The sequence below is a fragment of the Aeromonas sp. 82P genome, from assembly GCF_051919365.1.
Lineage (GTDB): Bacteria > Pseudomonadota > Gammaproteobacteria > Enterobacterales > Aeromonadaceae > Aeromonas > Aeromonas veronii.
The window spans coordinates 1,233,318-1,290,189 of the sequence record NZ_JBQBEV010000001.1; the positions used below are offsets into that span (position 1 = coordinate 1,233,318).

50 protein-coding genes and 7 tRNA genes (2 of these 57 only partly in view) are annotated in these 56,872 nt (G+C 58.8%); 24 read left to right on the forward strand and 33 right to left on the reverse strand.

Going from position 1 to position 56,872, the window contains the following annotated elements; genetic code table 11:
- Positions 1-456 carry the beginning of a small ribosomal subunit biogenesis GTPase RsgA gene (gene rsgA / locus ACTG2S_RS05775; RefSeq protein ID WP_274160150.1) on the reverse strand. 579 nt of this gene lie to the left of the window's left edge, so only the first 456 of its 1,035 coding nucleotides appear in the window; the start codon lies at positions 454-456; its stop codon lies beyond the left edge, outside the window.
- A gap of 91 nt (positions 457-547) precedes the next feature.
- Between rsgA and orn the strand changes: the two genes are divergently transcribed.
- From orn to ACTG2S_RS05815, 8 genes are all read left to right on the forward strand, one after another.
- Positions 548-1,093, forward strand: a complete 546-nt coding sequence (gene orn / locus ACTG2S_RS05780; RefSeq protein WP_088870062.1) for an oligoribonuclease — start codon at positions 548-550, stop codon at positions 1,091-1,093.
- Between the two features lie 178 nt (positions 1,094-1,271).
- Positions 1,272-1,347, forward strand: a tRNA-Gly gene (locus ACTG2S_RS05785).
- A gap of 37 nt (positions 1,348-1,384) precedes the next feature.
- Positions 1,385-1,460 (forward strand) — tRNA-Gly (locus tag ACTG2S_RS05790).
- Between the two features lie 33 nt (positions 1,461-1,493).
- Positions 1,494-1,569: transfer RNA gene (locus tag ACTG2S_RS05795), tRNA-Gly, on the forward strand.
- 25 nt (positions 1,570-1,594) lie between these two features.
- Positions 1,595-1,670 (forward strand) — tRNA-Gly (locus ACTG2S_RS05800).
- 24 nt (positions 1,671-1,694) lie between these two features.
- Positions 1,695-1,770, forward strand: a tRNA-Gly gene (locus ACTG2S_RS05805).
- A 24-nt stretch (positions 1,771-1,794) separates the two neighbouring features.
- Positions 1,795-1,870: transfer RNA gene (locus ACTG2S_RS05810), tRNA-Gly, on the forward strand.
- 24 nt (positions 1,871-1,894) lie between these two features.
- Positions 1,895-1,970: transfer RNA gene (locus tag ACTG2S_RS05815), tRNA-Gly, on the forward strand.
- A gap of 228 nt (positions 1,971-2,198) precedes the next feature.
- Here ACTG2S_RS05815 and ACTG2S_RS05820 read toward each other — a convergent pair.
- From ACTG2S_RS05820 to ACTG2S_RS05830, 3 genes are all read right to left on the reverse strand, one after another.
- Positions 2,199-2,408, reverse strand: coding sequence for a cold-shock protein (locus ACTG2S_RS05820; RefSeq protein WP_005338972.1), 210 nt, complete (start codon positions 2,406-2,408; stop codon positions 2,199-2,201).
- Between the two features lie 275 nt (positions 2,409-2,683).
- Complete coding sequence (locus ACTG2S_RS05825) at positions 2,684-3,352, reverse strand: LysM-like peptidoglycan-binding domain-containing protein (protein ID WP_157161351.1); 669 nt, start codon at positions 3,350-3,352, stop codon at positions 2,684-2,686.
- 99 nt (positions 3,353-3,451) lie between these two features.
- A complete protein-coding gene (locus ACTG2S_RS05830) occupies positions 3,452-5,554 on the reverse strand; it encodes a methyl-accepting chemotaxis protein (protein WP_274160151.1) in 2,103 nt (700 codons plus the stop codon).
- Between the two features lie 252 nt (positions 5,555-5,806).
- On the opposite strand from ACTG2S_RS05830, the gene gltX reads away from it, so the two are divergent.
- The gene (gene gltX, locus ACTG2S_RS05835; RefSeq protein WP_274160152.1) at positions 5,807-7,222 is read left to right on the forward strand and encodes a glutamate--tRNA ligase; all 1,416 of its coding nucleotides are present in this window, start codon (positions 5,807-5,809) and stop codon (positions 7,220-7,222) included.
- 168 nt (positions 7,223-7,390) lie between these two features.
- On the opposite strand, the gene ACTG2S_RS05840 is transcribed toward gltX, so the two are convergent.
- The 3 genes from ACTG2S_RS05840 to ettA all read right to left on the reverse strand — a co-directional run bounded on the left by ACTG2S_RS05840 (position 7,391) and on the right by ettA (position 11,089).
- Positions 7,391-8,734 (reverse strand): NCS2 family permease, encoded by a 1,344-nt coding sequence (locus ACTG2S_RS05840; protein ID WP_005343409.1) that lies wholly within the window; start codon positions 8,732-8,734, stop codon positions 7,391-7,393.
- Positions 8,735-8,998: 264 nt separating this feature from the next.
- Positions 8,999-9,328: a hypothetical protein gene (locus ACTG2S_RS05845; protein ID WP_021230418.1), complete on the reverse strand. Its 330-nt coding sequence runs from the start codon at positions 9,326-9,328 to the stop codon at positions 8,999-9,001.
- Between the two features lie 93 nt (positions 9,329-9,421).
- Positions 9,422-11,089 carry an energy-dependent translational throttle protein EttA gene (gene ettA, locus ACTG2S_RS05850; RefSeq protein WP_005338959.1) on the reverse strand — a complete coding sequence of 556 codons (1,668 nt, stop codon included), beginning with the start codon at positions 11,087-11,089 and terminating at the stop codon, positions 9,422-9,424.
- A gap of 242 nt (positions 11,090-11,331) precedes the next feature.
- Between ettA and ACTG2S_RS05855 the strand changes: the two genes are divergently transcribed.
- Positions 11,332-11,907, forward strand: coding sequence for a Crp/Fnr family transcriptional regulator (locus tag ACTG2S_RS05855; RefSeq protein WP_274160154.1), 576 nt, complete (start codon positions 11,332-11,334; stop codon positions 11,905-11,907).
- Between the two features lie 57 nt (positions 11,908-11,964).
- The gene (locus ACTG2S_RS05860; RefSeq protein WP_274160155.1) at positions 11,965-12,528 is read left to right on the forward strand and encodes a YgjV family protein; all 564 of its coding nucleotides are present in this window, start codon (positions 11,965-11,967) and stop codon (positions 12,526-12,528) included.
- An 8-nt stretch (positions 12,529-12,536) separates the two neighbouring features.
- Here ACTG2S_RS05860 and ACTG2S_RS05865 read toward each other — a convergent pair whose 3' ends face one another.
- The 6 genes from ACTG2S_RS05865 to ACTG2S_RS05890 all read right to left on the reverse strand — a co-directional run bounded on the left by ACTG2S_RS05865 (position 12,537) and on the right by ACTG2S_RS05890 (position 17,373).
- Positions 12,537-13,394, reverse strand: coding sequence for a lytic transglycosylase domain-containing protein (locus tag ACTG2S_RS05865; protein WP_274160156.1), 858 nt, complete (start codon positions 13,392-13,394; stop codon positions 12,537-12,539).
- Between the two features lie 144 nt (positions 13,395-13,538).
- Positions 13,539-13,673, reverse strand: a complete 135-nt coding sequence (locus ACTG2S_RS05870; RefSeq protein ID WP_439982144.1) for a hypothetical protein — start codon at positions 13,671-13,673, stop codon at positions 13,539-13,541.
- A gap of 201 nt (positions 13,674-13,874) precedes the next feature.
- Positions 13,875-14,063, reverse strand: coding sequence for a hypothetical protein (locus ACTG2S_RS05875; RefSeq protein ID WP_139735777.1), 189 nt, complete (start codon positions 14,061-14,063; stop codon positions 13,875-13,877).
- Positions 14,064-14,267: 204 nt separating this feature from the next.
- Entirely contained in the window at positions 14,268-14,873 is a 606-nt protein-coding gene (locus ACTG2S_RS05880; protein WP_274160158.1) for a DUF2076 domain-containing protein, read from the reverse strand.
- Positions 14,874-14,983: 110 nt separating this feature from the next.
- Positions 14,984-15,997: an NAD-dependent epimerase gene (locus ACTG2S_RS05885; RefSeq protein WP_274160159.1), complete on the reverse strand. Its 1,014-nt coding sequence runs from the start codon at positions 15,995-15,997 to the stop codon at positions 14,984-14,986.
- Positions 15,994-17,373, reverse strand: a complete 1,380-nt coding sequence (locus ACTG2S_RS05890) for a UDP-glucose dehydrogenase family protein (RefSeq protein ID WP_274160160.1) — start codon at positions 17,371-17,373, stop codon at positions 15,994-15,996. Before ACTG2S_RS05890 ends, ACTG2S_RS05885 begins: the two co-directional genes overlap by 4 nt.
- Before the next feature lie 242 nt (positions 17,374-17,615).
- On the opposite strand from ACTG2S_RS05890, the gene ACTG2S_RS05895 reads away from it, so the two are divergent.
- Positions 17,616-18,227 carry a YitT family protein gene (locus ACTG2S_RS05895; protein ID WP_005358385.1) on the forward strand — a complete coding sequence of 204 codons (612 nt, stop codon included), beginning with the start codon at positions 17,616-17,618 and terminating at the stop codon, positions 18,225-18,227.
- Between the two features lie 101 nt (positions 18,228-18,328).
- On the opposite strand, the gene ACTG2S_RS05900 is transcribed toward ACTG2S_RS05895, so the two are convergent.
- The 5 genes from ACTG2S_RS05900 to ACTG2S_RS05920 form a co-directional block, all read right to left on the reverse strand.
- Positions 18,329-19,375 carry an ABC transporter ATP-binding protein gene (locus ACTG2S_RS05900; RefSeq protein WP_439982148.1) on the reverse strand — a complete coding sequence of 349 codons (1,047 nt, stop codon included), beginning with the start codon at positions 19,373-19,375 and terminating at the stop codon, positions 18,329-18,331.
- Complete coding sequence (locus tag ACTG2S_RS05905; RefSeq protein WP_439982150.1) at positions 19,372-20,430, reverse strand: ABC transporter ATP-binding protein; 1,059 nt, start codon at positions 20,428-20,430, stop codon at positions 19,372-19,374. The genes ACTG2S_RS05900 and ACTG2S_RS05905 overlap by 4 nt, the downstream gene beginning before the upstream one ends.
- Positions 20,431-20,461: 31 nt before the next feature.
- Complete coding sequence (locus ACTG2S_RS05910) at positions 20,462-22,279, reverse strand: extracellular solute-binding protein (RefSeq protein ID WP_439982152.1); 1,818 nt, start codon at positions 22,277-22,279, stop codon at positions 20,462-20,464.
- 149 nt (positions 22,280-22,428) lie between these two features.
- Positions 22,429-23,472: an ABC transporter permease gene (locus tag ACTG2S_RS05915; RefSeq protein WP_021230406.1), complete on the reverse strand. Its 1,044-nt coding sequence runs from the start codon at positions 23,470-23,472 to the stop codon at positions 22,429-22,431.
- A 106-nt stretch (positions 23,473-23,578) separates the two neighbouring features.
- Positions 23,579-24,604 carry an ABC transporter permease subunit gene (locus ACTG2S_RS05920; protein ID WP_031227629.1) on the reverse strand — a complete coding sequence of 342 codons (1,026 nt, stop codon included), beginning with the start codon at positions 24,602-24,604 and terminating at the stop codon, positions 23,579-23,581.
- Between the two features lie 739 nt (positions 24,605-25,343).
- Between ACTG2S_RS05920 and ACTG2S_RS05925 the strand changes: the two genes are divergently transcribed.
- From ACTG2S_RS05925 to ACTG2S_RS05960, 8 genes are all read left to right on the forward strand, one after another.
- Positions 25,344-27,974: a TonB-dependent receptor gene (locus ACTG2S_RS05925; protein WP_274160164.1), complete on the forward strand. Its 2,631-nt coding sequence runs from the start codon at positions 25,344-25,346 to the stop codon at positions 27,972-27,974.
- A 108-nt stretch (positions 27,975-28,082) separates the two neighbouring features.
- On the forward strand, positions 28,083-28,847 hold the full coding sequence (locus ACTG2S_RS05930) for a DUF3450 domain-containing protein (protein ID WP_421280125.1): 765 nt from the start codon (positions 28,083-28,085) through the stop codon (positions 28,845-28,847).
- The gene (locus ACTG2S_RS05935; protein ID WP_270820222.1) at positions 28,844-30,217 is read left to right on the forward strand and encodes a MotA/TolQ/ExbB proton channel family protein; all 1,374 of its coding nucleotides are present in this window, start codon (positions 28,844-28,846) and stop codon (positions 30,215-30,217) included. The genes ACTG2S_RS05930 and ACTG2S_RS05935 overlap by 4 nt, the downstream gene beginning before the upstream one ends.
- A gap of 10 nt (positions 30,218-30,227) precedes the next feature.
- A complete protein-coding gene (locus ACTG2S_RS05940; RefSeq protein WP_005338936.1) occupies positions 30,228-30,755 on the forward strand; it encodes a MotA/TolQ/ExbB proton channel family protein in 528 nt (175 codons plus the stop codon).
- Between the two features lie 67 nt (positions 30,756-30,822).
- The gene (locus ACTG2S_RS05945) at positions 30,823-31,230 is read left to right on the forward strand and encodes an ExbD/TolR family protein (RefSeq protein ID WP_033137735.1); all 408 of its coding nucleotides are present in this window, start codon (positions 30,823-30,825) and stop codon (positions 31,228-31,230) included.
- A 16-nt stretch (positions 31,231-31,246) separates the two neighbouring features.
- Positions 31,247-31,882 (forward strand): energy transducer TonB, encoded by a 636-nt coding sequence (locus ACTG2S_RS05950; RefSeq protein WP_231719498.1) that lies wholly within the window; start codon positions 31,247-31,249, stop codon positions 31,880-31,882.
- 11 nt (positions 31,883-31,893) lie between these two features.
- Positions 31,894-33,135, forward strand: coding sequence for a tetratricopeptide repeat protein (locus tag ACTG2S_RS05955; RefSeq protein WP_204385119.1), 1,242 nt, complete (start codon positions 31,894-31,896; stop codon positions 33,133-33,135).
- Between the two features lie 511 nt (positions 33,136-33,646).
- A complete protein-coding gene (locus ACTG2S_RS05960; protein ID WP_042080607.1) occupies positions 33,647-34,567 on the forward strand; it encodes a L,D-transpeptidase family protein in 921 nt (306 codons plus the stop codon).
- Positions 34,568-34,659: 92 nt separating this feature from the next.
- Here ACTG2S_RS05960 and sppA read toward each other — a convergent pair whose 3' ends face one another.
- The gene (sppA, locus tag ACTG2S_RS05965; protein ID WP_439982156.1) at positions 34,660-36,504 is read right to left on the reverse strand and encodes a signal peptide peptidase SppA; all 1,845 of its coding nucleotides are present in this window, start codon (positions 36,502-36,504) and stop codon (positions 34,660-34,662) included.
- Between the two features lie 318 nt (positions 36,505-36,822).
- Between sppA and ACTG2S_RS05970 the strand changes: the two genes are divergently transcribed.
- Both ACTG2S_RS05970 and ACTG2S_RS05975 read left to right on the forward strand, forming a co-directional pair.
- On the forward strand, positions 36,823-38,850 hold the full coding sequence (locus ACTG2S_RS05970; protein WP_439982158.1) for an oxidoreductase: 2,028 nt from the start codon (positions 36,823-36,825) through the stop codon (positions 38,848-38,850).
- A gap of 114 nt (positions 38,851-38,964) precedes the next feature.
- On the forward strand, positions 38,965-39,513 hold the full coding sequence (locus tag ACTG2S_RS05975; protein ID WP_274160168.1) for an NAD(P)H nitroreductase: 549 nt from the start codon (positions 38,965-38,967) through the stop codon (positions 39,511-39,513).
- A gap of 381 nt (positions 39,514-39,894) precedes the next feature.
- On the opposite strand, the gene ACTG2S_RS05980 is transcribed toward ACTG2S_RS05975, so the two are convergent.
- The 3 genes from ACTG2S_RS05980 to ACTG2S_RS05990 form a co-directional block, all read right to left on the reverse strand.
- The gene (locus ACTG2S_RS05980) at positions 39,895-40,449 is read right to left on the reverse strand and encodes a sugar O-acetyltransferase (RefSeq protein WP_274160169.1); all 555 of its coding nucleotides are present in this window, start codon (positions 40,447-40,449) and stop codon (positions 39,895-39,897) included.
- A 162-nt stretch (positions 40,450-40,611) separates the two neighbouring features.
- Positions 40,612-41,490 (reverse strand): 50S ribosomal protein L11 methyltransferase, encoded by an 879-nt coding sequence (gene prmA / locus ACTG2S_RS05985; protein WP_274160170.1) that lies wholly within the window; start codon positions 41,488-41,490, stop codon positions 40,612-40,614.
- A gap of 537 nt (positions 41,491-42,027) precedes the next feature.
- Positions 42,028-43,044, reverse strand: a complete 1,017-nt coding sequence (locus ACTG2S_RS05990; protein WP_279497831.1) for a zinc-binding alcohol dehydrogenase family protein — start codon at positions 43,042-43,044, stop codon at positions 42,028-42,030.
- 100 nt (positions 43,045-43,144) lie between these two features.
- Between ACTG2S_RS05990 and ACTG2S_RS05995 the strand changes: the two genes are divergently transcribed.
- Positions 43,145-44,017, forward strand: coding sequence for a LysR family transcriptional regulator (locus ACTG2S_RS05995; RefSeq protein WP_162504381.1), 873 nt, complete (start codon positions 43,145-43,147; stop codon positions 44,015-44,017).
- A gap of 1 nt (position 44,018) precedes the next feature.
- On the opposite strand, the gene ACTG2S_RS06000 is transcribed toward ACTG2S_RS05995, so the two are convergent.
- From ACTG2S_RS06000 to acs, 7 genes are all read right to left on the reverse strand, one after another.
- Positions 44,019-45,446, reverse strand: coding sequence for a PTS transporter subunit EIIC (locus ACTG2S_RS06000; protein ID WP_439982160.1), 1,428 nt, complete (start codon positions 45,444-45,446; stop codon positions 44,019-44,021).
- Positions 45,447-45,535: 89 nt separating this feature from the next.
- Positions 45,536-46,993, reverse strand: a complete 1,458-nt coding sequence (gene panF, locus ACTG2S_RS06005; protein WP_227273115.1) for a sodium/pantothenate symporter — start codon at positions 46,991-46,993, stop codon at positions 45,536-45,538.
- Entirely contained in the window at positions 46,983-47,246 is a 264-nt protein-coding gene (locus tag ACTG2S_RS06010; RefSeq protein ID WP_005349483.1) for a YhdT family protein, read from the reverse strand. The genes panF and ACTG2S_RS06010 overlap by 11 nt, the downstream gene beginning before the upstream one ends.
- 127 nt (positions 47,247-47,373) lie before the next feature.
- A complete protein-coding gene (gene accC / locus ACTG2S_RS06015; RefSeq protein WP_005338910.1) occupies positions 47,374-48,714 on the reverse strand; it encodes an acetyl-CoA carboxylase biotin carboxylase subunit in 1,341 nt (446 codons plus the stop codon).
- Between the two features lie 15 nt (positions 48,715-48,729).
- A complete protein-coding gene (gene accB / locus ACTG2S_RS06020; protein ID WP_005338908.1) occupies positions 48,730-49,188 on the reverse strand; it encodes an acetyl-CoA carboxylase biotin carboxyl carrier protein in 459 nt (152 codons plus the stop codon).
- 36 nt (positions 49,189-49,224) lie between these two features.
- Complete coding sequence (aroQ, locus tag ACTG2S_RS06025; RefSeq protein WP_005338907.1) at positions 49,225-49,674, reverse strand: type II 3-dehydroquinate dehydratase; 450 nt, start codon at positions 49,672-49,674, stop codon at positions 49,225-49,227.
- Positions 49,675-49,962: 288 nt separating this feature from the next.
- Complete coding sequence (gene acs, locus ACTG2S_RS06030; RefSeq protein WP_274160174.1) at positions 49,963-51,909, reverse strand: acetate--CoA ligase; 1,947 nt, start codon at positions 51,907-51,909, stop codon at positions 49,963-49,965.
- 157 nt (positions 51,910-52,066) lie between these two features.
- On the opposite strand from acs, the gene ACTG2S_RS06035 reads away from it, so the two are divergent.
- Positions 52,067-52,357, forward strand: coding sequence for a hypothetical protein (locus ACTG2S_RS06035; protein ID WP_439982162.1), 291 nt, complete (start codon positions 52,067-52,069; stop codon positions 52,355-52,357).
- 30 nt (positions 52,358-52,387) lie between these two features.
- On the opposite strand, the gene ACTG2S_RS06040 is transcribed toward ACTG2S_RS06035, so the two are convergent.
- The 4 genes from ACTG2S_RS06040 to torA all read right to left on the reverse strand — a co-directional run.
- A complete protein-coding gene (locus tag ACTG2S_RS06040) occupies positions 52,388-54,835 on the reverse strand; it encodes a sensor domain-containing protein (RefSeq protein ID WP_420791274.1) in 2,448 nt (815 codons plus the stop codon).
- Between the two features lie 153 nt (positions 54,836-54,988).
- Entirely contained in the window at positions 54,989-55,357 is a 369-nt protein-coding gene (locus tag ACTG2S_RS06045) for a hypothetical protein (protein WP_005338902.1), read from the reverse strand.
- Between the two features lie 7 nt (positions 55,358-55,364).
- Complete coding sequence (gene torD, locus ACTG2S_RS06050) at positions 55,365-56,033, reverse strand: molecular chaperone TorD (RefSeq protein ID WP_274160175.1); 669 nt, start codon at positions 56,031-56,033, stop codon at positions 55,365-55,367.
- 99 nt (positions 56,034-56,132) lie between these two features.
- Positions 56,133-56,872, reverse strand: the end of a protein-coding gene (gene torA, locus ACTG2S_RS06055; protein ID WP_274160176.1) for a trimethylamine-N-oxide reductase TorA. It continues 1,753 nt past the right edge of the window; 740 of the gene's 2,493 nt are visible here — the last part of the coding sequence; its start codon lies beyond the right edge, outside the window; its stop codon occupies positions 56,133-56,135.

A 56,872-nucleotide genomic window follows, 5' to 3' on the forward strand; every position in this document is an offset into this window, starting at 1 on the left:
GGGGCGGATCTCCACATCCTCGGCGGCCACCAGATAGCGGTCGACGATGTTGGTGGAGAACTCGGGCATCACCGCCGAGACGATGATGATCTGGTCGATATTGGCGGCGATGGGTTTGACACCGTCGTAGAAGTCCGGCCGGGTCAGTACCGAGTGGCGCGGATGCACCGCCTCGATGACGCCCGCTGTCGCGGCATTGAGGCCGGGACGCCACACCACCTTGTCGCCACACACCAGACTGCTGATGCTGCTGCGCCGCAGGTTGCTGCGGTGGATGGTGCCATCGACCGCTTCCACGTCTGCGTGCTGACCAAAACGGCTGATCACCACCCCTTCGATGGCGGGGCCAAACAGGGTGTCATCCACCACTGTGGTGTGATCTTTTTGCAGCCGCCGTTCGCGGTTGGCCTGGACGCGCCTTTGTTGACCCAGATTGAGTTTTGCTTTCTTTGCCACTCGATTCGCCAGTTTATGAACAGATCCAAAGCCAGTATGATACATGCAAATTGGCAAAATTCCGCCATTCCTCCCAATAGAGAGAGCAATCATGACAGTCAGCGCGCAGAACCTGGTATGGATCGACATGGAGATGACGGGTCTCGACCCCGAAGAGAACGTGGTACTGGAGATTGCCACCATAGTCACCGACAAGGATCTGAACGTACTGGCCGAAGGGCCGGTCATCGCCATTCATCAGAGTGATGAAGAGCTGGCCAAGATGGACGAGTGGAACGTCAACACCCATACCAAGAGCGGTCTGGTGGCCCGGGTCAAGGCGAGTCAGCACGACGAGGCGAAAGCCATTGCCGAGACCCTCGAGTTCATTCGCCAGTGGGTGCCGGAGCGCACCAGCCCGCTGTGCGGCAACAGCATCGGTCAGGATCGCCGCTTCATGGTCAAGCACATGGCCGAGCTGGAAGCCTTCTTCCACTACCGCAACGTCGACGTCAGCACCATCAAGGAGCTGGTACGCCGCTGGCAGCCGGAACTGCTGGATCAGTTCAAGAAGAGCGGCACCCACCAGGCGCTGGATGATATCCGCGAATCCATCGCCGAGCTGCAGTTCTATCGCAGCCACGTCTTCAAGATCTGATTCCCCGGCAAGGGTTTGTCATACTCTGGCTGCTAAAATCGACAGTTCGGCCAGCTTTTGAGCGAACGCGCGCAACCAGACAAAAAAGCCCTTGCAATTGGAATGACTGCTCTTATAATTCGGCTCCCGTACAGTAGCGCAAGCAACCAAATGCTGTACGGCCTGTTTTAAGGTAGTTGCGGGAATAGCTCAGTTGGTAGAGCACGACCTTGCCAAGGTCGGGGTCGCGAGTTCGAGTCTCGTTTCCCGCTCCAAAAATCTGATGATGACACTGGTGCAAACCAGCCCGATGCGGGAATAGCTCAGTTGGTAGAGCACGACCTTGCCAAGGTCGGGGTCGCGAGTTCGAGTCTCGTTTCCCGCTCCAATCATCAGCCAGCCTCAAGACAACCAAATTGTTGCGGGAATAGCTCAGTTGGTAGAGCACGACCTTGCCAAGGTCGGGGTCGCGAGTTCGAGTCTCGTTTCCCGCTCCAAAAAATTTGTAAGTGATATTCCGATGCGGGAATAGCTCAGTTGGTAGAGCACGACCTTGCCAAGGTCGGGGTCGCGAGTTCGAGTCTCGTTTCCCGCTCCAATCACTTGCAGATGACATTCTGTTGCGGGAATAGCTCAGTTGGTAGAGCACGACCTTGCCAAGGTCGGGGTCGCGAGTTCGAGTCTCGTTTCCCGCTCCAAACATTTGTAAGTGACATTCCGTTGCGGGAATAGCTCAGTTGGTAGAGCACGACCTTGCCAAGGTCGGGGTCGCGAGTTCGAGTCTCGTTTCCCGCTCCAATCACTTGTAAATGACATTCTGTTGCGGGAATAGCTCAGTTGGTAGAGCACGACCTTGCCAAGGTCGGGGTCGCGAGTTCGAGTCTCGTTTCCCGCTCCAATCTCTCTTCGAAGTCTTCATAATCCCTCTGAATTGCCCTTCACATCGCGTTGCGATGCTTTGTCGTATCTGGCGTTTACTCAGCGTGTCTCCGCCGCCTTCTGCAAACAGGAAGGGGATGTGGGCTCATTGTGCGGGTTGTATGAGGGAAAGGTGGTTGGCAGGAAGAATTGCGGGCAAAAAAGAGGAGGGGCCTTGGCTCCTCCTGCATGATTCACTGGCGCGGGCTTAGACCAGAGTAACGTTTTCAGCCTGAGGGCCTTTTTTGCCCTGGGTCACAGTGAACTGGACTTTTTGACCTTCAGCCAGGGTTTTGAAACCGGTGCTCTGGATGGAGGAGAAGTGAACGAATACGTCCGGACCCTGGGATTGTTCAATAAAGCCAAAACCCTTGGTTTCGTTGAACCATTTTACCTGGCCGGTGCGAATGTCAGACATGTGCTAAATCCTATCAATAACAAAATGAAACTAAGCCCGTGCTGGGCTGCATTTGCCTTGCAAGCAGGGGTTGGCTCATGACTGACCACGTATCTTTGTCCCAGTAGCACGTAGAACAATCCCTGTCTAAAGCACAAACGATTGTACGTTAGCGCCGATCCTTGTCAATTTGACCCCTTTCGTTTTTTGAACAAGCTAAAAATATTGTGAAGTCAGTAGCTTATTTGAAGATATTTGACTGAAAAAAAACGGGAGGCCAGCGCCTCCCGTTTTTGTTATTCCTTGAGGGCGAACCCTTCACCCTGCCGGTCGTAGCGGTAAACCGCCTGACCGTATGAGCGGATCTCCACCCGCTGGATGCGGCGGGTGTCGTCCACCAGGATGAAGATAGAGCGGCCCGATTGCAGGCGGGTCAGGGGACGATCCGGCCCCTCGATGGCGATCAGGCGGCTCAGCTCGGCACCCGGCAACTCGAATTTGCGCCAGATGGAGTAGAGGGTCTCACCCGCCTGTACATCGTGTTGCAGCCAGGTACCGTTGACCTTCTCTTCGACCGGCTTGGCTGCCGCGGACGCACTGCCTGCCGCGGCATTACCGACAGTTAGAGCTTGAGCTGGTACGGCCAGCGGCACTTCCAGCGAGCCAGAAGGGGCGGCTTTGGGGGCGGATGGTGCCGGCTCCCAGGCCAGCACCAGCAACCAGAGCGGGATCAGGATCAGCAGACCTATGGTGTTTTTGCGGGGCAGCGGGCTGGACAGCTTGAATTTGCCTGCTTTGGCATCCTGGCGACGTTGGCCGAGGTTGCTCATCCCTTGGCCAAAACGTTGGCGCAGGGACAGGGTCGCGGCATTGATGCGATGGAGCAGGGATCCTTGTGATTCGTCTTGGCGACGCTGCTGGGCTCGTCTGTTATGGCCTCGTGGGCGACGGTCCGGGGTGGGCACGGCATTTACCTCTCACTACATTGCCTGCCATCAGGCAAATTCGCCGCCTATGGTAAACGGACTCGCCCCCGAGGGGGAGAGTCCTGAGGCGGAAAATTATCAGCTGAGACGAAATTGACCCAATAATTGCTGCAATTTGTCGGCCGCCTGACGCAATGCCTGACTGGCTTTGGCCGTTTCGGTCGCATCCTGAGCAATGTCGTTGGCCAGTGCGTTGGTTTTTGACAGGTTGCCGGAGACGGTTTCTGAGACCGAGCTCTGCTCTTCGGCGGCGGAGGCGATCTGATAGGTCATGTCGTTGATGGTGGAGATGGCCTGGTAGATGCTGCCAAGCGCCTCTTCCGCCAGATCCGCCTCGCCCACCGCTTGATGGGTCAGCTGCTGGCTCTGGGTGATGGCGTTGACTGCATTGGTGGAGCTGAGGCGGATCTTCTCGATCAACTCCTGGGTGTTCTGTACCGCCTGCTGGGTATTGCCCGCCAGTTTGCGCACCTCGTCAGCGACTACCGCAAAGCCGCGGCCCTGTTCGCCAGCCCGGGCAGCCTCGATGGCGGCGTTGAGGGCCAGCAGGTTGGTCTGATCGGCAATCCCCTGAATGACGGTGAGGATGCTGGTGATTTGGGCGCTGTCGTGGGCCAGCCCTTCCACCACTTCTGCCCCTTTTCCGGCTTCTGCTGCGACCTTGTGCATCGACTGGATCACCTGCTGGAAGCGCTCCTTGCCCTGATCGGCTGCGCCTTGCGCCTGTTTGGCCGAGTCGGCGGTGTTGTTGGCGTGGGTGGCGACCTCCTGACTGACGTAGGACATCTCCTGTACCGCGGTCAGCATCTGCTCCATCTCCGCCTGATGGTGCTGCAGGTTGTTGTCGGTCTGACCGGCGATGCGATCGGTGTCACCGGCGTAGCGGTTCACCTCGCTGGCAGTCTTGAGCACATCCCCGAGCAGCCCTTGCAGCTTGTCGATAAAGCGGTTGATCCCCTTGGCGAGATCCCCCAGCTCATCCACCGAGCGGGTCGCTAGGCGCTTGGTGAGATCCCCTTCACCATCGGCGATATCATCCACCAAGCTGACCATCTGACGGATGGGGCCTGTGATGCTGCGGGCAATCACCAGCATGGTGGCCAGCGCCAGCACCAGTACGATAACGGCGCCCACCAATTGCTGGGTCATGGCTGCCTGGTTCATGTCGCTCAGCTGGCTTTCCAGTTGATCGGCGCCCGCCAGTACCACCTTGTAGGGCAGGGTGACGATGATGGCCCAGTTGCGGCTCATTCCCGGAACAGAGATTGGTACAGAAATACGCAGATTGTCGTTGAGCTCTTCACGTTGCTCCTGCTGTTGCAGGTACTGTTTCCAGTTGTTGCCCAACAATTCTTTGGCATGCTTGCCCAGCATATTGTCATTGCCGCTGGTACCTGTAATCACACCAGCTGCGCTGACGATCAGGGTCTCCCCTTGGCCATCATAGATGTTGTGGTTGAGACTCTTGGCCTGCTGGTTAAGGGCTGTAACCTCAAGATCGACGCCGATGATCCCCTTGAAGTCTCCGCCAATAAACAGTGGGGATGAGATGGTACTCAGCATGACTTGCTTGCCATTGACATCAAATACATAGGGATCGATAAGGCATGCACTTTTATGCTGTTGGGGGCAACTGTAATAGTCGTTGGCTGGGTTACCGAAGCTGTCGGTATCTGTTTTGGTAATGGAGTAAAGCAGGTCTGTGCCTATAGAACCCCCGTCGCGGTAGTAATAGGGAACAAATCGGCCATTACTGTCACTGCCCAGCTCCTTCTGGCCGACATAATTACTATCTTGCTCGTCCAGTGCGTTGGGCTCAAATCCCGCCAAGACGCCATATATCTGAGGATCTGTGGTCAACGTTTTTTTCATTAGTGCAACAACGTTGGGGCGCGTCAGTGGTAGCTCCTTGGAAATGGCCAGTTGAACCACTCCTGCCAGTTGTTGGTCATATGCCAATGCCTTTTGTAGCAGTTGGGTGATGGTGGCCGCCTCGGCGCGGGCATTGGCGCTGACCTTCTGCCAGGCCTCCTGCTGCAGCGCTTCACGGCTGGAGCTGATGGTGAGTTGTTGAGTCTGCTGACCCGAGTATTGGTTGAGCAGGATCAGGATGACCAAGGCGGTGGTCATGGCGATCCCGGCCATCACTAGAATGCGATTCTGGATAGAACGGAACTGCATCGTCTCTTCCTTTTTAGTAGCGGTGTTATTTGGATATCGACCGAAGCCGACAGTGGTTGTAGCAAATAGGAAATAGAACTTCTGTTTTGCGATCCCCTTCAAATATCAGGCGGCAAGCGCCCCGCCAGTAAATTTAATCCCCTACTTTAGCCCGCAATGGCGTCATGGTTTTCCCATCCGTGATTGTCGGTGCTAAAATGCGACGGTTTTTTCTAACGAATTGGCCCAAGGCCCTCTACACAAGGCTTAAAGATGAAAGTCAAAACCCGTTTTGCTCCCAGCCCGACCGGCTTTTTGCATGTCGGCGGTGCCCGTACCGCACTCTATTCCTGGTTGTTTGCAAAGAACCAGGGCGGTGAGTTCGTGCTGCGTATTGAGGATACCGACCTGGAACGTTCCACTCAGGAGGCGATCGACGCCATCATTGAGGGCATGGAATGGCTGGAGCTGAACTGGGATGAGGGCCCCTACTACCAGACCAAGCGCTTCGATCGCTACAACGGTCTGATCGACGAGATGCTGGCCGATGGCCGCGCCTACAAGTGCTATTGCTCCAAAGAGCGTCTGGAAGCGCTGCGTGAAGGCCAGATGGCCAACGGCGAGAAGCCCCGTTATGACGGAAAGTGCCGCGACCATGCCCACGATCACCCGGCCGATGCGCCGCACGTGATCCGCTTCCGCAACCCGACCGAAGGTTCTGTGGTGTTCGATGACCACGTCCGTGGCCGCATCGAGTTTGCCAACACCGAGCTGGACGATCTGATTATCCGCCGTACCGACGGCGCGCCGACCTACAACTTCTGCGTAGTGGTCGATGACTGGGATATGGAGATCACCCACGTGGTGCGTGGTGAAGATCACATCAACAACACCCCGCGCCAGATCAACATCTACAAGGCGCTGAACGCGCCGGTGCCGGAGTTTGCCCACGTCTCCATGATCCTGGGTGACGACGGTGCCAAGCTCTCCAAGCGGCACGGTGCCGTTTCCGTGATGCAGTACCGCGACGACGGTTACCTGCCGGAAGCGCTGTTGAACTATCTGGTACGTCTGGGCTGGTCCCACGGCGATCAGGAGATCTTCACCCTCGACGAGATGATCAAGCTGTTCAGCCTGGATGCCATCTCCAAGTCCGCCTCTGCCTTCAACACCGACAAGCTGCTGTGGTTGAACAACCACTACATGCGCAGCCTGGATCCGGCCTATGTGGCCAAGCATCTGGCATGGCACATGGAAAACCAGAAGATCGACACCAGCAATGGCCCGGCACTGGCCGAGGTAGTCACCCTGCTGGCCGAGCGCTGCAACACCCTGGTCGAGATGGCCGCCCAGAGCCGCTATCTGTTCGAAGAGTACGAGGCCATCGACGAAGCAGCTGCCAAGAAGCACCTGCGTGGCGTCGCTGCCGAGCCGCTGGCTCTGGCTAAGACCAAGCTGGCCGCACTGGATAGCTGGACCACCGAAGCGCTGCACGAGCTGATTGAAGCGACCGCTGCCGAGCTGGGTCAGGGCATGGGCAAGGTCGGCATGCCGCTGCGCGTGGCCGTCACCGGTCTGGGTCAGTCTCCTGCTATCGACGTCGTAATGGCACTGGTCGGCAAAGAGCGTGTACTTGCTCGTATCGACCGTGCGCTTGCTTACATCGAAGCCCGTATGGCTGCCGAGTAAATTGTGCAAGAGTGGGCGAGGCGATAGCCGAGCCTGCCCTTTGTCCGATAGAAAAAATCCGAAACCACTGGTTTCGGATTTTTTTATGACCATCGCACAGGCCGAGAATAGTTTGGGATAAAAAATGCCAGTCAACTGACTGGCATTTTTATTGGGACAGAGTGCCGCTTAGTGGCTGTCGACCCAGACGAACTTGAGGACGAACAGCAGGGCTACCACCAGCACGCAGGGGTTGATTTCGCGCCAGCGGCCGGTGCCTGCCTTCATCACGCAGTAGGAGATAAAGCCCACGGCGATCCCCTCGGTGATGGAGAAGCTGAACGGCATCATCACCGCGGTCATGAAGGCTGGTACCGCTTCGGTCAGATCTTCCCACTTCACCCGGGTCAGCTCGGAGCACATCAGCACGCCCACATAGATAAGGGCGCCAGCGGCGGCGTAGGCCGGCACCATGGCGGCGACCGGAGAGAAGAAGATCGCCAGCAGGAACAGCAGGCCAACTACGATGGCGGTCAGACCGGTACGGCCGCCGACGGCAACGCCGGAGCTGCTCTCGATAAAGGCGGTGACCGAGGAGGTGCCCATGAAGGCGCCGCCGACGGAACTGACGCTATCGACCATCAGCGCCTGTTTCATGCGCGGGAAGTGGCCCTTGTCATCGGCCAGCTTGGCGCGGTTGGTAACGCCGATCAGGGTGCCGGAGGAGTCGAACAGGTTGACCAGCATAAAGGAGAAGATGATCCCGGCGAGGCTGATATCGAGCGATCCCATCAGATCCAGCTGGCCGAACACCGGTTCGATGCTGGGGGGCATGGAGACAAAGCCCTTGAAGGTGACATCGCCAAACAGCCAGCCCAGACCCGTGGTGACCACAATGGCGATCAGCACGGCGGAGTGGACGCCGCGGGCGGAGAAGATGCAGATCAGGAAGAAACCGAGCAGACCCAGCAGGCAGGGCAGGGAGGTGAGGTTGCCCACGGTTACCATAGTCGCTGGGCTTGCCACGACGATCCCGGCGTTGTGCAGGCCGAGCAGGGCGATCAGCAGACCGATACCGGCGGTGATGCCAACCCGCAGGGTGAGCGGAATGTTGCCGATCAGCCAGTAGCGCACCCGCAGCAGGGTGAGGATCAACAGACCCATGGCGCCCCAGAAGATAGTGCCCATGCCCACTTGCCAGGAGTAACCCATGCCGGCGACGACCACGAAGGCGAAGAAGGCGTTAAGGCCCATGGCGGGGGCCAGCGCGATGGGCAGGTTGGCCAACAGGCCCATCAGGATGCTGCCGATACCGGCGATGAGGCAGGTGGTGACGAACACGGCCTGGGTGTCCATGCCCGCCGCAGAGAGAATCTGCGGGTTGACGAACACGATGTAGACCATGGTCAGGAAGGTGGTGATACCGGCGATCACTTCGGTACGGGCGGTAGTGCCATGGCCTTGCAGGGCAAACAGGCGCTCAAGCAATCCTTGCCCGGCGGCCTGATTGGCAGCTTGGTGTTGTTGATTCATGTTGGATTCCAATAGGTGACGTGAAATAAGCAGCAGGGGAACGGGCTATCCCATCCATGCGGGGTAAATTGCCCTGTTTCTGGCGGTTAAGTAACCAGACTCGTCCTGATACCGTGACAGCGCGCACATTTTTACACAGGCGGCGCCGTTTACAAACCCCGGATCTGCGAAGCAGATCAATGAATAGAGTAAAAATTCAAACGTTTGCTTTTTGAGCGTGAAAAAAGGTTCTCAGCAGAGAACCTTTTATCGAAAATTGGGGGCTTACAGGGTTTTGAAGTAGCGCTCGACCAGCTGGGCCAGTACCGAGTCGAGCCGGTCTTGCACTTCACCCAGTTCACGGCCGAAGCGGCGCAGAAAGAGGCTTGCCTGCTCTTCGGTCAGCTTGCGCCCCTCGATAAAGAACTCCTGCTCCGGTAGTTGCTTGTCGTAGCGGGGGAGCAGCACCCAGCTCACCAGCTCGGGCTCCACGGCGGCAAAAATCTTGGCGGCAGCAGCACAGAAGGTCTCTATGTGCTCCTTGCCATCCGGCCCGAGGCAACCCGGTTCAACCCGGATCTGGATGGTGAGTTTTTTCTCTATGGGGGTCGTCATCGTGCTACATCCATGCAAAGGCATCCGTCTAGGATTGTAAGTCAAAAGGCAAGAGAAAGGGGAGCCGAAGCTCCCCTCAACACGCAGTCAGCCCTATTTGGCGATGCGCTTATATTTAGCGCGGTGCGGCTGGATCGCCTCGGCGCCGTAGGTCTTCTTCTTCCACTCTTCGTATTCGGTAAAGTTACCTTCGAAGAACTCGATCTTGCCCTCATCCTGATAGTCGAGGATGTGAGTGGCGATACGGTCGAGGAACCAGCGGTCGTGGGAGATGACCATGGCACAACCCGGGAACTCCAGCAGGGCGTTCTCGAGGGCGCGCAGGGTTTCGATATCCAGATCGTTGGTCGGTTCATCCAGCAGCAGCACGTTGCCGCCGGTCTGCAGCAGCTTGGCCAGATGCAGACGACCGCGCTCACCACCGGAGAGCTCGCCAACCCGCTTCTGCTGGTCGGAACCCTTGAAGTTGAAGCGGCCGATATAGGCGCGGCTCGGGAACTCGTAGTTGCCGATGCGCAGGATATCCTGACCGTCAGCGACTTCCTCGAATACCGTCTTCTTGTCATCCATGCTGTCGCGGAACTGATCGACAGAGGCCAGCACCACGGTTTCACCCAGGGTAATGGCGCCGGAATCCGGCTGCTCCTGACCCGACATCATGCGGAACAGGGTTGACTTACCGGCACCGTTCGGGCCGATGATGCCGACGATGGCACCCTTCGGAATGGCAAACGACAGATCGTCGATCAGCACCCGATCACCGTAGGATTTGCGCAGGTTGGCCACTTCCACCACCTTGTCGCCGAGGCGCGGTCCAGGCGGAATGAACAGCTCGTTGGTCTCGTTGCGCTTCTGGTAGTCGTTGGTGTTGAGCTCTTCGAAGCGAGCCATACGGGCCTTGGACTTGGCCTGACGCCCTTTCGGGTTTTGACGAACCCACTCCAGCTCTTTCTCGATGGACTTGCGACGGGCAGCTTCGGAACTTGCTTCCTGCGCCAGACGGGCGTCCTTTTGCTCCAGCCAGGAGGAGTAGTTGCCTTCCCACGGGATACCTTCGCCGCGGTCCAGCTCCAGGATCCAGCCCGCCACGTTGTCGAGGAAGTAACGGTCGTGGGTGATGGCCACTACAGTGCCTTCGTAGTCGTGCAGGAAGCGCTCCAGCCAGGCCACGGATTCCGCATCCAGGTGGTTGGTCGGTTCGTCCAGCAGCAGCATGTCCGGCTTTTCCAGCAGCAGACGGCAGAGTGCCACACGGCGGCGCTCACCACCGGAGAGGTGCTTGATCTTGGCATCCCAAGCCGGCAGGCGCAGGGCATCGGCCGCACGCTCCAGCTGGTTTTCCATGTTGTGGCCGCCCTGAGCCTGGATGATGGCTTCCAGCTCGCCCTGTTCGCGGGCCAGCTTGTCAAAGTCGGCATCCGGGTCGGCGTAGGCCGCATAGACCTCGTCCAGGCGGGCCATGGCGCGCTTCACCTCGCCAACGGCCTCTTCGACCGCTTCGCGTACGGTCTGCTCCGGCTCCAGCTTCGGTTCCTGCGGCAGGTAGCCGATCTTGATGCCGGGTTGCGGGCGGGCTTCCCCTTCGATCTCGGTATCGATGCCCGCCATGATGCGCAGCAAGGTCGATTTACCGGCGCCGTTCAGACCCAGCACGCCGATCTTGGCGCCCGGGAAGAAGCTCAAGGAGATGTTCTTGAGAATATGACGCTTGGGCGGCACTACCTTGCCGACCCGGTTCATGGTGTAAATAAATTGAGCCATTGGCTAATTCTCTTCCTTTTCAGCAGGTTAATGTCTTGGCATTAACAGACTGATGTCGTGGTGGGGCCAGGTCGACACAGGTCAACCGGGTTCCAAAAAACCCGTCGATTGTAAACCAATGGACGAGGGGGGGCAAAGGTGGCACCCGGCTATCTCCCCCCTTTGCCGCAGCGGTCACGCCTTGCTGCATCAGCCGTGCAATTTGGGCATGATGTGGGCTGTCGTTTTGTCCCGGAGCCGTCATGAACCCATCCTCTGAAGCCCCCTCGCTGGCCGCCTTTCTCTGCACTATGGGATTGGACGCCGCGCTGAGTGAAGCCATCAGCCTGCGCTTGCCACGGCAGACGCTGCGTGCCGGTCAGGCACTGTTGGCGCAAGGGGCAGAGCAGGAAGCTGCCTGCTATATCGAAGCGGGCATCGCTCGCGCCTGCCACTACACCCGGGACGGGCAGGAGCGCTGCAAGGAGTTCTACTTCGAGGGGGAGCTCTGCCTGCTCTATGACAGCTGGCTCACGGGGTCGCCCGCCCGCTACCAGCTGGAGGCGCTGACGGCGCTGCAGGTGGTGCGGGTTCCGATCGCCCTGCTGGAAGAGCCCGCCTGGCAGCCGGTCTGCATGGCCCTGCTGCGCCAGCAGCTCGGTTACAAGGAGCGCAAGGAGGCGTTTTTGCTGCTCCACTCCCCCGAAGAGCGTTATCGGGAGCTCTGCCACACCTTCCCCCACTGGCCGATGCGGCTCACTCAGGTGCAGCTCGCCAACTATATCGGTATCAGCCCGGTCACTCTGTCACGGATCCGCAGGCGCATTAACACGGGTTAATGCCGCTCTCCGACCATCCCCTCATGCTGCGCCATCCAAATGACGGACGAGGGGTGGATGATGTCGCTGTTTCTGTGGTCGCAGCTGGTGGTGAGCCTGGCCTTGTTGCTCGATCTGTTGTCGTTTCAGTTGCGGGATCGCCGCAGGATCCTGGCCTGTCTGGCCCTCTCCTGTGCCCTCAATGCCGGTCACTTTGCCCTGCTCGGGCAGTGGTCGGACGCCTGCCTGTTACTGCTGGCCAGCGTGCGCTTTCTGGTGAGTATCTGGCTGGTTAGGCGCATCTTGATGTGGTTTTTCATGGGGTTGGCCTGTGCGGCGGCGCTGGCGACCTATCAGGGCTTGCTCTCATGGATCGGGCTGCTGGCGAGCTTGCTGCAAACCCGGGCCGCGTTTTGCCCGGATGATCGCCTTTTGCGGCGCTGGATGCTGCTCGGTACCCTCTGCTGGCTGGGTAACAACCTGCTGGTGGGCTCACCGGTCGCCGCGCTGATGGAGGGGCTGTTTCTGGTCAGCAATCTGGTGGGTTACTACCGCCACTATGGCTTCGATTATTGGGGGCGTGGCCGCCACCGTGGCCGCAGAAAGGGGCGTGTGCCGCCTTCCGGTCGGGCGAGCTCCTGACCTCCCGTTCAGGGCTGCTTGTGGCCAGCGAAGTAGAGCACCCGTTTCACATACTCCTGCGTCTCGTCATAGGGTGGGATCCCGCCATAGCGTTCCACCGCTTTTTCCCCGGCATTGTAGGCTGCCGAGATCAGTACCCAGTCGCCATCGAAGCGGCGATCCAGCCACTTGAGATAACTGACGCCACCCTTGATGTTCTGTGCCGGATCAAACGGACGAGTTACCCCGAATCGCTGCTGGGTCTCGGGAATAAGCTGCATCAGCCCCTGGGCATTCTTGGGTGAAACTGCGCGGCTTTCGAGGTTGGATTCGGCAATGGCGATGGCCAGTACCAGCCTGGCATCCACCTTATGGTGTTTGGCGGCGTGGCGCAGCATGATGACCAGTTTTTGCTTTGCGGGTGGCTGGTGTGCAATCCAGGTGTCGACATTGAAGGGGGTGGAGGGGAGCCCGGCCAGATAGCCACCCTGACCGCCACGGCTCCCGATGCCGCACTGATCACCCATGGGAGCATTGCCGATGCGGGCGTTGTAGTAGCGTGCAGCCTGTCGGTTACCAAGGCGCATTGCCATGGCGAGGTAGCTGTTGGCCAGCTTGGCGCTGCGCACCGAGGCGGGGCCGGTGGCGAGCAGGCGGCCGATCCGGAAATATCCCTCTGGGTTGCCAGTGCTGGCGGCGACACAGTAGAGGGCGATGGCTTTTTGCAGATTGCCGTGTTGCTGGGCCACTTGACCCTGCTTGATCGCCGTCAGCGCCTTGGGGGCCTGTCTGAAATCCCTGCCTTGTGCCATCGCCTGCGGCGTACCTGCCAGTAACAACGACAAAAAAAGCAGCAAAAACAGTCCGTTTTCGCTGATGTGCCTCATGGGTTATCTCCTGTTTGAGTACAGAAGATATAGAGGAACATGGCTGCTATCGCCACGAACCCAGTGGATCCTGTTGTTATAGCGTGGGGATTTCAGAGAGCAAAACGGTATGGAACTTATAGGCTAGCCAATTGTGCCCTCAATCTAAAAATAGATTGCAAGGGACGTATTATTGGTCAGGCTGAGCTCCATCAGCTCCATCAGCTCCATCAGCTCCATCAGCTCCATCAGCTCCATCAGCTCCATCACCGCCGTTGCCGCCGTTGCCGCCGTTACCACCGTTGCTTCCCAGTACGGAGACTGGTTGGTTGTTACTAAGTGTTGAGCAGTCATCCCCTGTTGGGCATGGGGATTGCGCCCACAGCGAAGCACTTTGCAGGCAAGCAAGTAGTATCAGGCTCGAATAAAGTGGGGAAGTTGAGTTCATGATATCGACCTTGTTAGATGAAGAAGCGTTGGCATTAGGATTTCTTAACAAACTCAGACATCCAAGTGGTAGGTAGATTCGTCTGGTTGGGCGGCTGGTAACTGGCGATATATCAGTCCAATTTCGCTGACAACCCAGAGCGAAAGCAGGGCCAGCAGGCTGAGCAGGGGAAGCAGAGAGTGGCTCTGGGTCAGGGCATAGGCCGCGATGGCGGCGCCAATCAGGAGAAGGGTTCGGATCATGAGGTGGCTCCTTGTCATCATGGGGGTGTTGCGTGGCCACGGACAGAGCGCCTGGGGTCGGGAGTTGTTCCCGGGTGGCACGAAGCGCGCTGAGTATATCGCGTCATGCCGCTGCCGATCCGTGGTGTCATCACACTTTCCATAGTCATGGGTTTCGTATCGAGTTGGGCCCCGCCAGATGCGGGGCCAGTAATGGTTTGACGGTCAGAAGAAACTGCCGTTGTTATCGTCACTGTCGGCCCAGCCGCCACTCAGGTTATCGTCGTCGAGAAAACTGCTGCCAACATCGGGAGGTGAATCCCAGCCGTCCCAGCGTACCGGTTCCGCATCGACCGGATTGGCGATGGGCGACGGTTCAATGATATCGATGATCTCCTCGGGGCGGTTGTTGTGAAACAGCCCGCCGATCATATCGGCCAGCATCACGCCACCGGCTACACCGGCGGCGGTTTGCAGGGCGCCCCCTAAAAAGGAGCTGGCACGGGACGCGGGCTGGGCAGGTGCGGTTGCCGGTGGCGGCGTAAAGCGCGGGGGTGGGCTGCTTTCGCTACCAAACAGGCCGGAGAGAAAACTGCCACCACTTGGGGTGCTCTGGCTGGCTTCCAGCTCCTTGACCCGCTCGTTGAGGCGAGTAAGGGCTGCCTGCTGAATTAGCAGCGCCTGAGCCATGTAGTAGGGGGCATCGGGCTGCTGGGCCAGATGTTGGCGGATCAGCTGATCCGCTTGTGGGTCTCGCTTGCTATCCCTGGCTTGCGCTTGCTTGAGGCGGTCGAACAGTCCATCGATCAGACCCTGTTCCTGTGATTGCATCTCAAATCCTCGCTATGGTGCGCAGACAGTGCGTTTAGCCATCCTAAAACCCGCGGGGCATCAGTGGTATCTGATTAACTCATCAATGACCGAGGGGCTACCCACGCTCGTCAGCGGGCGGGCCGGTAGTAGTCGATATACCAGCGGACAAACTCGGCAACCCCTTGCATGAGGGGCGTGGCGGGGCGCAGGCCGGTGAGGGTGTGCAGCGGCTCGCTGTCGGCCCAGGTGGCGTGCATGTCACCTGCCTGCATCGGCAGCATCCGCTTGATGGCGGGTTTGCCGATGGCCTTTTCCAGCGCCTCGATAAAGTCGAGCAGCCGTACTGGCTGGCCGTTGCCGATATTGAGGATGCGATAAGGGGCGGCGCTCTCGGCTTGGCTCTGTTTGCTGGCGTGCCAATCGGAAGTGGGGCGGGGCGGCTGATCGGCGACGGCGAGGATCCCCGCGACGATGTCATCTATATAGGTGAAGTCGCGGCTGAGATCGCCGTGGTTGTATACGTCGATTGGCTCGCCCGCGAGGATGGCGCGGGTGAACTTGATGATGGCCATGTCGGGCCGGCCCCAGGGGCCGTAGACGGTAAAAAAGCGCAGCCCTGTGGTGGGCAGGCCATAGAGCGCCGAATAGGCGTGGGCCATCAGCTCGCCGCTCTTTTTGGTCGCAGCGTAGAGGGAGACCGGGTGATCCACCTGTTGAGCGGTGGAGTAGGGCATCTGCTCCCCCATGCCATAGACCGAGCTGGAGGAGGCGTATATCAGGTGCTGAATCCCGTGGTGACGACACCCCTCCAGCACCGTCAGCATACCGGTGAGGTTGCTGTCGGCATAGGCGAACGGATTGTCGATGGAGTAGCGCACCCCCGCTTGTGCCCCCAGATGGATCACCCGTTCGAAACGGTTGCTGGCAAACAGGGTCGCCATCGCCTCGCGATCAGCCAGATCCAGCCGCTCGAAGTGAAAATGGGGGAAACTGGCCAGCTGGGCCAGCCGCGCCTCTTTCAGACTCACCTCGTAGTAGTCGTTGAGGTTGTCGATCCCCACCACCCGATGACCTGCGGCGCACAGCTGGCTGGCCACGTGAAAGCCGATAAAGCCGGCGACGCCGGTGACCAGATAGATCATGGTTGAGTCTCCGGATTGCAGTTCGCATTGGCTGGCTGCTTTTTGGCGGGTAGATGTGGCCGCCCGATGGCGTGATAGTCAAACCCGATCTCGCTGAGCTGGCGCGGATCATAGAGGTTGCGGCCATCGATGATGACGGGCTGGTTGAGCAGCGCTTTCAGCTGCTGGAAATCGGGGGCGCGAAACGCCTGCCACTCGGTGCAGATGAGCAGGGCATCGGCCCCTTCCAGTGCGGCCTCCTTAGTGGGGCTGAGCTGCAGATCCGGCCGCTGGCCGTAAAGCTCATGGGCGCGCTCCATCGCCTTGGGATCAAAGGCCTGCACCCGGCCACCGGCAGCCCAGATGGCGGCCAGCAGCGGGCGGCTCGGCGCATCGCGCATGTCGTCGGTGCCGGGTTTGAACGCCAGTCCCCACAGGGCGAAGGTACGGCCGCGCAGATCCGGGCCGAAGCGGTTTCGCAGGGTTTGCGCCATCTTCTGTTGCTGGCGCAGGTTGACCTGCTCGACCGCCGCTAAAAGCGGGGCGTCGCAGCCGACACTCGCCGCGGTATGGCGCAATGACTTGATATCTTTGGGGAAGCAGGAGCCGCCGTAGCCGCAGCCCGGGTAGATAAAGTGGTAACCGATGCGGGGATCTGCGCCCATCCCCTGGCGCACTGCCTCGATATCGGCCCCCAGCTGCTCGGCGAGGGCTGCCATCTCGTTCATAAAGGAGATCTTGGTGGCCAGCATGGCGTTGGCGGCGTACTTGGTGAGCTCGGCGCTGCGCAGATCCATCACCACGATCCGGTCGTGATTGCGGTTGAAGGGGGCGTAGAGGGCGCGCAACTGCTCAAGTGCCCGCTCACTGTCACAGCCGATGATGATGCGATCCGGCCGCATGCAGTCGTTGACCGCCGCTCCCTCCTTCAGAAACTCGGGATTGGCCGCCACCTCGCAGGTGAGGGTCAGCCCCCGCTCGGCCAACTGTAGCTCAATATGTTCCCTTACTTGTTGCGCCGTGCCGACCGGTACTGTGCTCTTGGTCACCACCAGCTTGGGGCGGCTCATCAGTCGGCCTATGGTGTCGGTCACCGCCAGCACATGTTGCAGGTCGGCCGAGCCATCCTCGTCAGCCGGGGTGCCCACGGCGATCAGCAGCAGGTCGGCGTGTGCCACGCCAATGGCGGGATCGACCGTGAAGCTCAGGCGGCCGCTGGCCAGATGGCTCTCGACCAGCGGGGCCAACCCCGGCTCATAGAAGGGGATCTGCCCCAGCCTGAGGGCGGCGATCCGTTCATCATCCACATCCACGCAGCAGACCTGATGGCCCACCTCGGCCAGAACGGCGGCCTGCACCAGCCCGACATAGCCTGTGCCAAAAATGGTGACCTTCATGAAAAGTGCCTCGTGCTGTGAATGGGGGATGGCGCGCTTAAACCGCGGCATGCTGCATCTTGGTGCAGCGTGTGTCAATGCCAGATGACAGGCACCAGAATGGGGCGTTCAGCCTGACTGTTGTGATCCTTTTCACAAAAAATAGACTGGACCCCATAACGAAGCCCTGTGGACAGGGCTCGCAGCCAGCCCGCAACGGCAGGCGACAGACACTCTCTCTTTACTTCGCTTGGATACAGGTTATGGACAACACCTCGATTCGCACTGCCCATCCTATTTATGAGGATGTGCTGGCCCTGCTGACGGCGGCCGGCTTTGTTTCCCTCGGCATCTTTCTGTTTCATCAGGTTGGCCTGCTCACCGGCGGGACTGCCGGGCTGGCGCTGCTGCTGCAAAAGGTGACCGGCATTAGCTTCGGCCTGCTGTTTTTCGGCATCAACTTGCCCTTCTATGCGCTGGCGTGGCTTCGGATGGGGCCGCGCTTTACCTTCAACACCTTTGTCTCGGTGGCGGCAGTCTCCTACATGACCGATCACCTCAACGGGGTGTTGCAGATCGGCAAGATAGAGCCCCTCTATGCGGCGCTGATCGGCGGTACCCTGATTGGCATGGGTCTGCTCATCATGTTTCGCCACAAGTCGAGTCTGGGGGGCTTCAACATTCTGGCGCTCTTTATTCAGGATCGCTTTGGCATTCGGGCTGGCAAACTGCAGATGGGGCTCGATTGCGTCATTGTTGTCGCCTCGTTTTTCGTGGTGCAGCCCTGGATTCTGGCGCTCTCCATCGTGGCGGCGGTCATCTGTAATCTGGTGTTGACACTCAACCACAAGCCGGGCCGCTACCAGATTGCCTGACGAGCGGCAGCCGTGACGCGATAAGACAAGAGTGACCCGATAGCACGAGGCGGCCTGATAGCCGCCTCGTCTGTTTCTACCCTGGCGTTTGTTCGCTGCGTCTAGCTCGCCTGCTCCAGTCTGCTGTCGCCGCTCGTAGCGTTGTCACTGATGGCGTTGCCGCTGATGGCGTGACCACCGACGGCGAGCGGGGTGTGGCAGGCCACCTGATGCTGGGCCTCATCGCACACCTCAAGCCTTGGCGCCTTGCTCTTGCACAGCTCGGTCGCATGGGGGCAGCGCTGGTGGAAGTGGCAGCCGCTTGGCGGCGAAATGGGGGAGGGCACATCGCCGGTCAGCAGAATGCGCTGGCTGCGCCTGCGCGGGTCTGGCACCGGAATGGCGGAGATCAACGCCTGGGTATAGGGGTGGCGTGGCGCCAGATAGAGCGACTGGGCATCCGCCAGCTCGACGATCCGTCCCAGATACATCACCGCGATGCGATCCGAGATGTGTTTGACCACCGACAGATCGTGGGCGATGAAGATGATGGAGAGGTTCATCTCCCGCTGCAGGCTGAGCAGCAGGTTGACGATCTGCGACTGCACCGAGACATCGAGGGCCGAGACCGCCTCGTCGCACACCAGCAGTTTGGGCTTGAGGGCGATGGCACGGGCGATGCCGATACGCTGGCGCTGACCGCCGGAAAACTCGTGGGGGTAGCGATCGACTGCGCTGCCCGGCAGGCCCACTTTTGCCAGCAGCTCCTGCACCCAGGCGCGGCGCTGCTCAGTGTTGCCTTTACCGTGGATGATAAAGGGCTCCTCCAAAATCTGGCCCACGGTATGGCGGCTGTTGAGAGATTCTGCAGGATCCTGAAATACCATCTGCATCTCTTGGCGCAGGGAGCGCATCTCCTTCGGGCTGAGGGCGGTGATATCGCGCCCCTCGAAGGTGATGGTGCCCGCGGTCGGCTCGAGCAGCTTGAGCAGGCTGCGCCCGAGGGTGGACTTGCCGCAGCCAGATTCACCCACCAGCCCCAGCGTCTCCCCCTGTTTCAGGTCGAAGCTGATGCCATCCACCGCGTGAACCGTATATTGCTTGCGCAGGAACCCGCCTCCCAGCCGGAAGTGCTGTTTCAGATCCCTGACCGATAACAGAGTGCTCATACGGCCAACTCCTTCCAGTAGTGACAGGCGACATGGTGACGCAGATTTAACTGCTCCACCGCCGGAATGGCGCTGACACAGAGATCGGTCGCGTGGGGGCAGCGGTTGGAGAAGCGGCAGCCAGCGGGCATCTCGTGCAGGGCTGGCACCTGTCCCTTGATGGTCTTGAGCAGGCTCTTGGGCTCATCCTCCAGGCGCGGGATCGAGCTCATCAAGCCGTGGGTATAGGGGTGACGCGGGTGGTCAAACAGCTCGAACACGTCGGCCTGCTCTACCGCCCGCCCGGCGTACATCACCACCACTTCGTCGCACAGCTCCGCCACTACCCCAAGGTCATGGGTGATAAAGATGATGGCCATCCCGGTCTGGGCTTGCAGCTCTTTCATCAGTTCGAGGATCTGGGCCTGAATGGTGACATCCAGCGCCGTGGTCGGCTCGTCACAGATCAGCAGGTCTGGCTCGCAGGAGAGCGCCATGGCGATCATCACCCGCTGGCGCATGCCGCCGGAGAGGTTGTGAGGGTAAACGGCAAAGCGCTGGGCAGGCTCAGGGATCCCCACCTTCTGCAGCATGGCGATGGCCGCGGCTTTGCGCTGGGCCTTGTCATACTCGGGGCGATGGAGGCGAAACACCTCCATCAGCTGTTCCCCCACCGTCTGCACCGGGTTTAGGGCCGTCATCGGCTCCTGAAAGATCATCGAGATGCGGTTGCCGCGCACCTTGTACATCTGATCCGGCGCAAGGGACAGCAGCTCTTCCCCCTGAAAGCGGATGGAGCCTGCTACCACCTGACCATGGGGCTTGGGCAAGAGCCCCATGATGGCGAGTGAAGTGACACTCTTGCCACAGCCAGACTCGCCGACGATCCCCAGCGTCTGACCCGGGGCCACCTTGAAGCTGACCCCATCGAGCACCTTGATCTTGCCGTCATCGACGCTGAACTCCACCTCGAGATCGCGCACTTCGAGGATCGGGGTCTGGTTCTGTCCGCGATGAGCGGCGAACTCCCCCCCGTTATCCGGTTCGCCAAGAATGGGGGCCTGGGTGTTGGGCATAACTGCTGCTCCCTTCGCAATGGCCTGAATATCAATGACGTGCATAGGTCTTGTCGAGCAGGTTGATGGGCGCCAGCGCCTCCCCTGCCTCCTTGGCGTTGCGAGTCTCTTCCTTCACCTTGGGATCGAGCCAGAGCAGACCGCCACTGCTGTGAGGATAACCGTCCATCGGCCAGTAGAGCAGATCCGGCGTGTTCTTGGTGGCAGGCACCTCCGGCAGCATCACATAACGCCAGCTGCTGGCCCGCACATAGTTGAGCTGCACCCCGGGCACGAAGATGGCGAGATCATAGATGCGCTGCTGGATCTGCTGGGAGAGCTTGGCCCGCTTGGCCATGTCGAATTCGACATTGTAGGCTTCGATCAGCGCGTCGAGCTCCTTGTCAGCCACGTTGAACAGGTTGTTGGTCTGCGGTTTGTTGGCGTTGGCGGAGTGGAAAAACTCCCAATATTGCGGATAGAGACCGCCGCCGCCCCAACCGAGCCAGGCCGCTTCGTGTTTCTTCTCCAGCATCACCTTGAAACCGGTGGCGCCATCCACCAGATTGAGCTCCAGATCCAGACCCGCCTTCTTGGCCTCCTCTTTCAGCACGGTCAGGCGCTTGGAGTGCTCCTGACTGGTGTAGGTGAGTGCCAGCGTCAGCCGCTCCCCCTTCTCATTGTGCAGGATGCCGTCCGGCCCCGGCTTGTTGTAGCCGCCCTTGGCAAAGTACTCCCGCGCCTTGCCGATGTCATAAGCCCGCTCCGGCAGCGTGATGTCAGTGAACTCGCCAAAGCCCGAGTCAAAGGTGGTGGCTCTGTCATAGTCGCCGCGCAGCACGGTCTCGATCATCTTGTCGATGTTGAAGGCGTGCTGGATGCCGAGGCGCACGTTTACGTCCGCCAGCTTGGGGTTGGCCACATTGAGGTGAACCCCCTGACCGCCCTGTTTGGTATGGGTCATGGCCATTACCTTTTGCACGTAGCCTTTTTTGTACTCCGGGGTGACCGCTTTTTCATGCCACCAGTTGGGCAGGATCATCTCGAAGGTATCGATCTCCCCTTTCAGGAAGTGGCGGAAGGCGATGTTGTGGTCGCGGATCACCTGCACCTTGATGGTGTCGATGTTGAATCTGTGCTGGTTGTAGCGATCATCCTTTGCCCACCAATCCTTCTGCTTGCTGAAGGTGACCGACTTGCCCTTCTTGACGTCGCTGATCACGTAGGGACCTGTGGTGGGCACCACGGCCCAGTTGTACTGCTTCACCCAGTTGGGGGTCAGCTTGTAGTAGTGCTTGGGCTGGGGCCACAGCTCGGTGGTGTTGAGCAGGTCCATCTTGGCCTTGCGGTTGCCCGCTTTGACCATAATGGTGTGATCATCGATCTTCTCTACCGCTACCACTTCAGTGGTGTAGTAGTTGTTGAACCAGGGCCCCTTGATGTGTTTGGAGCGCATCATCTCGTAGCCGAAGGTGTAGTCATTGGCATTGACCGGCTTGCCATCCGACCATTTGGCGCGGGGATCCAGCTTGAAGTAGACGGTCTGGCTGTCTGGCGCGATGGCCCAGTGGGTCGCGAGCGAGGGGATGGGGTTGCCGGTATTAGGATGGAAGCTGATGAGTCGCAACTGGTTATCGAGAATAAAGGAGCGGAACGATCCGTTGGAGTCAGGCCCCACGGTGCGGAACGTCAGCGGAAAGCTCTCCACAAACATATTGAGGCTGCCGCCCGACAGCGCCTTGGGGGAGGCGAACACAGGATCCGTGTCGTTGGTCTCCCATTTGAGATCCGCGGGCAGGCTGGCCGCCCAGACCCAGGATCCGTTTACCAGCACAAAGAGAGCACCTATCCATTTGATTTTATTTTTCATGTTTGACTTCCAGGTCTGGCCCCTGCACTGGGGGTCTTGATTGATAACGGGATTATCCCTTGCTCCCGGGACCGCCGATGGCGGCGGCCCGTCCTTCATTAATCACTGTTTGTTACCCGACGCCAGCCGATGCACTGGCATCGGCTGGCTTATTGGTAACGGGTAAATTTGCGCGGATCGAACGCCTCGCGGATCGCCTCACCGATAAAGGAGACCATGATCAGCACCAGACTCACCGCTGCCACCACTGAGCTGACGATCCAGATGGCATCCAGATTGTTGATGCCCTGGGAGAGCAGCTCCCCCCAGCTCGGGGTCGGCGGTGCCAGCCCGAAGCCCAGATAGTCGAGTGCTGTCAGGGTGGAGATATTGCCCACCACGGCGAACGGCGCCAGGGTGACGATCATCATCAGGGTGTTGGGCAGGATGTGGTTGAAGATGATCCGCCCGGTGGTCGCCCCTTGTGCCCGCGCCGCCATCACATAGTCCCGCGCCCGCTCCTTGTAGGTGAGGGTGCGCATATACCAGGTGATCCCCATCCAGCCGAACAGCACGTTGATGGCGACAAACAGGCCGAAGTTGGGCTTGGCCAGCGACACCAGGATCATGATGACGTAGAGAAACGGCACCTGGGACCAGATCTCGATGAAGCGTTGCAGAATGAGGTCAAAGCGGCCGCCGAGAAAGCCCATCAGACAGCCGATGGTGACTCCGATGGCGTAACTGGCCGCCAGCGCGATAAAGGCAAAGCCGATGGCGATGCGAAAGCCGTAAACCAGCCGCGCCAGCACGTCGCGGCCGCTGGTGTCGGTGCCGAGGAAGTGGCGCTCGGCCACGCTGGGGGCGTAAGGCGGGTAGGCATCCTCCTTGAAATCCTGCTCGTAGGGGTTCCAGGGTACCGGCGGCAGCAGCACCCAGTCGCCCTGGCCCTCTGCGGCAAACTTGGCCTTGAGCTGGCGGTAGTTGGTTTCGTACTCGTAATCGAGCCCGAACTGCTGACCGGGGATCACATCGCCATAGGTGGGGAAGTGCAGCTGGCCCTGATAGCTCACCATCAGTGCCCGGCTGTTGACCAGCAGCTCCGCCAGCAGGGAGAGCAGCACCAGGGTGGTGAAGATGATGAAGGAGTAGTAACCGCGCTTGATCGACTTGAAGCGCTTGAGTTTTTTCAAGGTAACCGGATTGAGCTTCATGGTCAGTCTCCAAACCGCACGCGCGGATCAACGAGGGCAACGCAGATATCGGAGACGATATGGCGTGATATCAGCATCGGCATGGCAATAGAGGTCTGGTTCATGGTCAGTCTCCAAACCGCACGCGGGGATCAACGAGGGCAACGCAGATATCGGAGACGATATTGCCAATCAGCATCAGCATGGAGGTGATGGCCAGAATGCCCATGACGGTGGGGTAATCCCGCTCGACGATCGCCTCGTAACCGAGCAGGCCGATGCCGTCGATGTTGAAGATGGTCTCGATGAGGAAGGAGCCGCCAAAGAAAACGGTGAGCACAGACCCCAGGTGACTGGCGATGGGGATCAGGCTGTTGCGCATGGCATGGTCGGTGACCGCCTTGCGAAACGGCAACCCCTTGGCCACGGCGGTACGCACATAATCGGCCGACAGGTTCTCCATCAGGCTGTTTTTCATAGTCATGGTTAGGATGGCGAAATCGCCGATGGCGTAGGCGATAAGCGGCAGCAGGGCGTGGGCAAAGACAGTGCGGATCTGATCCCAGCTGCTCTCCATGTACTCAAAGTCATCCCCCGGAAAACCGCCCATCGGCAGCCACTCCAGATGGAAGGCGAAGACGGTGATGAGGAAGATCCCCACCACGTAGGCGGGCAGGGCATAGGCCATGTAGATGAGCATGGAGCTCAACGAATCGAAGCGGCTGTTGTGCCTGAGCGCCTTCGCCACCCCCAGCGGAATGGAGACCGCATAGCTCAGCAGAAAGGTCGCCAGTCCGAAGAAGGCGGTAACGGGGAGCCGCTCCTTGATGAGATCCCACACCGGCTCGTAGTAGCGGGTCGATTCGCCCAGGTCCAGCACCGCCAGCTTCTGCAGCCACTCCCAGTAGGCGACCAGCATGGGCTTGTCGAGGCCATAGAAGGCCTTGAGCTCCTCGATCTGTTCATCGGAGAGGGCCTGCGCCCCCTTGCTGCCGCTGGAGCGGCCAGATTCATTCTGGGAAACCTGGGCTTGCAGCAGCATGCGTTCGACCGGTCCGCCCGGCACGAAACGGGTGATGGTGAAGACGAGCAGGGTGATACCGAGAAACGTCGGGATGATCAAAAGCATCCGGCGTAGGAAATACGACAGCATGGTGGAACCTCGTCCTTGTTGTTCTTTTTTGCGGCCAGTCAAATCCGGTGACGGGCCTGTCCTTCCTGGCATTACGCGCTGGATTGGTTGCCAAACAGCAGACAATCCGCTTGGCCACTGTAAAAGCTCTGCAACAAAAATCAAGTACAAGGAAATGGAAAACTGGGACAAATGACCCGCTGAGACCAAAAGCACCGAAAAATGACGTTTTTTATCTGAAAAGTGAAAATCAAAACAAAACGCTACTGCTCAACATTATTTTAAAAAATATAAACAGATGTTTGTTTGAGTTTTGAATGCCTTTAAATTGTTGATTTGTAATGTTTTTGTTTGTGGCGTGAAATTGAAGGAAAACGATGTCATCTCGACAATTTTATCTGTTATCCCCATGAGAACGGTCAGGTGCAACCCTCATGAAGTTAGTGTTTTATTCTTATTAATGCCGATAAATCAAAATAAGATATAAACGGACAGCACGTTAACTAATAAGTTCATCAAATTTTAATTCAGCGCCATTTACGCCATTTAACAATATTTTTACATTGTGCTGGTTGTTTTTGGCAGAATTATTCACTAATTATGTCGGTCAAAATTAATACACTCCGCTTATTCTACGCCTGACTTCGCCATACCCCTGCTCCATTGACGTCGCTAGTCAAAGATTGATAAGCCTTACACATCGCTCCAAAGAGGGCGGTATCAGGAAGCAAACAATAAACAACCAGGAAGGATATAAGCGATGCTTAGGAAGAGCAGAATCTCTGCTGCGATTGCGTTCGCCTTGGCGAGCCTTGCGGCGGCCCCATCCGTATCTGCCGAAGAAGGGCAGAACGTCGAAAAACTGCAGAAAATCAAAGTCACTGGCTCTCGTATCTCTCGGGTTGAAGTTGAGACTGCACAACCTGTGCAGGTGATGAGCAAAGCTGATATCGAAAGAAGTGGTTTAACTTCTGTTGGTGATATTCTGCAGCGTATTCCAGCTATTTCAGGTCAGGCACAAAGTACATCTGTTAACAACGGTGGCAATGGTACGGTTACCGTAAACCTGCGAGGTTTGGGTACGCAAAGAACGTTGGTATTGGTGAATGGCAGACGAATGGTGTATGGCGGCTCTGGCGCGAACTCATCTGTTGACCTGAATACTATTCCCGTTGCAATCATTGAGCGTGTTGAGATCCTTAAGAACGGAGCATCCTCCATCTATGGTGCTGATGCAGTGGGCGGTGTGGTTAACATTATCACCAAGACTGGATTTGATGGGTTTGAGCTGAATGGTCAAATTGGTCAAACCAGTAAATCCGATGCAGAAGCTCACGATGTGAACATGGTTGTCGGCGGTTCAACTGATGTTTCCAACTATGTGTTCTCTGCTGGTCTCGTGGAAGAAAAAGAAGCAATGGCCGGATCCCGCTCTTTTTCAAATGTCGATTATGAGCATGATGGTGAGGGTGGCCAATATATTGGAGGCAGTAGCCGTGTCCCTTGGGGCTATTTCAAAACCAGTCAAGGGGTTCTGACAAAGGGGCCTGAAGGCAGTGCAACCCTTCGGCCATATGATTCTGTTTCTGACGCATATAATTATGCTCCGGCAAACTACTTAAAGACACCAAGCAAACGTTGGTATACGTCCTTCTTTGGAGATCGCTCTCTGGGACAATTGGGGGGGCTGGGTGAAACAAGGTTTTTCTCTGAAGCATCTTATTTAAATCGTCAATCAGATTATTTGTTGGCCGCGACACCATTGGCTTCAGGTACTGATGGTTTGAATCCAATTTCGAAAGATAATGCATTTAATACAACCGGTGAAGATATATCTGACTGGCGGTATCGCACTATTGAAGCCGGTGGTCGAAATAGGATGTTTGACTCATCGACTAGCCGATTGGTATTAGGTTTTGATGGGCAACTTGAAAACTCCTGGACTTGGGATACTGCGTTTGTTTATGGCAAGACCAAAACGACTGAGTCTGAACAAAATGTGTTCATGAAGGACCGCATTAATAATGCCATTGGTGCAACATCTGCTGATGGCAAGCAGTGCCTTGACTCCGGAGGAAAAGTAATAGCTGGTTGTGTGCCTTGGAACTTGTTTGGTGGTGGCTTAAGCCAGGAAGCGCTCAAGTATGCGAGTTTTACCCGTAATGACAATGGCTCAAATGAGCAGCAGTCATTGGAGTTTAACTTGTCTGGTGATTTGCTAGAGTGGCAAGCAGGCACTATCGGATTTGCTACCGGCTATCAGGTACGCAAGGAAAGTGGTGAAACTAATCCAGATGCATTGGTATCCCTGGGTAATGCAACTGGTAATGCAGAAACCGCCACCAAGGGGAGCTATGATGTTAACTCTTTGTATGGCGAGTTGATCGTTCCACTGTTGTCAGATAAGCCTTTTGTAGAGTCCTTGGAAGCGAGTGTCTCTTCACGCTATGATAATTACAGCTCATTTGGTGACAATATCGCAATGGGTTATAGCATTACCTATCGTCCATATAGTGACCTGATGTTGCGTGGTACTTATTCTGATGTGTTCAGAGCGCCGACAATCTCTGATCTGTATAGCGGTAAATCACAGAGCTTTGATCCATTAACTGATCCTACAGGGCAAGATGATGACCCGCAAAAACCAGTTTACTACGGTGGTAATAGCGAGCTAAAACCAGAGCAAGGATATAGTACCTCTTTGGGGGCTGTATATTCCCCTTCGTATATAGAAAATGCATCTCTGACAGTCGATCTCTGGTCGGTTAAACTGGATGACGTCATTGATGTTGTTAATCCTCAGTATATGTTGGATCAGTGTTTTTCTAGTGGCCAGTTCTGCGACAAGATAGATCGCGCGCCAGATGGAAAAATAATGGGGATCGATGCCACCTATGCAAATTTGAATTCGTTGGAAACCAATGGCGTAGATTTTAATGTTAAATATGCCTACGATTTCGATTTTGCAATGCTTGCTGCTAACTGGGAAAACTCATATTTAAAGAAATATGAGGTGACTCAGCCAAATGGTGAAACACTGGATTATGCGGGCACATTTGTTAGCGACCAAATTGGCAACTATTCAAAGTGGCGCTCAACAATGTCACTGGATCTGTTTAATGAAAAAGTGGGAGGGAGTTGGTCTGCTCGTTATATTAAAGGTGTTACTTATACGGCAGATGACATAGATTTTAATGTCCCGAGTATGGTTTACCATGATTTGAATGCGCGTTATCAGGTGACTAAATCCTTGCGTTTGACCACAGGGATTAATAACGTGTTTGACAAAACACCACCACTTATCTTGAATGCGCTGTCAGCGAATACAGATACCGTTACTTATGATGTGCTCGGTAGAACTTATTACCTGAGAGCGAACTACAAGTTCTAATCAACCCCGTTGATATACAACCTCAGCCGGCCCGGTCGGGCCGGCTGTGCCCAACGTCCAAGGAAGTTACGGAGATAGGGTAATCCTATGAAGACAAGGACCATTACAATGAAGAAAGCGCTCCTTGGCAGCCTGGTTTCGGCCGCCTTGTTGACCAGCTTCAATCTGAGTGCCGCCACTGCCGGTCAGGCCGTGGACGATCAAGCCGCCACCGACAACGCATCCAAAGTTTCCCAGCAGAAGATCGACAGCTATGCCGAATCTGCCGAATCCGCATTGGCCCAGTACAAGGCTGCCCTGCGTCAGGTCGACAGTCTGCGCACCTACAACGAACAGGTGGGCAAGATGGTCGAATCCCAGAGCGCCGAGCTGGCCTCGATGCAAAAGCAGATCGCCCAGATCGATCAGACCAGCACCGAAGTGGTGCCGCTGATGCTCAAGATGATCGACTCACTCGATCAGTTCGTCGCCCTGGATCTGCCATTTCAGAAGGTCGAGCGCGAGGACCGCGTAGCGGCCCTGACCGACCTGATGAATCGGGCCGATGTCACCATCTCAGAGAAGTACCGCAAGATCCTGGAGGCTTACCAGATCGAGGAGGGCTTCAGTCGCACCATCGAGGCCTACAAGGCGAGCCTGGATAAGGATGGCAGCGAGAAGACCTACGAGTTTTTGCGCGTCGGCCGTATTGCCCTGCTCTACCAGTCCCCGGATGGCAATGAGACCGGCATGTGGAACAAGCAGACCCGCCAGTGGGAAGTTCTGCCAGAGGCGTATCGCAGTGCGGTTGAACAGGGCCTTCGCATCGCCAAGAAGCAGGCGCCTCCCGCCCTCATAAAGCTGCCGGTTCAAACTGCGGAGAAAGCATCATGAAAGGAATCAAACTTGCTATTGCCTCCCTGATCGCGGGAGCAACCCTGGTCACTCTGCCGGTGACCGCCGCCGAGAAACCGGTGGATCTCAATGCGCTGCTGAACCAGGTCAAGGCCTCCAGCTTAAGTGAATCCCAACTCAACAAGGAGCGGGAAGCCCGCTTCCTGGCCGACAAGAACGAGCAAGGGGCGCTGTTGGCCAAGGCCAAGGCCGAGCTGGCTGCCGAAACGGCCAAGGGGGAACGGCTCAAGGCGACCTTCGATGCCAACGACAAGCAGCTGACCGAGCTGACTGAAACCCTGCGCCAGCGTTCCGGCAACATGGGTGAGATGTTTGGTGTGCTGCGTCAGTTTGCCGGTGAGTTCAAGGGGATTTTCAACGCCTCTGCCCGTCGGGTCGAACATCCGGAGCAATCTGCCTTGCTGACCCGTCTGGCCGAGAGTAAAGAGCTCCCCTCCAGCGACGATCTGGAAGCGTTCTGGACGACCACCCTCAGCCGCATGGTTGATGGTGGCAAGGTAAGCCAGATCCCGGCGACTGTGGTCTACGGCGAGGGCAACCAGGCCGAGAAGACCGTCACCCAGATCGGTGAGTTCAACACCGTCTCCGAAGGCAAGTACCTCACCTTCGTGCCGGAGACCGGCAAGTTCGAGCAACTCCCCCGTCAACCGGACAAGGGGGTGCTGGAGCCTATCGCCGAGTTTGAACAGGGTGGTGACGGGGTCAAACCCATCTTCATCGACCCGTCTCGCGGCGTGATCCTCTCTCTGCTGGTGCAGTCTCCGACCTTCAAGGAGCGGGTCGATCAGGGTGGTGAAGTCGGTTACGTCATCATGGTGCTCGGTGTGCTCGGCACCCTGCTTGCCATCTTCTGCGGTGTCCGCCTGTCGCTGATCGGCACCTCCATGCGCAAGCAGCTGAAATCCGATCAGATCATCAAGGGCAACCCGCTTGGTGACATGCTGGGTGCCTACCAGAGTCATCGTGGTGACAACATCGAGGATCTGGAGTCCAAGCTCGACGAGATCATCCTGCGCAACGTACCCAAGTTCGAGAAGGGCATCAGCATCATCAAGCTGATCGCCTCCGTCGCCCCGCTGCTGGGCCTGCTGGGTACCGTGGTGGGGATGATTGCCACCTTCCAGGCCATCACATTGTTCGGTACTGGCGATCCCAAGCTGATGGCAGGCGGTATCTCCGAGGCGCTGGTGACCACCATGCAGGGTCTGGTCGTCGCGGTGCCCATGCTGTTCCTTTACACCATTGTGCAGACCCAGAGCCGTCGTCTGATCCAGGTGCTGGAAGAGCAGAGCGCCGGGTTCGTCGCCCGTTATCAGGAACGTCTGCACGCCTCCAAAGCTGCAGCGTAAGGAGTCACCCATGTGGTTCTGGTTGATTGAAGAAGTCGAGTCGGTCCGCCGGTTTCTGGGATTGGGGGGCGATGTACTGGTCGCCCTGTTCTTCCTGACCCTGATGATGTGGGCCTTGCTGCTGGAGCGCTGGTTCTACTTTATGGCGGTCTACCCCAAGCAGGTGAAACAGACCAAGGCCACCTGGCTGGCCCGCACCGATCATCTCTCCTGGTCTGCCAAGCAGATCCGGCGCGAGCTGGTCTCACGGGTCGCCATGGCGGTGGACAAGGGGATGCCGGTCATCAAGGTGCTGATCGCCCTCTGTCCGCTGATGGGGTTGCTCGGTACCGTGGTGGGGATGGTGCAGGTGTTTGACACCCTGGCCATCACCGGCACAGGTTCGCCGCGGGCCATGGCATCGGGGATCTCCAAGGCAACGGTACCGACCATGGCGGGCATGATTGCCGCCCTTTCCGGCCTGTTTTTTGTCAACCAGCTCGATCACAAGGCCAAACTGGCGGTGCAAAAGTTGGAAGACAACCTGAAACACGGTTGATGCAGGATGCATACCCCCGGCGAGGCATGGCCTGCCGGGGGCACAGAACAAGCAAGGAGTTTCTGCTATGAGAAAACGTTACAGCGACAGCGGTGCTGACGAGGCGGCTATCGATTTGACCCCCATGCTGGACATAGTGTTCATCATGCTGATCTTCTTCATCGTCACCACCTCCTTCGTCAAGGAGTCCGGTGTCGAGATCAACCGTCCCAGTGCCAGCACGGCCGAGACGGTGAAGAAGGGCAATATCATGGTCGCGGTACGCGAAAACGGTCAGGTCTGGGTCGACAAGCGCATCGTGGAAGTGGGGGCGGTACGTGCCAACATCGAGCGGCTGCGTGCCGAGAACCCGGAGAGCGCCGTGGTGATCCAGGCCGATACCGAATCCCGTTCCGGTCTGGTGGTGCAGGTCATGGATCAGATCCGCATGGCCGGTGTCCAGAACATCTCCATCGCTGCCAGCAAGAGCAGCTGATGCTGGAGAGAGACCTATGAGATACCTGATATCGTTGGCGGTCTCCTGTGTGGTGGTGTTCTTTCTGTTTCTGGGAATGAACAAGCTGATCACACCGGATCACCGGGAGCTGGTGGAGAAGGATGACGTCGCCATGACCGATTTCATTCGCATCAAGCCCCAGGAGACCCTGCAAGAGAAGCAACGGGAGCTGCCCAAACCGCCGCCGCCGAACCGTCCGCCGCCCCCTCCCGAGATGGAGGTGGCCAGCACGGATCGGCCGCAGATGGAGAGCTCTCCCATGGATATGCCCAAGCTCGACATTCCGGTCAACATCGGTGGCGGCAACGCCCTCGGTGCCTACAGCACCGGTGGCGGCGGTGGCGGGATAGGTGGCAACAACGGCGCCATTCCGCTGGCCACCTTCGAGCCCATGATGCCCCGCAAGGCGGCGCTGGCGGGTCTGGCCTCCGGCAAGGTGCTGGTGGAGTTCACCGTCACCGAGCGCGGCACCGTCAGCAACGTGCGGATCGTCAAGGAAGAGCCTCGCAGCTATGACCTCGGCAAAGAGGCGCGCAAAACCATCGCCAAGTGGACGTTCAAACCGGCCATGGTGGATGGCAAGCCGCAGGCGAGCCGTATGCAGCAAGAGATCGAGTTCGCGGTCAACTAAGGAAGGTGGCGATGAACAAGTTACACAAGATGATCCTCGCCCCGGTCGCCATGGCGGTGCTGCTCAGCACCGCCAGTTGGGCCGCCGAGCAGCCGGCCCTGTCGGATCGGGCCTATCGGGCGGTCAACAAGGCGCAGGAGCTGATCACCGAGAAGAAATACGGCGAGGCCAATGCCAAGCTGCAAGACGCGCTCTCCGGCGCGGGCGAGCGGGTTTACGACAAGGGGGTCATATTGCAGACTCTCGGTTTCGTGGCCGCCCAGCAGGAGAAATACGGTCAGGCGACCAAGTACTTTGCCGATGCCATCGCGACAGGCGGCTTGCCGCCACCGGTGGCCCAGCAGGTGCGCTACAACCTGGCCCAGCTTTATATGGCGGAGGGTAATTATCAGGGCTCGATCAAGACCATGAAGGAGTGGTTTGCCAACCAGGGCAAGGATGACAAACCCAACTCCCATGCCTATATCACGCTGGCCAACGCCCACGTGCAGCTCAAGCAGTACCGTGACGCGATCCCGGCAGTGGATCAGGCGATCAAGCTGTCGGCAGGTAAAGCGCCGGAGTCCTGGTATCTGCTGAAGATGGGGGCTCACTACGAGTTGAAACAGTACAAACCGGCGACCGAGGTGCTGACCTCTCTGGTCAACATGTTCCCGGAGAAGAAGAAGTACTGGACCCAGCTCTCGGCCATGCATATGCAGGCAGGCAACGATGCCAAGGCGCTGGCGGCGCTGGAGTCGGCCTACAACCTCGGCATGTTGACCGAGGCTGCCGAGCTGCAGCGGTTGGCCAACTACCTCGCCTTCACCGGCATTCCCCATCGCGCCGCACGGGTGATGGAGAAGGGGATGAAGGATGGGGTGATTGAGCCGAGCGCCAGCAACTACAAGACCCTGGCCAACTATTGGCATCAGGCCAAGGAGCTGGATCCGGCCATCGACACCCTGGCCAAATCTTACCAGCTGGCCCCGAGCGCTGAATTGCAGCTGAAAATGGCACGCATGATGATCCAGAGCAAACGCTATCAGGATCTGGTGGCGCTGGCCGCCAAACCGGCAGCCAATGCCAATGGTGAACAGCGTGCAGATCTCAAGTTCCTGACCGGGGTCGCCTATTTTGAGCAACAAAAGCCGAAGGAGGCCCTCAACGCCTTCACCCAGGCGGCTCAGAATGGTAACGTCAGCGGTCGGGCATCTCCGTGGATCAGCTTCCTCAAAGAGCAGAGTGGCACCGGAGAGGCAGCCGTCCAGTAATTCCAATGACAACTACCTGTAGTCCCTTTTATGGTTGCCTGGTGGCTCCATTAACCGCTCTTCGGAGCGGTTTTTTTATAGCTGAAACCGGCACCGGCGGGTGGCCGACGCACGGTTTTATCCCTCTTCATGCCAATAAAGAGCTTCCGTCGACATTGGTCTATCTCTCCCGATGTGACAAACGTTTTATCTAGGGCTGCAACCGTGAAGCAAGGTGGCGCTGCGCTGTGGTTGACGGGAGCTTGGGTGGCTCGCTGACTGGCGGGCTGTGCCATTCATCTTTCACTCAGCTGCGACTTGCCAGTGTGGCTTTTGCCCTGTTGATAAGCGTCACACCGAAAACGGCTACTTTTAACAAGAAAAGCAACATATGGAAGTTGAAATTTTGGCCGACTCAGGAAAGAATGCGCGCTCGGTTATTGGCGTCGTGGGGCAGGTTGACCCGCCACCGGCAGACCGAGGATGAGACGGCCCCCGGCCCATTTGGTACAGGAAACCACACAGGAATTTTATGAATCCCCTTCGCACTGCCGCTTCGGCCCTTTTATGCACACTTGCGCTGGTCAGCCAGCAGGCTGCCGCCGTCGAGTACCGTCTGCCTGCGGCCAACAGCCGCCTGATCGGTGAAAACCAGGAATACGTGGTGCCTGCGGACAACCGTCCGCTGGAGCAGATCGCTGCTGACTTCCAGCTGGGTCTGACCAACATCATGGAAGCCAACCCGGGCGTTGATCCCTATCTGCCGAAAGCGGGTAGCACTCTGATCATCCCTCATCAGCTGATCCTGCCCAACGCGCCCCGCGAAGGGATCGTCATCAACGTTGCCGAGATGCGTCTCTACTACTACCCGAAAGGGAAGAACGTGGTGGAAGTGCTGCCCATCGGCATCGGTCAGCTGGGGGTCAACACCCCGGAGAATTGGATCACCAAGGTAGAGCGCAAGCGCGCCAACCCGACCTGGACCCCGACCGAGAACATCCGTCGTCGCTATGCCGCCCAGGGCAAGACTCTGCCGGCAGTATGGCCAGCCGGTCCGGATAACCCCATGGGTCTGCACGCCCTCTATATCGGCAACCTCTATGCCATCCACGGCACCAACGCCACCTTCGGTATCGGTCTGCGGGTGAGCAGCGGTTGCGTGCGTTTGCGCGCTGACGACATCAAGTATCTGTTCGACAACGTGCCGGTCGGCACCCGCGTCCAGTTCGTCAACCAGCCGGTCAAGACCACGGTCGAGCCGGATGGCGGTCGCTACATGGAAGTACACGAGCCGCTGTCGCGCACCGAGGAGGAGTTCAACTCCACCGCCTCCGTGCCGCTCCCGATGACACCGGCCATCACCCGCTTCATCGCTCACGCCGAGTCTGACTCCAACGTGGTCAAGCAGGTGCTGGAACAGCGTACCGGTATGCCGACCCGCCTCAATCCCTGATTGAGCAAGTTGGCGGTGCCGCGCGCACTGGCTGAATAAAGAAAACGGCGACCAAATGGTCGCCGTTTTTTATGGGGAGAGTCACCGCTTGCTCACTGCACGCAGACCGGGCAGAAGGCGTAGGTGCCTTGCGGATCGTTGAAGCGGGTGAGCGGGTCGAGACTGCGGTTCACTTCCACCAATGCCTTGCCAAATCCTGCCGGCAGCCAGCTTTGCAACTGGGGGGCCAGCACTTGGGCACTGCTGTCAAACAGCTGGCGCAGGAACTTGTCCTTGGTGGACTCCTCCTGCTCGATGGGGGTGACCTGCCACTCTTTGAGGTTGGCCAGGTCGGCGGCGGCCTTGATGGCGTCATCCAGATTGCCGAACTCGTCCACCAGCCCCAGGGCCTTGGCATCTTCGCCGGTCCAGACTCGCCCTTCGGCCGCTTTCTCGGCCTCTTCCGGGCTCAGACCACGGCCCTTGCTGACCAGACCGATGAAGCGCTGGTAGGTATCTTCCACGCTCAGCTGGATTGCCTGACCGACGTGATCCGGCAGGGCGCGGGTCGGGCCGACGCCAACGTAATCTGTGGTGCCGACCCCGTCGGTATGCACCCCGAACTTGGCCAACGCCTTGTCGATGGTGGCAAACATGCCGAACACCCCGATGGAACCGGTGAGGGTGGTGGGGGAGGCGAAGATTTTGTCCGCATCGGCGGAGATCCAGTAGCCACCGGAGGCGGCATAGCTGCCCATGGAGACCACTACCGGCTTGCCAGCCTGTTTCAGGGCCAGCAGCTCGGCGCGGATCTGCTCGGCGGCGAAGGCGCTGCCGCCCGGGCTGTCGACCCGCAGGACCACGGCTTTGACCTTGTCATCGCGGCGGGCATCGGCCAGCAGGTCGGAGAGGCTATCACCGCCTATGGTACCGGCAGGCTGGACGCCATCCATGATGGCGCCGCTTGCGACCACCAGACCCACCTCATCCTTGCCGCTCTGGGGATATTGTTCCGGAATGGCAGCCAGATACTCTTTCAGGCCGACCCCTTTCCAGCCGTGGTCGTCCGCTTCACCCACCTCTTTAATGACCGCCTGGGTCATCTCGTCACGGGTGGCCAGCTGATCCACCAGCCCGTTGTCGAGGGCGTAGTTGGCGGCATTGCCACCGGCTTTGCGCAGCAGCTCGAGGAAGCGCTCCTTGCCCGGTGCCACGGCATCCGGTTCGATCTCCCGCTGCTCGGCCACGTCAGCCACATAGGATTGCCACAGCTGATCAAGCCAGCGCTGGTTCGCCTCTTTACTCTCGGGGGACATCTCGTCGCGGGTATAGGGTTCGACGAAGGATTTGTAGGTGCCGACCTTGAATACATGCGGGGTGATGTTGAGCTTCTCCAGCGCCGACTTGAAGTAGGTCTGGTAGACCCCAAGCCCCTCGATCACCACGGCGCCGCTCTGGTTGAGCAGCACGTGATCGGCGTGGGCCGCCAGCAGGTATTGCCCCTGAGTGTAGAAGTCGGCCATGGCGATCACCGGTTTGCCGCTCTCCCGGAAGGAGTCGATGGCACTCGCCACCTCCTGCAGTTTGGTGAAGTTGGCCCCCTGCAGCCCTTGCGGCTTGATCACCAGCGCCTTGATGCGCTCGTCATCCTTGGCACTCTTGATGGCCCACAGCAGGTCGGAGAGGACGATCTCGCTCGGCTGCTCGTCGCTGCTGTCCATCTGGCGCAGCAGTTGTATGGTGGGATCTGTCTGGGAGCGTTGCTCCACCAGCACGCCGTTGAGATTGAGGGTTAGCGCCCCTTCGATGGGCGCCTTGGGAGCCTCTTTCTGGCTGACGCTGAAGACGATGACCAGCACTACGATGAGAAACAGCAGATTGACCAGCATCAGCCGGGTGAAATTGAGCAGGCGCCACAGGCTGCGGAACAACCAACCCAGACCTTTGAAAATAGACATAGTCGCGTTATCGCCCTGTTAATGGGTAGAGAAGAGCCATTATTAACCAGTTGCGGGCGAAATTGCCATTTCCGACTGGCGGATCCCGCCTATCTTCGTTCAGGGCACAGCTGTTCGCTGAAAAATTGTCCAAACATTTGTTTGAAAAAGAATTTTCGATTCTTTACTCTAGCCTCAGTTTGATAACAAAAAATTAACTGGAGGCATCGTGAGCCGCTATCCGACCCTGCTGACCCCGCTCGACCTTGGTTTTACCCAGCTGCGCAACCGGGTGTTGGGCGTTGTTCCATGCACCCTGGCCTTAAAGAGGAAGGCATCATGAGTCGCTATCCCCATCTGCTGACGCCCCTTGACCTCGGTTTTACCCAGCTGCGCAACCGTGTGTTGATGGGCTCCATGCATACCGGCCTCGAAGAGGAGAAGGGCGGTTTTGACAAGCTGGCCGCCTTTTATGCCGAGCGCGCCCGTGGTGGTGTTGGCCTTATCGTCACCGGCGGCATTGCCCCCAACCTGCGCGGTCGGCTGGTGCCTCACGGCTCTCAGCTGAGCTTTCCCTGGCAGGTGAGCAAGCACAAGAAGGTGACCAGCGCCGTGCATCAGGAGGGGGGCAAGATAGCGCTGCAGATCCTCCATGCCGGTCGTTACGCCTATCATCCTTTCAGTCTGGCCCCGAGCGCCCTCAAGGCACCCATCTCCCCGTTCAAGCCACGCGCCATGAGCGAGCGACAGATCCGCGGCACCATTCGCGACTTCGCGGCTACAGCAGCGCTGGCTAAGGCGGCCGGTTATGACGGCGTCGAGGTGATGGGCTCGGAAGGCTATCTCATCAACCAGTTCATCTGCGAGCGCACCAACAAACGGACCGATGGCTGGGGCGGCAGCAGCGAAAACCGGATGCGCTTCCCGGTGGAGATTGTCCGCGCCATCCGCGAGCGGGTCGGCACCGACTTCATCATTATCTTCCGCCTCTCCATGCTGGATCTGGTGGAGCAGGGCTCGACCCTGGAAGAGGTGATTGCCCTTGGCAAAGCGCTGGAAGCGGTGGGGGTGACCCTGATCAACACCGGTATCGGTTGGCACGAGGCGCGTATTCCCACCATCGCCACTAGCGTGCCGCGTGGCGCCTTCAGCTGGGTGACCGCCGAGCTGAAAAAACATCTCAAGGTGCCGCTTATCACTACTAACCGGATTAACACCCCCGAGGTGGCCGAGCGGATTCTGGCGGGTGGCGAGGCGGATATGGTCTCCATGGCGCGCCCTTTCCTGGCGGATCCCGAATTTGTCATCAAGGCGGCCGAGAACCGGGCGGACGAGATCAACACCTGCATCGCTTGCAATCAAGCTTGCCTTGACCATGTGTTCAAGCAGAAGCGCGCCTCCTGTCTGGTCAATCCCCGCGCCTGCTTCGAGACCGAGCTGACCTTTGGCCGCGTGCCCCAGCCCAAAAAACTGGCGGTGGTGGGGGCGGGCCCGGCCGGGCTGGCATTTGCCTGCTACGCTGCCGAGCGCGGTCATCAGGTGAGCCTGTTCGATCAGGCCAGCGAAATCGGCGGCCAGTTCAACTTCGCCAAGCAGATCCCGGGCAAGGAGGAGTTTCACGAGACTCTGCGCTATTTCGCCAAACGGCTGGAGAAGTGCGGCGTCGAGCTCTATCTGGGCCAGCGCCAGAGTGCCGAGAGCCTGCTCGGCGGCGGTTTTGACGAGGTGATCCTCGCCACCGGTATCCGTCCGCGCACCCCCAATATCCCGGGGATCGAGCATCCCAAGGTATTGAACTACCTCGATGTATTGCGGGATCACAAGCCGGTCGGCCAGAAGGTGGCGGTGATCGGTGCCGGCGGCATCGGCTTCGATGTGGCTGAGTATCTGGTAGAGAAGAAAGTGGAGATGGATGCCGATGGGCACCGTGATCACTGGCTCAAGGAGTGGGGCATCGACAAACAGCTTGGCGAGCGCGGTGGCCTCACGGCTCCTGAAATCGACGCCCCCGAGCGCCAGATCTGGCTGCTCCAGCGCAAGGAGAGCAAGGTGGGTGACGGACTTGGCAAGACCACCGGCTGGATCCACCGTACCGTGCTCAAGAACCGCAAGGTGCAGATGCTCTCCGGGGTGCAATATCTGGGGATCGATGACGAGGGCTTGCACATTCAGGTGGGCGAGACCAAGCAGTGTCTACCGGTGGATCAGGTGATCGTCTGCGCCGGGCAGGAGCCCCTTAAAGAACTGCAGGCCGGGTTGCAGGCGGCAGGCAAGCCGGTGCACATCATCGGCGGTGCCGATGTGGCTGCCGAGCTGGATGCCAAGCGCGCCATCCGGCAAGGGGCCGAGCTGGCTGCGATCATCTAGCCAACTGTGCCCTCTTGTCCTTTATAGTGCGATAAACCCCTGAGCCTCAGGGGTTTTCTTCATTCGGTGCTGTGCTAAGGTAGCGCCATCATTGCCCCAGAGAAGGAATTGCCCATGGATGCCCTCACCCTGTTGCTCAATCGCCACTCCTGTGGCCGTCTCGCCGATCCCGCTCCGAGCGGTGAGGTGCTCGACAATATCCTCAAGGCGGGCTTGCGCGCGCCGGATCACGGCACCCTGACTCCCTGGCAGTTCATTCTGTTCGAAGGGGAGGGGCGCGAGCAGCTGGGCAAACTGCTGGCCGAGGCGGCCCGTGCCCGCGGTGAAGATGAAGAGAGCATCAAGAAGTGCAGCGAAGCCCCGCTGCGGGCGCCTTTGATCGTTGCAGTGGCAACCCGTTATCAGGATCACCCCAAGGTGCCGAAACTGGAGCAGGAGCTCTCTGCTGGTTGTGCCCTGATGGCGATGCAGATGGCGGCGCAGGCACAGGGCTTCAACGGTATCTGGCGCTCCGGCTGGTTTATCTTCGATGAGCAGATCAACAAGGGACTGGGACTGGCGGCAGACGATCAGCTGGTGGGTTTCCTCTATCTCGGTACTCCCATGCTGGAAGCACGCAAACTGCGCGAGCTGCCGCTCGATGAGTTTGTCCGCCGTTTCTGACTTTTCGCCACGTTGCGGTTGAGAGAAGCAAAGCCTCGAGAAATCGGGGCTTTTCTGTTTAACCGTGAATAGTAACCAGAGAAATTGGGGAAAATAAATGGGTCAAAGAGGCTTCGCGCGCCATAGCAGGTAATTATTTAAATAGTGCGATGTACCTCGCAATCCTGTTGTATTTCACTATGTAAAACGTTTGCGCATTCGCTAATATCTCCCTGCCAGTTTAGAAGGGCACTCCTTCTAATTTTTCTGCGATGAGAGTCGCAATTCCGTAGCACCTTTTAACAGCCCAACGTCTTCGTGACATTGGGCTTTATTTTTTTATGGGGTGTCAGGGTTGTTGTGAGTTGATGGCGGCATCGTCATGCAGCCCGGTTGGCAGCCTTATGCCCTGTTTTTGGCTGGCAGGATCCGGGCCGGGTTGCCGACTACCCGAGCACCGGCCGGTACATCTTTGGTGACTACGGCGCCTGCGCCGACGATCGCCTCCCGCCCTATGGTGACGCCGGGCAGCAAGATGGCGCCGCCCCCAATCCAGACCTTGTCTTCAATGGTGACCGGCAGCGCTGTCTCTGTTCCCTGAATTCGTTCGTCGGCCTCCAGCGCATGGGCTGCGGTATAGATCTGCACGTTTGGCCCAATCATCACATGGGCGCCGATGCGAATGGGGGCGTTGTCCAGCAGGGTAGCCCCCATATTGATGTAGCTGCGCTCGCCAAGGTGGATGTGGCAGCCATAGGTGCAGTAGAGGGGCGGGCAGATAAAGGCATTCTCTGCCAGTTCGCCAATCAGCTCCGCCAGTAGTGCCCGCTGCTCTGTCTTCTCTTCCGCCTGATTGAAACGGCGATAGCGCCGTGCCGCCTCCCGGCGCAACTGGGCCAACTCGGGTGCCATGCAGTTGTACGGTTGGCTGCTGATCATCTTCTGGTATTCGGTCATGGCAGGGCCTCAATGATGTGGAGGAACGATGTTAATCCCTCATTGGCCAGAGAAGCGTGAACCTTCCCCCAGAGTGAGAAAAGGGAGAAACAACAAGAGCACCCGCGGGTGCTCTTGTTTAATAAAGATGCTGACTTGCCGCCTTGAGAGCGGGAGCTATGTTTAGCCGTGCTTGCGGCCAGAGAGGCGGCACCACTCCTCCTTGACGGCGGTCGGGTCCATATCGAACCACTGGCCGTAGATGGTTTCCAGCTCCGGGGCCTGGCTCTCCAGCACGCCGGAGAGGGCCATCAGGCTGCCCGGCTTGCCGTGGCCGGCAATAAGTGGAGCCAGTTCGCGCAGCGGGCCGGCCAGGATATTGGCGACCACCACGTCCGCTTCGACATCTTGCGGCTGGTCGGCCGGCAGGTAGAGCTCAATCTGGTCGGCAACGCCGTTGCGCGCGGCGTTGTCACGGCTGGCCTGAATGGCTTGCGGGTCGATGTCGATGCCGATGACGCGGGCGGCACCCAGTTTCAGGGCGGCGATGCCGAGAATGCCGGAGCCACAGCCAAAATCGACCACGGTTTTACCGGTCAGATCCAGCCCGTCCAGCCACTGCAGGCAAAGTGCCGTGGTGGGGTGGGTACCGGTACCGAAGGCCAGACCCGGATCCAGCATGACGTTGACCGCATCGGGGTTCGGCACGTCGCGCCAGCTCGGGCAGATCCAGAGGCGCTCGCCAAACTGCATGGGGTGGAAGTGATCCATCCACTCGCGCACCCAGTCCTTGTCTTCCAGCTGCTCGACCTTGTAGCCGACATTTTCGCCGAAGATCTGCTGGAAGAAGGCGATGGTGGGAGCCGGATCGGTTTCGGCATCGAACAGACCCATCACTTCGGTCTCGCCCCAGAGCGGGGTTTCACCGGGCATGGGTTCATAGACGGGCACATCCTTGGCATCCATAAAGGTCACCGCCTGGGCTCCACGCCCCAGCAGCATGTTGCTCACCTTGTCTGCGGTCTTGGCAGTGGCGTTGATTCGAATTTGTATCCAGGGCATGGCGTCGACTCTTCATAAATGTGAAACCGCGAGATTCTACCATCATGGGGCAGTGCTGTCGTGGTTTGCCCATGACGTGGAGGGATACGGGGGCTTTTGCCGGATTGGCACGGTTCCTGTATTGCTCTATGCAGGCGAAGACGACCGGTTTTCGCTGAACGCTTTGCTCAAGTTCCGTCATCTTTCACTGCCACCCTCGGGTGGCATTTTTTTATTTGCACTTCTTTGCCTGGTAAACAGTCTGCCAAACAAAAAAAGAGCAAGGTTGGCACCTTGCTCAAGGACGGGCTGACGTCGTTTTGGCGCATTCATGCTGCTGTTGGCACGCCAGATGCAAAGACTAATATGTCCTGCATAAGGATATGTGTGTGATTGTTACCCCAATGTTCAGGTATTCAGGCCATTTCTCGCGAAATGGCCTCTTTTTTGGCTGATTGTCGGACGTTGGTCTGCCACAGGCTGTCATGATTGCCGCTGATTGTGCCCGTTTGGGGCATCTCCTTGGTGAACTTATCCCATCATGGTGCGTTGGAGGGCTTAGTTGACAAAGCCGCTCATGTCGATCACCAGCTTGCCTACCATGCGGCCCGCTTCCACCTCGGCATGGGCCTGAGCCAGCGTGACCGGGGTCAGTGACGGGATGGTTCTGGTCAGGGTGGTCTGCAATACCCCTTCATCGACCAGTGCCGCTACCCGGCCGAGCAGGCGGTGCTGCTCGATCATGTCTGGCGTCTGGAACAGGGAGCGGGTGAACATGAACTCCTGGCTGAAGGTGACGCTCTTGCTCTTGAGCAGGGAGAGATCCCACGGCTCGCTCGATTCGGCGATGGTGCAGATATGGCCGAACGGACGGATCAACCCGGCCATGGTGGCCCAGTGCTCGGCGGTGGCGTTGGTGCAGAAGATGGCATCGACCTGAGTGATGCCAAGGGCGGTCAGCTCCTCCTGCAACTTGTGGTGGTTTACGACCTGATGGGCGCCCATCTCGAGGCACCACTCGCGGCTCTCGGGGCGGGAGGCGGTAGCAATCACCTCCATACCTGTGAGTTGGCGGGCCAGCTGGATGGCGATGGAGCCCACGCCACCGGCGCCGCCGATGATCAGCAGTTTGCCACGGCTCTCGCGGGTAAGAGCGAAGCGCTCGAACAGGGTCTCCCAGGCGGTGATGGCGGTGAGCGGCAGGGCGGCGGCCTCCACATCGCTCAAGCTGGTGGGGGCGATGGCGGCGATGCGCTCATCCACCAGTTGCAGGGCGCTGTTGCTGCCCGGACGGCTGATATCGCCGGCATACCAGACCCGGTCGCCCGCCTTGAACAGGGTGACTTCGCTGCCGGTGGCGATCACTTCCCCCACCGCATCCCAGCCGAGTACCCGGGGCGAGCTTTCAATTTTGGCCTTGGGGGAGCGCACCTTGGTATCCACCGGATTGACGGAGGTGGCGGTGACCCGCACCAGCAGGTCCCGCGGGCCCGGAACCGGATCGGGCAGGTTGGCGGAGATAAAGCAGTCGGGGTGGTCGCTTGGCAGATAGTGAGTCAGGGCAATGGCTTTCATGGTTTTTCCTTTCAAATCGCTGTGTTCGGGATTGCCACTCACTCTATTCTGGTTGATTATCAAGATTAAGATGGGTAATCGGTAAAGACTGTTTGAATATATGAACAATGTCGATCTGGAGTTGATGGGACTGTTTGCCACCGTGGTGGAGCAGGGGAGCTTTACCCGGGCCGCCGAGCTGCTTGGTATGCCCAAGTCATCGGTGAGCCAGAAGATCTCGCGGCTCGAATCCCAGCTCGGGGTGCGGCTGTTGCAGCGCACCACCCGCAGGTTGAGCCTGACCCCGCAGGGGGAACTCTATGTGGAGCACTGTCAGGGACTGCTGGCACTGGCCCGCAGTGCCAATCTGGCGATGGCACGGCTGCGCTCGGCCCCGGCGGGGCGGGTGCGGATCACTGCCCCCGAGGCGACCGGTACTCTATTGCTTGGCCGGATCCTCGCCGAGTTTCGCGCCCTCTATCCCGAGGTGGTGCTGGAGCTGACCCTGAGTGACGATCAGCTAGATCTGGTGGGGGAAGGTTATGATTTGGCGCTGCGGGCGGCGCCGCTGAAAGACTCCAGCCTCATCTGTCGGCGTATCGGTCAGGTGGCGCGTCATCTGGTGGCAGCGCCCGCCTATCTGGCGGCCCACGGCATGCCGCAACAGTTGAGCGAGCTGGGCCGTTATGCCTGCCTGGTGCACTCGGCCATGCCGGTGTGGCCATTGCAGGAGGGTGGCTGGCGGCCGCAGGGGGCCTGTGTCAGCAACAGCTTGCTGGCGCTGCGGGAGATGGCGCTTCATGACGGGGGGATTGCCCTGTTGCCCCACCATGTCTGTGAAGGGGATTTGGCGGCGGGGCGGCTGCAGAAGGTGTTGCCGGATCAGCCGATTCCGGCCAACCCGTTTTACCTTATCTATCCGAGTCGGGAGCATCTGGCTCCCGCCCTGCGCACCCTGATGGATTTCGTGGCCGAGCGGTTGCCGTTTGCCTGAGTTACCAACTGCTCTGGCTGGCCGACTCCTGATTGGGTTTGAGGCCGAGGGGGACCGACTGGCGCTCCGCCAGCATGCGGATCTGCCCTTCAATCAGGCTGGCGCTGGGGCCCAGCACCAGCACCAGCTGGTGGTCGTTGAGCTGGATCCAGGAGAGGCAGCCCAGCCCCAGCAGGCGGGATTGATCCACCAGCGAAATATCGCGCACCCGCAGGCTGAGCCGGGTGAGGCAGACGCTCATCGCCACCAGATTGTCCATCCCGCCCAGCACCTTGAGGTACTGGATCGCCAGCATCTGCGGGTCGGAGGGGGCAACGCTGGCGAGGCGCGGATGCTCTACCGCGATGGGTTTGCTCGGCATGCTGAGGGGGGCGCGCTCCAGCAGCTGATAGAACAGCAGGGTGTAGGCGACGAAGAACAGGATACCGACCGGAATGAGCCAGAAGCTGTGCTCGCCGGATTGATAGCTCAGCACCAGATCCAGCAGACCGGCGGAGAAATAGCTGCCCACCTTGATCCCCAGCCCGCTGCAGACCGCCAGCGACAGCCCGGTCAGCAGGGCGTGGGCGAGAAACAGCCAAGGGGCGGTGAAGGCGAACAGAAACTCGATGGGCTCGGTGATACCCACCAGTGCCGAGGTGAGCGCCAGGGTGAGCAGCAGCCCGCCCTGTGGCAGCCGCTGCATCCGCTGGCGGTGCAGCCAGATGGCAAAACAGGCGCCCGGCAGGCCGAACATGATGATGGGGTAGAGACCGGCCACATACCCTTCATGAAGGGGTTGGGCGGCGGCCAGCGCCTGCAGGTTGCTCTCGCCAAGGCCGATGACGCTACCCAATACCTGATGCAGCCCGAGCGGGATCAGCAAGCGGTTGAGGGTGCCGTAGCAGAAGGCGCCAAACGGCGTGGTAAGCAGCTCAGAGGTGAGCAGGGTCAGCCCGCGCTCCAGTGGCGGCCACAGCAGCGAGAGGGGGATGGCGATCAGCAGGCAGGCCAAGGCCGACACCAGCAGGCTGGGAAACTCCCCCTTGGCGATCTGCAGCCAGCGGGGCAGGGTTTGCTGGTGTACCCAGGGGTAGATGATGGCGGTGGTAAGCCCCGCCAGCAGGCCGCAGATCATGTCGGCGTGCAGGTTGGGGGCTAGCGTATTGAAAGCTGTGCTGAGCAGCAGGAAGTTGACCGCACCCGCCAGCGTCTGCCCGCCCAGCTCTTTCCGACTCAGGCCAAAGGCGATCGCCACCGCATAGATAAGCGGCATCTGGCTGAAGATCGCCTGACCGGTGAGGGAGAGCACCGCCAAATCGAGCACGTCGGGTTGCCCAAGCCGGTAGATCAGCGCCGCCATCGGCAGGATGGAGACGGGCAGCAGCAGGGCATAACCGAGCCGCTGCAGGGCTTGAGTAACGACTTGTCGAGTGGCTTTAACGGGCATACAGCGGCTACGTTCTGTGACTTGGCGCACAGTTTAACCGGAAAACACCTATTTGGGGATAGTTTTGGAACCCCTAATTTATATTTTTATTATTTCTGCCCGAAAAGCTCGCGCACTTCCCGCGAGGGCGGTGCCGTCAGCAGGCTGACCGCGATAAAGACCACCAGCGCCAGCGTGAGGCTTGGCACGATGGCGTGCAGGCCAGCCAGCTTGATCCCCCACTGACTGAGTACCCCATAGCTGACGATGCCGCTGACCATGCTGGCCAGTGCGCCCGGGCCGTTGGCCCGCGACCAGTAGAGACCGAGCACCAGTGGCCAGAGGAAAACCGCCTGCAGACCGCCAAAGGCGAGCAGGTTGAGCCAGATGATCATCTCAGGCGGTTGCAGCGCCGCCAGCAGCACCAGGGTGCCCAAGATCAGGGTGCAGAGCAGGGAGAGGCGCGGAATGCGCACTTCCAGCTTCTCCTGCTTTGGACTCAGATAGTTGAGATAGAGATCCTTCACCAGAGTGGCGGAAGCCTGGATCAGCTGGGAGTCGATGGTGGACATGATGGCCGCCATCGGCGCCGCCAGAAAGACCCCGGCCAGCCAGGGGGGCAGCACTTCCATCATCAAGGAGGGCATGATCTTGTCCGGGCTGTCCATGCCCGGCAGGATGGCGCGGCCAAGGGCACCCGCCAGATGCATGCCGAACATCAGCAGGGCGCTGACTACTGTGCCGATCAGAATGCCGCGATGGAGCGCCTTGCTGTCGCGATAGCCAAAGCAGCGCAGCGCCGAGTGGGGTAGCCCCACCACCCCGACACAGACCAGGATCCAGAAGCTCAGCATAAAGGGCTGGGTCAGCATGTCGCCGGCCCCTTGCGGGCTTACCAGCTTGGGATCGATCTCCCTGAGCTGGTGGATAAGGTTTGGCAGGCCGTCACCGGCAATCAGAATTCCTGCCAGCAGGGCGCCGGTGCCGATCAGCATGATGATCCCCTGCAGGGCATCGGTCATCACCACGGCGCGAAAACCGCCGATGATGGTGTAGAGCAGCACACAGCTGGCAAACAGCATCAACCCCTGCTGGTAGGAGAGCCCGGTGGCGGTCTCCAGCAGGCGGGCGCCGCCGATAAACTGCACCACCATAGTCGCGATAAAGGCGAGGATGATAGTAACGGAGCCGAGGATCACCACCGCCTTGCTCTGGTAGCGGGCCCACAGCATATCGTTGATGGTCACCGCATTGACCCGGCGGGCGATGATGGCGAACTTCTTGCCAAGCACTCCCAGAGTGAGCCAGACGGTGGGCAGCTGGATCATCGCCAGCAACACCCAGCCCAGACCGATCTTGTAGGCCGCGCCCGGCCCACCGATAAAGGAGGAGGCCGAGGTGTAGGTAGCCACTAGCGTCATCGCCAGCACCAGCCCGCCCATGCTGCGGTTGCCGATGAAGTACTCCTGCACGAAGTTGCCTTCTGCGCGATGGCGGCTGGCCCAGAAACCCACCCCCAGCACCAGCACCAGATAGATGACGAGCGGCAGCATCAACTCAAGATTCATGGGATGACTCCTTGCCGGAAGGGGAGTGGGTATCGAGGGGGATCTCCACAAACAGCCGGTTCACCATCAGGGCGCAGAGCAGAATGAACAGCAGCGGCATCACCATGCAGCTGAGCAGGAACCACAGCGGCAGCCCCCACAACTCCAGCTGGAGCGGGATAAAATAGGCGGTGCCATACCAGGCAAAGAAGTAGAACAGGGTCAGCAGCAGGCAGAAAGCTGCTTCCCGGCGGGCGAGAGCGAAACGGTTCACCTTGGCCTCCGACAAATTTGAGGGGCGCAAGGATAACAAAAAAGGGCCATGTCGCCATGGCCCTTTTTCAGCAGAGGCTCCTTGCGGAGCAGACTTCCACCGGAAGTCCGGTCTCTATCAGCGATCCTTACAGACCTAACTTCTTGTGCAGGTAGTGGATATTGGTGCCACCGTGCTGGAAGTTTTCGTCTTTCATGATCTCTTTTTGCAACGGTACGTTGGTCTTGATCCCTTCCACCACCAGCTCGTCCAGCGCATGACGCATGCGGGCGATGGCAATGTCACGATTCTCGCCGTAGCAGATCAGCTTGCCGATCATCGAATCGTAGTGGGGCGGTACCTTGTAACCGGCATAGATGTGGGAGTCCCAACGCACGCCCAGACCACCCGGCGCGTGGAAGCGCTGCACCAGACCCGGAGAGGGCATGAAGGTGGCCGGATCTTCGGCGTTGATCCTGCACTCGATGGCATGGCCACGGATGCGGATATCCTGCTGGGTGATCGACAGGGGCTGACCGGCGGCGATGCGCAGCTGCTCCTTGATCAGATCGATACCGGTGACCATCTCGGTGACCGGATGCTCAACCTGAATACGGGTGTTCATCTCGATGAAATAGAACTCGCCGTTCTCGTACAGGAACTCGAAAGTACCCGCGCCGCGGTAGCCGATCTCGATACAGGCGCGCACACAGCGCTCGCCGATGAACTTGCGCATTTCGGCGGTGATGCCGGGTGCCGGCGCCTCTTCCACCACTTTCTGGTGGCGACGCTGCATGGAGCAGTCACGCTCGCCCAGATAGAGGGCGTTGCCCTGGCCGTCTGCCAACACCTGAATTTCGATGTGGCGCGGGTTTTCCAGGTACTTCTCCATGTAGACCATGTCGTTCTTGAAGAACTGGCCAGCTTCGGATTTGGTCAGGGCGATGGCACCCGCCAGTTCCGCTTCATTGCGCACCACGCGCATACCGCGACCACCACCGCCACCGGCTGCCTTGATGATCACCGGATAGCCGATGCGCTTGGCAATGGCGGCGTTGTGCTTGGCGTCGTTGTCGACGGGGCCGTCAGAGCCCGGTACACACGGTACGCCCGCTTTCTTCATCGCTTCGATGGCAGAGACCTTGTCACCCATCAGGCGAATGGTCTCGGCGCGCGGGCCGATGAAGATGAAGCCGGATTTTTCGACCACTTCGGCGAAATCGGCGTTCTCGGAGAGGAAGCCGTAACCCGGGTGGATGGCCACGGCACCGGTTACCTCGGCGGCGGCGATGATGGCCGGGACGTTGAGGTAGGATTCAGTACTGGCCGGTCTGCCGATACAGATTGATTCGTCGGCCAGCAGCACATGCTTGAGCTCCCGGTCGGCGGTGGAGTGAACGGCCACTGTCTTGATCCCGAGCTCTTTACAGGCGCGCAGGATCCGCAGGGCAATTTCACCGCGGTTGGCGATGACTACTTTGTCCAACATGGGTGGCGATTTCCCTTATTCGATGATGAACAGCGGCTCGTCAAATTCGACGGCCTGACCATTTTCAACCAGGATCGCTTTGATCACACCGGCCTTGTCAGACTCGATTTGGTTCATCATTTTCATGGCTTCGACGATGCACAGGGTGTCGCCGACATTGACTTGCTGACCCACTTCCGCGAACGGCTTGGCATCCGGGCTGGAGGAGCGGTAGAAGGAGCCAACCATCGGGGAGCGCATCAGGTGACCGCTCGGGGCGGCATCGGCGGCCGGTGCCGCGGCAACCGGGGCGGCAGCGGCTGGTGCGGCAACCGGAGCAGCTTGCTGCATCATCATCTGCGGCATGGCGGTGGTCACCTGACCGGAGAAGTTGCGGCTGATGCGAACGGACTCTTCACCTTCGGAGATCTCCAGTTCGGCGATGCCGGACTCTTCAACCAGTTCAATCAGCTTCTTGATTTTGCGGATATCCATTAGCATTCTCTTTCTTCTTTATCTGATCAGTGATTATCAAGCCGCGCGCAGATGGTGCACGGCCGCGGTTAAAGCGAATTGGTAGCCATCGGCCCCCAGACCACAAATGACCCCTTTGGCGACATCAGACAGATAGGAGTGATGACGGAACGGCTCCCTGGCATGGACGTTTGACAGGTGAACCTCGATAAAAGGGATGGCGACACCCAGCAGCGCATCGCGAATGGCGACGCTGGTGTGGGTGAAAGCGGCTGGATTGATGATGATAAAATCCACCTGGCCCATGGCCTGATGGATGCGGCCGACCAACTCATGTTCGGCATTGGATTGCAGATGTTCCAGAGTGACACCGAGTTCGCTGGCGTTAAGCTTCAGATCGGCGACGATCTCATCAAGCGTCTTGCTGCCGTAGATACCCGGTTCCCGTTTGCCCAGCAGATTCAGGTTTGGTCCGTTGAGCAGGAGGATTCGGTGATTTTGCGACATATTGAGTACATCCTCGATGATAATGCTGCTATCTATCAGCTATCTTGTGGACTACCAGAAATCTAGCCATTTTCTGCGAAAATCGGTGTGCCCTGGCACACAGATTTCGCAATTATATTGATTTCGTGAAAATTAGCAGCATTTTACTGGTCTAATCTCTACATCTGGCTATTTATTGCACATTCTGGTCGGCAAGGCTCCGTAGCTACCGCCTTGCTGTTTGCTGGCGGATGAGAAACGACAAAGCCGGCACAGGGCCGGCTTTATTGAGCAACAAACGAAGCGGGATCAGGCAGCTTCCGACTTCTCGCGAATGAGTTTGTCTACTACGCCCGGATCCGCCAAGGTGGAGATATCCCCCAGGCTGTCGGTCTCGCCGGTGGCGATCTTTCGCAGAATTCGCCGCATGATCTTGCCGGAACGGGTCTTCGGCAGCCCCTCTGCCCAGTGGATCACGTCCGGCGTGGCGATGGCACCAATCTCCTTGCGGACCCACTCCTTCACTTCTTTGTGCAGCTCGCGGCTCGGCTCTTCCCCGGCGATCAGGGTGACATAGGCATAGATGCCCTGACCCTTGATCTCGTGAGGAACCCCCACCACCGCGGCTTCAGCGATCTTGGGATGGGCCACCAGCGCCGATTCAATTTCAGCGGTACCCATGCGGTGGCCAGAGACGTTGAGTACATCATCCACCCGACCGGTGATCCAGTAGTAGCCGTCCTCGTCGCGACGGGCACCGTCGCCGGTGAAGTAGCGGCCCGGGAAGGTGGAGAAGTAGGTCTGCTCGAACCGCTCATGATCGCCGAACACGGTGCGCATCTGGCCTGGCCAGGAGTCGGTGATCACCAGGTTACCCTCGGTGGCCCCCTCCAGCGGCTCGCCCATGTTGTCCACCAGCGCCGGTTGCACCCCGAAGAAGGGACGGGTTGCAGAGCCCGGTTTCAGGTCGGTGACGCCGGGCAGCGGCGTAATCAGGATGCCGCCGGTCTCGGTCTGCCACCAGGTATCGACAATGGGGCAGCGTTCGTCACCAATGGTGCGGTAGTACCACTCCCAGGCTTCCGGGTTGATGGGTTCACCCACCGAGCCCATGATGCGCAGGCTCTGGCGCGAGGTGCCGGTGACCGCTTCGTTGCCTTTGGCCATCAGGGCGCGGATGGCGGTGGGGGCGGTATAGAGAATGGTGACCTTGTGCTTGTCCACCACCTGACTCATGCGGTTGGTCGCCGGGTAGTTGGGCACCCCTTCGAACATGATGGTGGTGGCGCCGTTGGCAAGCGGCCCGTAGACCAGATAGGAGTGACCGGTAACCCAGCCCACATCGGCGGTACACCAGTAGATATCCTCTTCGTGGTAGTCGAACACATATTTGAAGGTGAGGGTGGCATAAACCAGATAGCCGCCAGTGGTGTGTAGCACCCCCTTGGGTTTGCCGGTGGAGCCGGAGGTATAGAGGATAAAGAGCGGATCTTCGGCGTTCATCGCCTCGGGCGGGCAGTCGCTGCTGACGGCGGCGGTCGCTTCATGCCACCAGATGTCGCGGTGGTTGTGCCAGGCGACATTGCCGCCGGTGCGCTTGAGCACGATCACCTTGTTGACCTGGGTATCCGGGTTGGTGAGCGCTTCATCCACATTTTTCTTGAGTGGCACCGGACGGCCGCCACGCAGTCCCTCGTCGGCGGTGATCACGATGCGCGAGCCCGAGTCGATGATGCGGCCGGCCAGCGCTTCCGGCGAGAAGCCGCCGAAGACAATGCTGTGTACCGCGCCGATGCGGGTACAGGCCAGCATGGCGATGGCGGCTTCGGGCACCATCGGCATATAGAGGCAGACCACGTCGCCGCGGTGAACCCCTTGTGCTTTCAATACGTTGGCAAACTTGCACACTTCGATGTGCAATTCGCGGTAGGTGAGTTTGCGATCTTCGGCGGGGTTGTCCCCTTCCCAGATGATGGCGACCTTGTCACCCCGTTCGGCGAGATGGCGATCGAGACAGTTGGCAGAGACGTTGAGCTGGCCATCTTCAAACCACTTGATGGATACATGGCCCGGATCGTAGGAGGTGTTCTTGACCTTGGTATAGGGTTTCATCCAGTCGAGAATTTTTCCCTGCTCTCCCCAGAAGGTATCGGGATCCTCGACTGAGGCCTGATACATGGCGGCGTAGTCGCCCTTGTCTAGCAGTGCATTGCTGCTGATGTGGGGTTTGACCGGGTAGACCTTGCTCTCGCTCATCACTCACTCCTTTGAATACATACTTTTAATAATTAAGTAACAACTTATACCTTTGGCTGATGGGGGCAATTAGACTTTTGGATAGACAGCAACATTTGGTTACAGGGTTATGGGTGACACTCACGCAGTGAGTCGGTAAAAAGGAGGACTTCGATGGATGGAGGTAGTTATGTTCTCTCTATTGCTCTGTGCATCCCTGTGGCAGTTTGATACGACTGTTCTTGCAGACAAGCCTCCCAAAGAGTTTGCGATTACACACCAGGAGCCTTCACAGACTGTGCGGGAGCGGGTTGCTGATCAGCTTGGTCATGCATGGCAGGATAAAAAGTCGGGAACCAAGTTTGCTCTCAGTGAGCCAGGATCCCGTTACTCTGGCGACTCACCGCTCACTCGCATGGCCAATGAACGGGATAATGGTGGTGTTCCTACCCTGACGTTTGGAAAATAGTTTGATTGACCGTTTGTTTCCTTGGTATCGCTAATGTTGAACGTTTTGGCAATCCAAGCGTTCGTGCATCTGTTCTACATGCAGTGGTTTGCTGAACAGATAGCCCTGTCCTTCGCCGCAGTTGAGTGACTGCAAAAAGGCGTGTTGTGCCTTGGTTTCAATCCCTTCGGCGGTGACCTCCATATCCAGACTGTCGGCCAGATTGATGATGGTGCGGCAGAGCTCCCGACTGTTCTTGTCTTCCGGTAATGCCTGCACAAACGCCCGGTCGATCTTGATGCGATCGATGGGCAGACTTTTCAGCAGGCTCAGGGATGAGAAGCCGGTCCCGAAGTCGTCGATGGCGATCTGCACCCCCAGCGCCTTCAGGCGGGTGAACAGCTGCATGCTCTGATCGACCCGCTGGATGATGCTCTCCGTCACCTCGATCTCGAGCCGTTCTGGCGGAAATCCTGTCTCGGCCAGAATGGCGGCGACCCGTTCAACATAGCCCGGGGATCGCATCTCCCGCACCGACACATTGACCGACAAGCGGGGCACCGGCAGTCCGGCGGCTAGCCAGTTTTGTCCCTGCTCGCAGGCGTTGCGCATTACCCACTCCCCTATTTTCTCGATCAGGCCGCACTCCTCTGCCACCGGAATAAAACGGGTCGGCGCTATCATCCCCTCATTGGGATGCTGCCAGCGCAGCAGGGCTTCCAGTCCACTCAGGTGGCCGTTGGCCAGATTGGTCATGGGTTGATAGAAGATGCAGAGCTGTTCGAGCTCAAGGGCCTTGAGCAGACCCTGCTCAATCTGCATCCGCTCGCGGGCTCGAGCCGCCATGCAGGGGGTATAGAACTGGAATCCGTTGCGCCCCTGACTTTTCGCCTCGTACATGGCGCTGTCGGCGGCGCTGACCAGGGTTTCCGGGCTGTCTGCATGATCCGGATAGATGGCGATACCGATACTTGCCGAGATCGCCACCAGCTCATGGGCCAGCTCAACCGGTTCACGCAACACGGTCAGCAGGGTATTGGCCAGGGTTGCCAGCTCGTCAGGCTCCTCCAGATAGGGGATCAGCACCAGAAACTCGTCTCCCCCGAGGCGGGTCGCCAGATCGTTGTGCTGCAGGCAGCCGCGGATCCGCTCTGCCAGCCGCTTGAGCAGCTCATCGCCAACTCCGTGGCCCAGGCTGTCGTTGATCAGCTTGAAGCCATCCAGATCGATAAAGAGCAGCCCCAACCGTTTGCGATTGAGCTGCGCGGTTTTCAGCTCAAGGGCCAGCCGCTCCTGCAACAGATGGCGATTGCCCAGTTCGGTCAGGGGGTCGTGATAGGCAAGGTGATTCAGCTCGGCCTCCACCTTGCGAATGGCGCTGATGTCGGAAAGGGCGATCACATAGTGAGTGGTGTTGTTGAAGTTGTCATAGACAGCACTGATCTGCTGCCAGGAGGAGAAGTAGCTACCATCCTTGCGCAGACAAACCATCTCGCCATGCCAGGCGTTGTTGCCGGGGCGCAGGTGATACCAGGGATAGTCGAGGTCAGTGTAGCGCCTGGGATGCATGATGATATCCGGGGTACGGCCTATCACCTCCTCGGCATTGTATTGGGTCAGCATGGTGAAGGCCGGGTTGACCGACAGAATATGGTGCTCGCTGTCGAGGATGATGATCCCCTCGGCCGTGGTATCGAATACCACGTTGGCCTGATGGAGTCGTTCCTCCTGACGGCGGCGGGCGGTGGCATTGTGAATGACCCCCATGACCCGGTGGCCGACCGACTCGGTGGCGGGGACATGGTCGGCATGAATATCGACCCAGTGGCGCTCGTTGAGAGCGGTGAGGTAGCTCAGGGTGAGATGGATGGGGTCATGACTTTGCAGGGCGGCCTTGAGCTGGCTGCCGGATTCCGGTTCAAAACAGTCGACGAACGCTTGCAGCCCGCCGTGGAACTGGTTGGCCTCGATGCCCAGCAGCGGCTCAATCTGGCCGTCGAACAGTAATCTGTCTTCCGCCACGTGCCACTCCCACACCCCGATTTGGGCCGCTCGCATTGCCAGTTGCAGCCGTTGTTCGGTTTCGTACTGCTCGGTGATGTCCCGCACAATGGCGAGGATGCCGTTCAGCTCCCCTTTCTCATCACGCATCGGGCTGTAGGTGGCCTGAAAGCGGCGGGAGCTGCTGTCATACGCCGCGGTTTGGCCCGTGATGGCGATATCCACGTAGGGCATGCCGCTGCGCATGATCTGCTGAAACATAGGCTCCAGGGTCGGTGCCAGCTTGGGAACCACCTCTCTGAGGTGCTTGCCCTGATGCTCCTCGATGCTTTTGCCATTGATGTCGGCCAGCACCTGATTGACTTTACGGTAGCGAAATTCGCAGTCAAAGACGCCGATGCCCAGAGGGGCATTATCCATCAGCTGTTCCAGGACGGTGTGATCTGACAGCTGGGTCAACATTGCCTCGGCGTCGGCGTTGAAAAGCTTCCCATCCATGATGACCTCGGCATTGATTGTTTTATCACTTGCATCAGTTGTCAGTATGGCACGAACTGTTTGGCCGGGAGCCAAGCGGAGTTATCTGGTTGTTTTGACGGCAAGAATAGGCATAAAAACCTGATAAAAAGGATGGAGAAAGGGGGCGAGTGGTTATCCCTTCTGGCGACCAAACGCCTGAATACCGCGTACAAATACCAGCCAGCCGATCAGATGGAACGGGAGGGCAAGCAGATAGAGCAGCAGGAAGTGCGACTCGCAGCCACTGCTGTTGATGAAGTCGATCCAGGCAGCCAGCAGCGCCAGCATGCCGGCAATCTGGAAGCGGCGGCGCAACACCACCTCGACGCCGAGATTGGCAAGGTAGAGGGTGAGCAGGATGCCGGCAAATCCGGTGAGCTGGGCGGTGCCGTAGAGCTCGCGATCCGGGTTGAACAGCAGTGCAATCAGGGGAGTAATGCCCTGATCCAGCGGGATCAGGGCCAGCAGCCAGCATGCAATCAGAAGCAGGGCTGTCTTCATCGCGGCCTCAGTCGGCGGACGGTGCCGGTTTGACCAGAGAGAGGTAGTTGGCATCCATCTTGAGGAAGACCCCCAGCAGACGGGCACTGGCGCCGTAGAAGCCAAACCGGTCGGCTGCGCGACAGGCCGTCTCGAACTTGTCGAACCAGCCCAGCAGATGGCCGTGCAGCAGTGCTTCCTGCTCGTCGAGCCAGCGTTCCCGCTCGGCTGCGCTCTTGGCTTCCGCCGCACGGATGATGAGATTGCCCATCAGATCCAGCTCGATGGCCAGATGATCCGCGGGCTCTTTGTATTTGTCGCTGACATTGATACCAAGGCGATCGAGGCGGGCCTGCATCTCGGCCTTCGGGGCCTGCATCAGCAGCTTGGCCTCGCCACGGTAGAGTGATTCGTAGGGCAGGGCGCCCTGTTTGGGATCCACCAGAAACAGGCCGGCGAAGTCGGCGGCGAGTTCCAGCTGGCGATCCTGGCGCACCAGCAGGCGGGCGATGGCCTCGTTGAGCTCGGCCACGGCTTCGCGCATCGGATCCAGGGTGGAGAGGCTTTTCAGGAAGCTTCGCACATCATAGGTGTCATATTCGGCGATCTGCTCATCACTGAGTTCGGCAGCGAACAGGGTGGAGAACCACCAGTAGAGTTCGGCCCGGCGTTCGCTGGTAGCCATAAATTCCTGCATTTTTCCTCCGTGGATGGCAATCGGGAGCCTTGATGGCTCCCGATTCTAACGACTTTAAAAATAAAGGAAACTCAAGGGGGCGCTTTCGTCCCCCCGAGGTCAGAGTGCCGGGAACATGGGGTCGATGCCCTTGGCCGATTCCGGCGCGCCGAAGGCCGTGACGGCAGGTGCCTGCCCGCGGAACTTCTCGATCTCCACCAGCGCGGTATGGGCCGTGGTGGCCTGCGCCAGGCTGGAGGAGCCGATGTCGGCGGTCAGCACGTTGGGATCGCCGTAGGTACAGAGCGTCCCTACCTTGCCACCCTCTTGCGGGCCATACCAGGCTCCTTCCTGAATGCGCACCACGCCGGGGGCGTAGTCATCGCTCACCACCAGCCCGGCCAATACCTGACCGCGACCGTTGAACACCCGCACCAGATCGCCGTCCTTGAGGCCGCGGGATTTGGCATCCTGCGGATTCATGTAGACAGGCTCGCGACCCTGTACCGTGTAGGTGGCGCGATAGTTGTCGGAGGAGCAGAGCTGGCTGTGCAGCCGCTTGTCCGGGTGGCAGGATTGCAGGTGCAGCGGGTACTGTTTGCTGCCCGGCCCGCCGTGGGAGCGCTCGTAGGGCTCGATCCAGACCGGATGGCCCGGGCAATCCCCATAGCCGTAGTCGGCGATGGTCTTGGAGTAGATCTCGATAAGGCCAGACGGGGTGCCGAGCGGCTCCAGATCCGGCTCCTGACGGAACGACTCGTGGCGCACCCAGGGTTGGCCTGCCGGGAAGGTGACGAAGCCCTCGCCGTGCCAGAACTGGCTGAAACGGGGCAGACGGATGCCGATGCCGCGACCCTGCA

Bases quoted from the DNA above. Each gene is read 5' to 3' on its own strand.
- orn (WP_088870062.1), top strand. From the start codon at position 548: ATGACAGTCAGCGCGCAGAACCTGGTATGGATCGACATGGAGATGACG.
- ACTG2S_RS05895 (WP_005358385.1), top strand. From the start codon at position 17,616: ATGGACAACACCTCGATTCGCACTGCCCATCCTATTTATGAGGATGTG.
- ACTG2S_RS05990 (WP_279497831.1), bottom strand. From the start codon at position 43,044: ATGAAAGCCATTGCCCTGACTCACTATCTGCCAAGCGACCACCCCGAC.
- ACTG2S_RS05900 (WP_439982148.1), bottom strand. From the start codon at position 19,375: ATGAGCACTCTGTTATCGGTCAGGGATCTGAAACAGCACTTCCGGCTG.
- gltX (WP_274160152.1), top strand. From the start codon at position 5,807: ATGAAAGTCAAAACCCGTTTTGCTCCCAGCCCGACCGGCTTTTTGCAT.
- ACTG2S_RS05940 (WP_005338936.1), top strand. From the start codon at position 30,228: ATGTGGTTCTGGTTGATTGAAGAAGTCGAGTCGGTCCGCCGGTTTCTG.
- ACTG2S_RS05865 (WP_274160156.1), bottom strand. From the start codon at position 13,394: ATGAGGCACATCAGCGAAAACGGACTGTTTTTGCTGCTTTTTTTGTCG.
- acs (WP_274160174.1), bottom strand. From the start codon at position 51,909: ATGAGCGAGAGCAAGGTCTACCCGGTCAAACCCCACATCAGCAGCAAT.
- ACTG2S_RS05950 (WP_231719498.1), top strand. From the start codon at position 31,247: ATGAGATACCTGATATCGTTGGCGGTCTCCTGTGTGGTGGTGTTCTTT.
- ACTG2S_RS05975 (WP_274160168.1), top strand. From the start codon at position 38,965: ATGGATGCCCTCACCCTGTTGCTCAATCGCCACTCCTGTGGCCGTCTC.
- ACTG2S_RS05840 (WP_005343409.1), bottom strand. From the start codon at position 8,734: ATGAATCAACAACACCAAGCTGCCAATCAGGCCGCCGGGCAAGGATTG.
- ACTG2S_RS05885 (WP_274160159.1), bottom strand. From the start codon at position 15,997: ATGATCTATCTGGTCACCGGCGTCGCCGGCTTTATCGGCTTTCACGTG.
- sppA (WP_439982156.1), bottom strand. From the start codon at position 36,504: ATGTCTATTTTCAAAGGTCTGGGTTGGTTGTTCCGCAGCCTGTGGCGC.
- aroQ (WP_005338907.1), bottom strand. From the start codon at position 49,674: ATGTCGCAAAATCACCGAATCCTCCTGCTCAACGGACCAAACCTGAAT.
- ACTG2S_RS06000 (WP_439982160.1), bottom strand. From the start codon at position 45,446: ATGCCCGTTAAAGCCACTCGACAAGTCGTTACTCAAGCCCTGCAGCGG.
- ACTG2S_RS05980 (WP_274160169.1), bottom strand. From the start codon at position 40,449: ATGACCGAATACCAGAAGATGATCAGCAGCCAACCGTACAACTGCATG.
- torD (WP_274160175.1), bottom strand. From the start codon at position 56,033: ATGCAGGAATTTATGGCTACCAGCGAACGCCGGGCCGAACTCTACTGG.
- ACTG2S_RS05925 (WP_274160164.1), top strand. From the start codon at position 25,344: ATGCTTAGGAAGAGCAGAATCTCTGCTGCGATTGCGTTCGCCTTGGCG.
- panF (WP_227273115.1), bottom strand. From the start codon at position 46,993: ATGAATCTTGAGTTGATGCTGCCGCTCGTCATCTATCTGGTGCTGGTG.
- ACTG2S_RS05970 (WP_439982158.1), top strand. From the start codon at position 36,823: ATGAGTCGCTATCCCCATCTGCTGACGCCCCTTGACCTCGGTTTTACC.
- ACTG2S_RS05880 (WP_274160158.1), bottom strand. From the start codon at position 14,873: ATGCAATCACAGGAACAGGGTCTGATCGATGGACTGTTCGACCGCCTC.
- ACTG2S_RS06040 (WP_420791274.1), bottom strand. From the start codon at position 54,835: ATGGATGGGAAGCTTTTCAACGCCGACGCCGAGGCAATGTTGACCCAG.
- ACTG2S_RS05935 (WP_270820222.1), top strand. From the start codon at position 28,844: ATGAAAGGAATCAAACTTGCTATTGCCTCCCTGATCGCGGGAGCAACC.
- prmA (WP_274160170.1), bottom strand. From the start codon at position 41,490: ATGCCCTGGATACAAATTCGAATCAACGCCACTGCCAAGACCGCAGAC.
- ACTG2S_RS05845 (WP_021230418.1), bottom strand. From the start codon at position 9,328: ATGACGACCCCCATAGAGAAAAAACTCACCATCCAGATCCGGGTTGAA.
- ACTG2S_RS06035 (WP_439982162.1), top strand. From the start codon at position 52,067: ATGGAGGTAGTTATGTTCTCTCTATTGCTCTGTGCATCCCTGTGGCAG.
- ACTG2S_RS05890 (WP_274160160.1), bottom strand. From the start codon at position 17,373: ATGAAGGTCACCATTTTTGGCACAGGCTATGTCGGGCTGGTGCAGGCC.
- ACTG2S_RS05945 (WP_033137735.1), top strand. From the start codon at position 30,823: ATGAGAAAACGTTACAGCGACAGCGGTGCTGACGAGGCGGCTATCGAT.
- ACTG2S_RS05910 (WP_439982152.1), bottom strand. From the start codon at position 22,279: ATGAAAAATAAAATCAAATGGATAGGTGCTCTCTTTGTGCTGGTAAAC.
- ACTG2S_RS05930 (WP_421280125.1), top strand. From the start codon at position 28,083: ATGAAGAAAGCGCTCCTTGGCAGCCTGGTTTCGGCCGCCTTGTTGACC.
- ACTG2S_RS05955 (WP_204385119.1), top strand. From the start codon at position 31,894: ATGAACAAGTTACACAAGATGATCCTCGCCCCGGTCGCCATGGCGGTG.
- ACTG2S_RS05995 (WP_162504381.1), top strand. From the start codon at position 43,145: ATGAACAATGTCGATCTGGAGTTGATGGGACTGTTTGCCACCGTGGTG.
- ACTG2S_RS05830 (WP_274160151.1), bottom strand. From the start codon at position 5,554: ATGCAGTTCCGTTCTATCCAGAATCGCATTCTAGTGATGGCCGGGATC.
- ACTG2S_RS05875 (WP_139735777.1), bottom strand. From the start codon at position 14,063: ATGATCCGAACCCTTCTCCTGATTGGCGCCGCCATCGCGGCCTATGCC.
- ACTG2S_RS05905 (WP_439982150.1), bottom strand. From the start codon at position 20,430: ATGCCCAACACCCAGGCCCCCATTCTTGGCGAACCGGATAACGGGGGG.
- ettA (WP_005338959.1), bottom strand. From the start codon at position 11,089: ATGGCTCAATTTATTTACACCATGAACCGGGTCGGCAAGGTAGTGCCG.
- ACTG2S_RS05860 (WP_274160155.1), top strand. From the start codon at position 11,965: ATGATGTCGCTGTTTCTGTGGTCGCAGCTGGTGGTGAGCCTGGCCTTG.
- ACTG2S_RS05920 (WP_031227629.1), bottom strand. From the start codon at position 24,604: ATGCTGTCGTATTTCCTACGCCGGATGCTTTTGATCATCCCGACGTTT.
- ACTG2S_RS05960 (WP_042080607.1), top strand. From the start codon at position 33,647: ATGAATCCCCTTCGCACTGCCGCTTCGGCCCTTTTATGCACACTTGCG.
- ACTG2S_RS06045 (WP_005338902.1), bottom strand. From the start codon at position 55,357: ATGAAGACAGCCCTGCTTCTGATTGCATGCTGGCTGCTGGCCCTGATC.
- ACTG2S_RS05855 (WP_274160154.1), top strand. From the start codon at position 11,332: ATGAACCCATCCTCTGAAGCCCCCTCGCTGGCCGCCTTTCTCTGCACT.
- accC (WP_005338910.1), bottom strand. From the start codon at position 48,714: ATGTTGGACAAAGTAGTCATCGCCAACCGCGGTGAAATTGCCCTGCGG.
- ACTG2S_RS05915 (WP_021230406.1), bottom strand. From the start codon at position 23,472: ATGAAGCTCAATCCGGTTACCTTGAAAAAACTCAAGCGCTTCAAGTCG.
- ACTG2S_RS05820 (WP_005338972.1), bottom strand. From the start codon at position 2,408: ATGTCTGACATTCGCACCGGCCAGGTAAAATGGTTCAACGAAACCAAG.
- accB (WP_005338908.1), bottom strand. From the start codon at position 49,188: ATGGATATCCGCAAAATCAAGAAGCTGATTGAACTGGTTGAAGAGTCC.